Raw genomic sequence first — 57,671 nt, 5'->3', positions numbered from 1 at the left:
AAACTATTGAGGCTATTAATCATGCAAAAGAAGCAAATGTTCCTATTATTGTTGCTATAAATAAGATTGATTTGCCAGATTCAAATCCTGATAAGATTAAACATCAACTTTCAGAATACAACTTGGTGCCTGAGGATTGGGGGGGAGATACTATTTTTGTATTGATTTCTGCTCTTAAAAATATAGGAATTTCTGAACTTCTTGATATGATTCTTTTGCAGTCTGATGTGATGTTATTAAAGGCAAATCCATCTAAAAGAGCTATTGGAAAAGTGCTTGATGCCAAGATTGATTTGGGGCGCGGAATAGTTTGTTCTGTTATTATTGAGGATGGAACCCTTTACGTAGGAGATTCTTTTGTAGGTGGAGCGTGCTATGGTAAAGTTAAGGCATTGATTAGTGAGAAGGGTGTTTCTATGAATAGTGTTGGACCTGCTAAAGCTATTAGTGTTTTAGGATTTTCTTCAATGCCTCAGGCTGGAGATCCCTTTCAAGTCACTAAAACTGAAAAAGAAGCAAAATTGATCAGTTCTAAAAGACAGGATCTTAAAAAATATGAATCTTCTAAAAATGTAAAGAAAGTTACCATGTTAAATCTTTATGATTCAATCAAAGAAGGAGCACTTAAAGAGCTTAAAATAATTTTAAAAGCTGATGTTCAAGGTTCAGTTGAAGCTTTAAAGAATTCTCTTGAAAAATTAACAAACAATGAGGTTAGGGTAAGAGTTGTGCATTCATCAGCAGGTGTAATAACTGAAACAGATATTAGCTTTGCTTCAGCAAGCGATGCTATTGTTATTGGATTTCATGTAAGACCTACTGTAAAAGCTCAGATGCTAGCAGATCATGAAAAAGTTGAGATTAGAAAGTATAATGTTATTTATGATGCTATAAGCGATGTTAAGGCAGTTCTTGAAGGGATGCTTGAACCAGATGTTGAGCAGCAGTTTATTGGGTTTGCTGAAGTGCGGGCTGTAATTAATGTTCCTAAAGTTGGGGTAATAGCTGGTTGCTATGTTTCTCGTGGGCTAATAAAACGAGATGCGATTACTAATGTGATGAGAGATGGTTTACAGATTCATTCTGGTAAAATTTCATCTTTAAAGAGATTTAAAGATGATGTTAAGGAAGTTGCTGAGCAATATGAGTGTGGTGTTATGATTGATAACTATGCTAATATTAAAGAAGGAGATATAATCGAAGCATTTGAGGTAAAAAAGGTAAAAAAATCTTTTAAAACTTAGTATTGCTTTATTTATATGTGTTTATGTATAAGAATATAAAAAAATTTAAACTCGAGAGTTTTATTGCTCAAGAAATTGGCAATTTAATAGTGAGTAGGGGAATTAAAGATCCCAGAATTCATTCGTTTTTAACCGTTGTTAAAGTAGAATTTTCAAAAGATTTAGTAAATGCTAAAGTGTTTATGGGTTCGATCAAAGAAGGTGCTTCTTTGGACAATGCAGTTAAAGCTTTAAATAATGCTAAGGGATTTATTCAAAGTCAAATTATTAAGCGAATTAAAGTTAGAAATACTCCTAAATTATTATTTGTTAAGGATGATTCTCTTTCCAAATCGTTTTATGTTAATAAGATAATTGAAGGATTGAATGCCACAAGAGAGAATTAAATTTGGAAAATGGATTCCTTTTGATTAATAAAGAACAAGGCAAAACTTCTTTTGAAACTCTTTTTCCTATAAAAAAATATTTTAATACAAATCATGTTGGGCATACTGGTACACTTGACAAATTTGCAAGTGGAGTTTTGATTGCTCTTGTAGGAAAGTACACAAAGCTTGCAAGATATTTTATTTCTTTGGATAAAGAGTATGTAGCAGAATTTAGATTTGGATTAGAAACAGATACTCTTGATCCAAATGGAAGAATAGTTGATAAAACAGATTATATTCCTAAATTAGAGGATATAGATTTAAAGCTTAAAGAATTTGTGGGAGAGATTTATCAAAGTCCTCCTAGATTTTCTTCTGTTCATATTGATGGTAGCAGGGCTTATAAACTTGCTTTGAATGGAAAGTTTTTTGAAATTAAAAAACGAAGAGTAAATGTTTATGATATTCAGAGATTAAGCTATGACTTTAGCTCTTCTTTGCTTAGTTTGAAAATTAGTTGTTCAAAAGGTACTTATATTAGGAGTATTGCAAGAGATTTGGCTTATTCTTTGAATTCTTGCGCGTATGTTAACAATTTAAAAAGAACTAAAATAGGTATGTTTAGATTAGAAGATTCCATATTATGTAAAAATTTGAGTAAAGCTTCCTTGATTAGTTTAGAATCTTTAAAAAGTTTTGAAGAGGTTTATATTGATTCTAGCAAGATAAGTCTTGTTAAAAATGGGACTTATGTTGAAATTCAAATCAATGCTAATGAATTTAAAATTTTAAAATCCAGAGAAGGGAAAATATTAGCGGTTATTGAAGGAATAGGTTTGAATAAATATAAATATGTTATTATATTTTAATTTTGTATTTATTTTTTCAAACGGTTTAATAATTTGTTATTAAAAATAACCCAAAAAGGTTAAATTGTTTTTGTGATTTTTAAGAAAAAATATTATAATCTATCATAGTAGTTAGCTTAAATTATAGTAAGAGGTTTTTTAGGGCTTTACTATAATGGTATAGGAGTTGCTTTATGATAGATAAAAAGCAAAAGCAAAAAATAGTTTCTGAATTTGGTAAAAATGAAAGTGATACTGGTTCTGTTGAGGTTCAGGTTGCACTTATTACAAGTAGAATAAAGTATTTAACTGAACATTTAAAGGTAAATAAAAAAGACTATAGTTCAAAAAGGGGCTTGTTAAAGTTGGTAGGTCAAAGGCGAAGTTTATTGCGGTATTACCAGAAAAAAGATTTAGAAGCTTATAGGACATTGATATCTAAACTTGGTCTTAGAAAATAAAAAGAGGTTGAATTTTGAGGAAAATATTAAAGTTGAAAATAGGCAGAGACGAGTTGGTGTTTGAGACGGGATTTATGGCTAAGCAGGCCAACGGTTCGGTTCTTGCAACTTATGGAGGATCTTCAGTGCTTGCGACTGTTTGTTGTTCAGGTAATGTGAGAGAAGATTTGGATTTTGTTCCGCTTTCTGTTGAATATAATGAGAAATATTATGCAGCTGGTAAGATTCCAGGAGGATTTATCAAAAGAGAAGGGAAGCCAAAGGATAAAGAAATTCTTGTTTCTAGGTTAATAGATAGGCCAATGAGACCTCTTTTTGATAAAAGATTTGGTAGAGAAATTCAAGTAGTTCCTACAACTTTAGCTACAGATCAGCTCAATCCCCCCGATATTGTTGGAATGAATGCTGCTTTCGCGGCAGTTTTTTTATCAGATATTCCGTTTAATGGCCCCATTGCAGCTGTTAGAATGGTTTATTTAAATGGTGAGTTTATAGTAAACCCCTCATTTGAAGAGATTCATGATTCTGATCTTGATATTGTTGTTGCAGGAAGTTTAAATGGAATTACAATGGTGGAAGGTGGTGCTAATGAGGTTAGTGAAGATGTTTTGCTTTCAGCAATAGACGGTGCGCATGAATATATTAAGCAAATTTGCAATGCTCAAAAAGAATTTTTAGATATTGTAGGCAAGAAAGAAAAGCTTCCTTTAGCTTTTGAAGAAAAAATATTTGAGTTTAAAGAGGAGCTTAGAGATTTTATTTATACTGAGCTTAAAGAAGCCTGTTTTGTTAAGGGAAAGCTCAATAGAGATAAAGCTATAACTTTGCTGCGAAATAAATCTTATGAGCATTTTTCTTCTCTTGAGAAATTGACGGATAGCAATGAGTCTCTTTTTTATAAAGCTTTTGATGATTTTGAGAAGGAGATTGTTAGAAATTCTATTCTTAACGATAGGCTTAGAACAGATGGTCGAGCTCCTAATGAGATAAGAGATATTATTGCAGAAATTGATATTTTAAGTAGAACTCATGGATCTGCACTTTTTACAAGAGGAGAGACACAGGCTTTGGCAGTAACTACTCTTGGCACAAGCATTGATGAGCAAATAATGGATGATATTGATGGTGATAAACGTCTTAATTTTATGCTTCATTACAATTTTCCTCCATTTTCAGTTGGTGAGACTGGTAGGCTTATGACTGGTAGGCGTGAGATTGGTCATGGTCATTTAGCTCAAAGAGCTTTAGAATCGATGATTCCTGGAAAAAATGATTTTCCGTATACTATTAGAGTAGTTTCTGAGATTTTGGAATCCAACGGCTCTTCTTCAATGGCTACTGTTTGCGCTGGAAGCATGTCTTTAATGTCTGCAGGGGTTCCTGTTAAAAGGCAAGTTGCAGGAATAGCTATGGGACTTATTAGCGAAGGGGATAGATATGTAGTTTTAAGTGATATTCTTGGAGAAGAGGATCATTTAGGTGATATGGACTTTAAAGTGGCTGGTACAAAAAATGGAATTACTGGATTCCAAATGGATATTAAGATTGAAAATGTTACTAAATGTTTAATGAGAGATGCTCTTGAGCAGGCAAGAATGGGCAGGATGCATATATTGTCTATTATGAATACTGTAATCTCGGATTCAAGAATTGGTATATCTAAGTATGCTCCCAAAATTGTTCAGCTGCAAATTGATATTGACAAGATATCTCTTGTAATAGGGTCTACTGGAAAAACTGTTAAGGCCATAACAGATGAATTTGAGGTTAAGGTTCAAATTGAGCAAAATGGAAAAATTATTCTTTTCGGTGATGATGATGTTAAGATGCAAAAGGCCAAAGAAAAAATAGAGAGTATTGTAAGAGAACCAAAGGTAGGTGAAATTTATGAAGGAATCGTTAAAAAGATTAATAGCTTTGGGGCTTTTATTGAGCTTACTCCTACAAAAGAAGGATTTTTAAGTACTCGCTTGAAATCTAGAGACAATAAGTATGGCTCTGGAAGATTTGGGAATGGTAATAATAGATATTCCAGATTTAGTGGTGGTGGAGATAATGTAAGAGGTAATGTAGGGTTAGTTCGACCTCCAAAATTAGAAGAAGGTCAGCGAATTAAAGTTAGAATAATTGATATAGACAAATTTGGAAAAATTGATCTTGAAATTGTTAGAGATAAAGATTATTAAAATAATATGAAATTTGTTTTTAATAATTTATTTAAAGGTCGTCTTATATGTTTTGTTTTGTTTTGTTCTTGTCTTACTGCAAATAAATCTATTCAAAATTCTCATGTTAGTGATCTTGTAAGGAAGAAAAAAGAAATAGTTATTGTTGGTGATAATAATGTTGTTAATGAAGATAAATTTAAAAGAGATTATTTGATAGGGTTAAAAGATAATGAATCTTTTTTTCTTAGTGATGCTTTTTTAAAAGAAAATAATTTTTATTTTAAAAAAGCTAGAGAAAGTTATGCTAAAAAAGATATTGGTTTGACGAACTATTATTTAAATAAAATAGTATCTGATGAGAATCGGCATGACAGGGAATTGTTAGCCAAGGTTAATTTGTTTTTTGGATATATAAATTATGAGAATGGTTTTTACGATCTTTCTGAATATAATTTTGATCTCTTTTTAAAAGATTATAAATATTCTCATGCTAGTTTAAGATCAGCTGAATTGAAATATCTTGCTAAAGAAAAATCAGATGCAATTTCTGCGTTTAAAGAGATTAATGAATTTTCTGTCTCAGGTTATGACAAAGAGATTTATGCTTTTTTAAGTAATAAACTTGGCGTAAGTCATTTAAACTTAGAGTCTTTAGGATTTCTTGACAATAGTGTTTTTGATATATTTGTCTTTAATGAGAATATATTTGTAACTAATATATTAGGTGGGCTTTTAAGATATAGTATTAAAAAAAATGATTATAGAGTCTATCTTAAAGATAAAAAAAGCATTTTTTTAAATGGCATTAGGGGTTTTGCTGATTATAATGGAACAATTTATATTGGGGGAAAAAATGTTGTTTATTATATAGACGATGTTGATGGAGATTTGAAGCAAATAAATGTTCCTGATAATGCTGATTTTAGCAATATACAAGTTTTGCTTGCTGTTAAAAATGGAATATTTGTTGGTACTTTAAATTCTGGGTTATGGTTTTATGATTTAAAAAATTGGAAAAATGTACCTCTTGGATCTAATAAAATTTCTTCAATGTGCTTTGATAGCTTAAAGAATTTATTATTAGTTGGAACAGTTGATAAGGCTATTTACAGTATTAATGTTGATAATTTGAAAAATATCGAACATTTAGATTTTTTTAGCAAGAATGATAATGAAAAAAATATTAATTTTATAAAAGGATATAAAGATAGTTATTTTATTGGAACGTATGGCGGTGGTCTTTTCGAATTAAATTTAAATAAAAATAGTTATAAAAAGCATGTTATTGCCAATAATATTGATGTTAATTATTTTATGGATATGGATATTAAAGATAAAAAGTTATTGTTTGCAACTTTTGATCACGGGTTATTGATTTATGATTCTGAAAATGATAACTGGGATTATTTTGGGCCTAATAATGGGCTTCTTAATTTGAATTTAATAAAAGTTTCTAGATTTGAAAATTATGTCATACTGGGTACTCTTAATAACGGTTTGGTTTTTATAGATGAAAATATTAAAAAACAGTTATGAGTCTTACATAATTGCTGAATTTTTTAAATATTTTTTAATTACGTTTTTATTTTTCTTTTTTGTATTTTTTATAAATCAAATTTTATTCTTTATGAGAATACTTCTCCAAAATTATGTTCCCTTTTTTAAAGCTTTTATTTTTATCATATATTCTCTTCCCATGGTAATTGCGCTTTCCCCCCCTTTTGCTTCTTTGATTTCAGTAATTCTTACTATTCATAAATTCAAGATTCATAATGAAATTTTAGCTTTTCGTTCAATTGGTATATCAGTTTTTGACTTGCTTGTTCCATTTTTTAAATTGGGAGTAATTATCGTTTTTATATCTTTTATATCTAATGATATTTTGCTTCCACTTGGATCTATTGGTAGGTTAAAAATTTTTAATGAAATAAAAGAAGAAATTCCTCATTTGGTATTAAAGCCTTATTCAAGCAGACAATATGGAGATTTGATTTTTGTTTCTGGTGAGAAATCGGAAAATGGTTATAAAAATGTAACTTTTTTTGATAACACTAGGCTTAAGGGATTTGATAGAATATTTATAGCAAAAAATCTTGATATTAGAAAAGAAAATTTTCAAGTTTATTTCATTTTAAATGATGTTCTATCTATTGCTTTAACAGACAGTGAGGATGGATTTTATGATTACTTTTATGCAGATAAGATGAAATATTCAATCGATCAGGTTACATTTAGTGATAGTTTTTTACTAAATTATGTAACCCCTTCTCAAATGAGTATGAGAGATGTTGTAAAATTAATTAAAAAGCAAAACAATTTAATTGCAGATTCAAATATAAAAAATAATTTAGAAGGGGACTTTTTAAGTTTAAATTTTTCAAATCTTTATTTAAATTATTTGTACAATCAAAATTATTATGTGGATGAATCTTATGTCTTTGAAAATTTAAATTATATGTATAACTTAAATTTAAGTTTTAAACCTTATCAAGATAAAAGCATGAATCAAAATTTAGCTTTATTTAATCTTGAATTTTATCAAAAGATTAGTTTACCGCTTTCAGTTTTATTTTTTATTTTTTTGGCTTTTTCAATGGGGATGTATTCTAATAGTAAATATTCTATTATTCTTGAGCTTGTAATTTCAATTATTGTTTGTGTTTTTTATTGGGTAATGTTTATTGGTGGAAAAGTTTATACTGTGCAGTATGCACCAAATCCTATTATTGTTACAATTTTGCCCAATTTGATTTTAGTTTTTGCAGGAGCAGTTCTTTTTTTGAGATTATTAAAAAAATGAAAATAGATAAGCTTTTTGTAAAAAGTATCATTCTCACTTTTTTGTCCATGAATCTACTTTTCATGATTTTAATTATGCTAGGTGATTTATTTGTTAATCTTCTCAATTATCTTGAAAAAAATATTGGTTTTAAGGATATTCTTTATATTTATTATTTGTATTTGCCAAAAGCTTTCTCTGATGGAGTAGCTTTGTCTTTTCTTTTTGCTATTTCTAATCTTATTGGTAATTTCTCTATGAGAAATGAAATAATAGGTCTTTTTAGTTGTGGGGTTTCACTGACTAGAATATTAAGACCAATCATTTTGATTAGCGTATTTATTTCGGTTGTTCTTTTCTTTTTTGATAATTATTTAGTAATAGATACAGTAGCAAGAAGAGATGTTCTTATTAAAAATAGCATTGGTAATGGCGGATCTAGCGATAAAACTATAATAATTAGAGATCTTGCTAGAGAAATTTATAATATTAAATCTTATGATATTGATGAGAATACTTTTTCTAACTTAATGATTATAATTAAAGATAATAAAGATGAGTTTCAAGCAAGGTATGATATAAATAAAGCCGAATGGAAAGACAATAAATGGAAGCTTTATGGTGTTAGAGAGTTTGTTAAGGTTGGTAGAAAAATTAAGGAGAATGCCTACGATGTTCTTGATGGGACAGAAATTATTAAGCTAGAGCCCGATTACATAAGAACTGTGATGCTGTCATCAAAGGCATTGAATTTTACTAAACTTATTAATTGGATAAGTTTTCTAAAAAGCGAACATTTGAATTATTCTGATGCATTGTTTGATTTGCTAAATAGAGTATTCTTTTCATTTAGATTAATTCTTCTCAGCTTTACTGTTGGTTTTATTGCTCTTGCTCTAAAAAAAAATATTTTTATACTCAGTTTATTAAATAGCATTGCTTTTGCTGTTGTTTATGTCATTTCTATTGTAATTTTTAATTTTTTAGCGGATCTTGGTTATTTGCATATATATATTGCAAGTTCTTTTACAACTATATTTTTTTTGATTATCAATTTTTTTGTTTATAGGATTGTTAGGAAATAGTATATATATGTATAGATATAATAATTATTTAGGATGTTTATATGTTTAGTGTAATTAAGAATGACAAACATTCTAATGCAAGGGTTGGATTTCTGAATCTTCCTCATGGCAGAGTGGATACTCCCTGTTTTATGCCAGTTGGTACTTTGGGGGCAATGAAAGGATTAAAACATGCTGTTCTTGAAAAGTTAGAATGCAATTTGATGCTTGCAAATACTTATCATCTATATTTAAGGCCAGGCATTAAAACTATTGAAAAATATGGTGGTCTTCATAATTTTACAACTTGGAATAAAAATTTTTTAACTGATTCGGGTGGATTTCAGGTGTTTTCTCTTTCCGGTCTAAGAAAAATTGATTTAAAAGGTGTGCATTTTAAATCCCATTTAGATGGATCTTATCATTATTTTACTCCCGAGGGAGTATTTGCTATGCAAGAGATTTTTGGCAGCGATATTATTATGCCACTTGATATTTGTAGTTCTTATGGGATTGATTATAATGAAGCCAATTTATATACAAATATTACAACCAATTGGGCTCGCAGTACATTTAAGTCTTATAAAAATAAAAAAGAGGGATACAATGGGCTTTTATTTTTAATAACCCAAGGAAATTTTTTTAAAGATTTGAGGAAAAGAAGCATCAATGATATATTAGAATTAGACAGTCCAGGTATTGCTATTGGAGGCATTTCTGTTGGAGAACCGAGAGAAAAATATTTGGAAATTCTTGAATATAGTTCTTTTTTGATACCAAAAGAAAAACCAAGATATGTAATGGGCATTGGTACTCCCCATTACATACTTGATGCTATATACTACGGCATTGATATTTTTGATTGTGTTAATCCTGCAAGGATTGCTAGGCACGGGTCTCTTTTGACAGATAATGGAATAATGCGTATTGGTAGAAAAGAGTATAAGGATGATACTTCTCAAGTAGAGAAAAATTGCGGATGTACTTTGTGTACGAGATATTCAAGAGGATATCTAAGACATTTGATAAAATCAAAAGAGCTTTTTGGAATAATTTTGGCAAGTGAACATAATATTTACTATATGTTTCGATTGATTTCAAAGATTAGAAACGCAATTCTAAATGATAATTTTTTAAACTTTAGGACTTCATATTTAAAAAAGTATGAAGAGGAAAATTTCGATGAATAAATATGTTTTTTCTACAATTTTGGTCATGATTTCCACTTTTTTTTCACGAATAATGGGGTTTGCAAAGGTAAAGATTTTCTCTTATTATTTTGGCGCAAATCTTGATGCTGATATTTTTAACTATGTTTTCAATATTCCTAATAATTTGCGGAAAATTCTTTCAGAGGGCGCAATGACTTCGGCTTTCTTGCCCGAATTTACATATGAGAAAAACAAATCGCACGAAAAAGCTGTTTCTTTTTTCAGAGTAGTTATAACCTTTAATGTCATTTCTATTGGTCTGATTGTTTTAGTTATGATTATTTTTGCAAAGCCTATTATGTATTTTTTATCTTATTATAGGGGAGAAAACTTAATTTTTGCAAGTTCTTTATTTGGTTATTTAGTATTATATATTTTTCTAATAAGTCTAGCATCAATTTTTATATCTGTTCTAAATTCATATAAAATTTTTTTTATTCCTTCATTTTCACCTATTATGTTTTCTTTTGGAATAATATTGAGTATATTTTTATTGTATGATCGTTTTGGAATATATAGTGCTGTTATTGGCGTAATTTTTGGAGGGTTTTTACAATTTCTGATTCCATTTGTAAATTGCCTTATGATTGGATTTGTTTGGAAGCCAACATTCTATTTCAAAGAAAAGGTATTTTTAAATTTTTTAAGTAGATGGGTTCGTATGATTTTTGGATTTTCTATTTCAATCGTTACTCAGCAGATTTCATTTGCATTAGCATCTACCCTTGAGATAGGAAGTGTTTCTATTTTTAGTAATGCTGTAGTTTATTATCAGCTTCCTGTAGGAATTTTTTATATTTCTATTGCAACGGTAATTTTTCCTAAAATGGCAGAGTACGCTGTTTCAAATAATAATGTAAAATTAAATACTCTTTTAGTAGATGGAATTAAAATTTTATTGTTAATTTTTATTCCGGTGTCTTTTTTGATGTTTATTTGGTCTGATTATATTTTAAATTTATTTCTTATGGGGGGCAAGTTTTCTATTTATGATACTCAAAAAACAGCGGGCGTTTTGAAATGTTTTCTTTTAGGCTTGCTTTTTTATTCGATGTTTAGTTTTTTCCAAAAATATTATTTTTCTATTCGTGATGCAAAAACACCATTTTATTTGAGTGTTTTATTTTCTATTCTTGACATTGTACTTTCTGTTTTTGGTATTAATTATTATGGCTTGAATGCTTTAGCTCTAGCTCAATCTATTTCTTTTATGATTTGTGTAATTGTTTTTTATTTTATAATATTAAAAAGTGGAGTTAAAATTGACTTAATTGAAATTTTATTTGTTTTTCTAAAGTCAATTATTACACTTGTTCCCTTATATATAGTTTATTTCTTTTTTGAGAAGTTTCATTGGGATGTAGGTTTTAGTTTTAAAAATCTTTATTTTTTAATTTTGGCAGGAATTGTTAGTATTTTTATTTTGTTTATTTGCTATTTTGTTTTAGGAATAAATAAACTTTTTAGTTTTATTAGGAGGGATGCTTTATGAAATACTTTAATTTTTTATTTTTTATGCTTATTTTAAATGTGTATGCTCAAAATGTTAGCCCCCCAGTTCTTCCTAGTTCACCTTTGTTGCCTGAAATTACGGAAAATAAGATTGATAGAGAAAATTCTTCTAATGGTGAGAATTTTTCTAATGTCATTTTAGATAATAAGTATGTTAACGATACAATTCTTTATGGACTTGATAGTCAAGTTACAAGCATTATAAAAGCTCTTAAAAAATCAAGTGATAGTCAATATAATTTTTCTCTTAAAAAAAGACTTGATAAGACCTTTAATGCCGAGATTAAAAAAGAAATACTTGAATTGTTTATTTCTCTTAAGTATTCAGGGGGTATTGATACAGCAAATTATATTCTTGAAAATTATGAGAGTAAAAGATATTCAAATGCTTTGCTTGGTTTAGCAATTTTGTATCTTAAGGAATTTGATGATAAAGAGAGATTGAAAAAAATGCTTATTGATATTCTTGAAAATAAAGAGGGCAATGTGGTATCTATTGCAGCTTATTATCTAGGAGAGCTTAATTCTCTTGAGTATTCTAAAAATATGATGGAAGTTTTTGAAAAATATTCTGGAAATGATGGTGCTAGAAGAGAAATACTTATTGCTCTTGGGAAAATGACCGCTGTTGATTATCAGAATAGAATTTATGAAATTTCGTTAGATGGTTACGAGAGTCCATCAATTAAGGCTGCTGCAATTGAGGCGTTGTCATATCTTGCTCCAGATAAAGTAACTACAAATGCTGATTTGTATCTTCAGAGTAATAACAATAATTTAAATGTTAAATTGGCTATTATTGTTTCTTTATCCAAAGATCCTTCTTTAAAGTCTAAAGAGATTTTACAAGGATTTTTAAGAGATTCCGATGACAATATTAGATTTAAAGCTATTAATGCAATTAAAGGACATAAGGACTCTTCGGCAAAGGATATTTTGATTTATAAGGTTAAAAGCGATCCATCTCTTAAAGTTAGGGAGGCTTCTGCTATGGCTTTAATTGACATGGATCTTGGGGATATTGAGATAAAAAATATCATGTTTGATTTTAAGATTGACAATAGTTTTAAAATTTCAATGTTTAGTTACCTTTTAGATAAAAACTCTCTAAGAGCATTGTCAATTGCTTTGGAAATTGTTAACAAAGAAAATGTTGATAGACCTTCAAATGTTTTAAAAGGTATTGCTTCAATGTTGGCTGGCAAAAAGGGCAATTTTGATAATTTTTATTCTAAAATCATTGATAGTAAAAATGTTGATTTAAGGCATTTTGCATTAAAAGGAGCTATTTATAATAAATCTTCATCACTTTCTGATAAACTTAAGAAAATTAAAAGTGAGACGAATTCTGAATATATTAAAATGCTTTTAAAAAACTATTGATTGTTAATAAACCGTTGAAACGGTATTAGTACAAAATTTTTAAAATTTCTTTAGCTACTTCTGATTTTTTCATTTCTGGTAGTTCTTTTATGCTTTCTTTATTTATTATATAAACTTTGTTTAAGCTTGAACCAAAATATTTAATTTCATTTGCAATTATGAAGTCTAAATTTTTCTTTTTTAATTTTTCCTTGGCTTTTTGAATTAAATTTTTAGAATTCTCAGCGCAAAATCCAATAACAATTTGGTTTTTAAGCTTATTGTGCCCTATGTGTTGGATTATGTCAGGATTTTTTACTAATTTTATATACAATCTATTGGTTTTGTTCTTTTTAATTTTACTATTGAAAATGTGTTTGGGCTTAAAATCGGCAACAGCAGCAGCCCCAATTATTATTTCAAATTTATTATATATTTTTAGAACTTCATTGTACATTTCCATTGCGGTTTTTATTTTTATAATATTGACTCCTTCAGGTTCATTTTCATTTGTTGGTCCTGTAATAATTGTAACTTGAGCCCCCAGTTTAATAGCCTCTTGTGCCAAACAAAATCCCATTTTTCCCGTCGATTTATTTGAAAAATAGCGAATTGGATCTATGGATTCTTCAGTTCTAGATGCTGTTATTAGTATTTTTTTATTTTTTAGGCAATTTTTTTGATTAAATTCATTCAATATTATTTTTATAATTTTGTCTTCATTTGTAAGTCGTCCTACAGCATGTGATGAGCAAGCCAAAAATCCTTTATCAGGTTCAATGAATTTATAATGATAAGTTTTAAGCTTTTTTATATTTTCTTTTAAAATAGGGTTTGAATACATTACATTGTTCATTGCTATTGCAAAATAAGTAGGGGCTGTGCTTGCAGATATTATTGTAGTTAATGCATCATCAGCAATTCCTGATGCAATTTTAGATATTGTATTGTAGGTAGCAGGAACGATAAGAATTAGGTGAGCCCATTTTGCAATTTTTATATGTTCAACCTCATTATGGTCTAAATCCCATAAATTAGTAATTATTTTGTTCTTAGAAATGGTTTCTAGAGTTAATGGTGTAATAAATTTAGTTGCATTTTTTGTCATTATAACTTTTACGTTGTATCCTGATTTAACTAGACTAGATACTATGTAAACTGACTTGTAAGAGGCTATCCCCCCAGATATACCGATTAATATGTGTTTATTTTGATTCATACAATATATATTATATGATGTATATTATATAATATATATTGTATTTGAATTTATAAATTTTGATATCCTTTTGCTAAGGTTGTTTTAAATGAGAAATAGGATTTTGTACGCTGTATTATTGTATGTTTGTATGTTTTTCTTGTGGTTTTTTTTTGCCTATTTTATCGACACATCAGCTACTATATTTAATGTTCCTTTGTGGTTTTTTTGGTCAGGAATTTTGTTTCCCAGTATAAATTTTTTTTTGGTTTGTTTTTTTATTTTAGTAATTAGTAAAACTTGATACATTATTAATATTTTTTTATTTTTAAATTGTTTGTAAAAAAAGAAATAGAGGTAGTTTTTTGTTATTAAATAAATACTTTCTTGCAAATCGAAATATTAATTTTATTGTTATGGCTTTGCTATTTTCTTCTAGCTATATTAGTGCTAGTAGTTTTATTTCTGGTCCCTCTGCTGTTTATAAGTATGGATTATCTTTTATATTATTAGCTACTATACAAATTCCTACAACTTTAATTGCTTTTATTATTGTTGGTGAGAGATTAAATCAAGAATCAAAAAAAATTAATGCAATAAATATTATTGATTACATTAGATATAGATATGAAAGCGATTTTTTGGCGTTAATTAGTGGATGTGTATTAATTTTTTTTTCAATGTTTTTGATTTCTGCCCAATTAATAGGTGGTGCTAAGCTTATAGAAGTTTTTTGGGGTATTGATTATGTAGTTGGTCTTTTGCTTTTTGCCTTATTAGTTTTTATTTATGTATTTTTTGGTGGATTTAAGGCAGTAGCTTATATGGATTTGATTCAAGGGCTTTTAATGTTAGTTTCATCTGTTATTTTGTTTGCCAAGATGTTAGATTTGGGAGGAGGCATCAATAATTTGTTTAAAACAGCAATGTTTAATTTAGATAAAAGTCTTTTGCTTCCTTCAAATGTTGACTTAAAACCACAATATATAATTTCTTTTTGGATATTAATAGGAATAGGAATATTAGGTCAGCCTCAGATTATCAATAATTTTATAGCATTCAAAGATGAGAAGGCTATAAAATTGTCTCTTCCCATTTCTACTTTTATTATCAGTTTTTTAATTATTTTGATGCATTTAATAGGCTTTTTTGCTATTATTCTTTTTCCAGATTTAAATCCAGATGATAAAGTTGTTTTAAATGTAGCTTTAAAGGTTTTAAATTCTTTTTCTTGTTTTATTTTTTTTATGGGTCTTTTATCTGCAATAATGTCTACAATAGATTCAAATTTGCTCTTAATAACATCTGTTTTAATAAAGTCAATATTTATTTATAAAAAAGATTTAAAAGAAGATGTAAAGGTTCGTAGAATAATAATGATTTCTAATGTTTTTTTTATTTTAATAATACTTGTATTTTCTCTCTTTCCTCCCAATTTTTTATTCTTTATTAATATTTTTGCTTTTGGAGCTTTAGAAGTTTCATTTTTTCCCATTATTGTTTTTGGACTTTATTTAAATTTTGCAAGCAAAATAGCGGCATTTGTTTCTATGTTTTTAGGTTTGATGTTTTATTTGTGTATTTTATGTTTTGATTTGAATATTTGGTTTTTTCATCCCGTTTTTCCATCATTTTTTGTTTCTATATTTACATTTTTAATGGCTAATTTTTTTTGTAAAAAATATAGCAAAGTTTATTAGGATAATTATTTCTTGCGTTTGGATAAGTATATTTTTTTAGAAATTCTTGCTAACGATAATGGTAAGCGATTAGATTCAATTTTAATTAAAATTTTGAATTTGCCTAAATTCAGGATAATAAAACATATTAGAAAGGGTGATATTAGGCTTAATGGTCTAAAACCACATTTTTCATGTAGAGTTTGTAAAGGTGATAAAATTTATTTGTATAAATCTTTAGCTCAAAGTTTGAACTTAACTATGGATGAATTTTATAAAAGCAATATTGATTTTCAATGTATTCAAAAAAGAATAATTTATGAGGACGATGATTTACTTGTTGTGGATAAGCAAAGAGGTATTTTGGTTCATGGAGGCAGAAACTCTCTTGATTTTTTAGTGAATGCTTATCTTTTAAGGGAAAATTTAAGATCTCTAAGCTTCAAGCCTTCAGCAGTTCACAGGCTTGACAGAAATACCTCTGGTATTATTATTTTTGCGAAAAATATAAATACTGCAAGAAAGCTAAGTGAAGCATTTAGCAGTGGTTCTATAACTAAAAAATATTTTGCAATACTTATGGGCGAAGTTAAGTCAACTGTTGTTTATAAAAATCATTTATTTAGAAATAAAAGACTGAGAAAAACTTTTGTTTTAGAAGATAAAGAGTATATTAATGCAATTACAAAGGTTAATCCAATATTGTCTTGCAAGAAAGCTACTCTTGCTGAAGTTATTATTGAAACGGGTTTTACTCACCAAATAAGGTCTCAATGTTCGTTTAACAATCATCCTTTAATTAATGACAAAAAATATTATGATAAATTCAAGAAAAGTGATTACTTTTTACACTCTTTTTTGGTAAAATTTAATGAAACATTCTTTAAAAAGAATGAATTTTATGCTAAGCCTAGTTTAGAATTTTTAAAGCAAGTAAAAGATATTTTTGATGTTTATGAATTTTCAGAATTTTTCAAGTAATTTTTTTTTAAAAAAAATGTTAAGCAAGGTCAGGAACTTTGCAACTAGTATTAAGCATAAATTTGTTAGAGTTAAAGTGTATGCATTGGTGGGATCTGCTGGAACTGGTAAAAGCTTTAGATCGCATTTGGTAGCAGATAAATATTCAATACCGTTAATAATTGATGATGGTGTGTTAATCAAAAGCATGAAAATTATTGCTGGAAGTTCTGCTAAGTTTGAAGATAATGTTTTTAGAGCAGTAAAGCGATCTGTATTTGAAGATGATGCTCATTGCACTGAAATGCTTGAAGTTCTCGGAAGAGAAGAATTTAATAAAATATTAATATTAGGAACAAGCCTTAAAATGATAGATAAAATAATTTCAAGGCTTTTGTTGCCGAATGTTTTTAAGGTTATTTACATAACAGATGTTTCAACTAGGCAAGAGATAGAAAAAGCAAAGATTTCAAGGCAAATGGGGGAGCATGTTGTACCAGCAGCTGCTTTTGAAATAACGTCTGTTAGACCTAATTTGCTATTAAACCCAATTAAAGTTTTTTTTAAAAGTGGATGGTTTTTTACTAAGAAGAAAAATTATATTAGATCTGTTGTAAGGCCCCATTTTTATGAAGAAGGGGTTTTATCTATTTCTAAGAGAGCCGTAAGGCAAATTATTGAACATTGTGTTTCTGAGTATGATAGAAGTTATATTGTTTGTGATCTTAAAATAAAAAAAGATGGAACTAATTACCTTTTTAAGCTTTTTTTAAATATCCCTCTTGGAAATAACCTGCTTAATAATACAGAAATGCTTAGAACTTATATTATTACGAACGTACTTAAGTATACAATAATTAATATATTATCTATTGACATAGTTATACATAAATTTTATGACAAAAAAGATTATTTAGAAGAGAGCTATGAAAGTTGATTTTGACAGTTTGAATAATATTTTTTTTGTAGGAATAAAGGGAAGTGGAGTTTGTTCTCTGGCTTGTTTTTTAAATTTAAAAGGGTATTATGTAGAAGGGGTAGATGTTCCTGATAAATTTCATACTGACGAGGTTTTAAGTCGTAATAAAATATCTTATTACGAAAATATTTATGAGTTTTCATTAAAAGACCTTAATAGGTCTTTTGATTTAATAGTATATTCTTCAGCTTATGATAAGAATAATTTACAAATTTTGCTTGAAGCAAAAGAATTAAATATACCTATTTTATCTTATCCTGAGGTTCTTGGCGAGCTTTCTAAAAAGTACTATAGCATTGGAATTGCAGGTTCTCACGGTAAAACCACCACTACCGCGTTTTTAGGTATTCTTTTTAATAAATTAGGATTAAATCCCAATGTTATTGTGGGGTCAAGTGTTAAAGATTTTGGAGATAATTCTTCAATATCTGGTATTAGCAACATTTTTATTGTTGAGACTTGTGAGTATAAAAAACATTTTTTGCATTTTAGTCCTAATATGCTCATTTTAACCAATGTTGACTATGAGCATGTTGATTTTTTTAAAAATTATGAGGTTCTTGAAGACGCTTTTTTACAATATATCAATAATTTGAAGGAAAATGGAATATTGATAATCAATTCCGATGATAATAATTTGCTTAAAATTAAAAGGAAAATCAACAGAAAAGATATAAATATTTTTAGTTTTGGATCTAGAGATTTATCAGATTCAGATTTTCAAATAAGTAGTATTGCAGTTAAGAATGAATATTTTTGTTTTTCTTTTTTAGGCTTGTACAATATTGAACTTAAGACCGTTTTATTTCATAATGTATTAAATTTTTCGGCATCGCTTTTAGCTTTAAATCTTTTTTTAGAAAGTAATGGAAAATCAATTTTTGATTTTGAAGAAGCAGTTAAGAGAGTTGCAAAAAATTATAGTGGTATAAAAAGAAGAGCTGAAGTTATTAAAGAAGAAAAGGGAGTGATTTACATGGACGATTATGCTCACCATCCCAGGGAAATTAGAGATACGCTTTTTGGCATTAAAAATTTTTATAAAAACAAGCGTATAATTTTGAATTTTATGCCCCATACTTTCACGAGAACAAAAGAATTTTTTGATGATTTTGTTGAAGTTCTGAGTGTTGCTGATGTACTAATTTTGCACAATATATATCTTTCTAATAGGGAGAATTTTAATTCAGATGAACTTTCTGTTAAATTGTTTTTAGATATTAAAAAAATAAATAGAAACACTTATTTTTTTAAAAATATCAAAGATTCTGTTAAATTTATAAAAAATTTATTAATATCAGGAGATTTGTTTATTACAATGGGCGCTGGAAATAATTTTATTTTACACGATTTTCTGTAAGGGTATCATAGTGAAAAGTATGACGGGATTTTTTTATTTGGAAAAGATAATTGGTAACTATATGTTTAGTGTTAATTTGAAATCTTATAATGGAAAATTTTTAGAATTTAAACTTAGGTTACCAGAAATTTTTTCTGGTTATGATCTTGATATAAGAAATTTGATTTCAAAATATATTAGCAGAGGCAATGTTTTTTTAAATGTAGGATATAAAGAATTGGTTCCCCGTATGAATTTTACAGTTAATCCTAATTATATTGAGGCTATTTCTAAGCTTAGAAATTCTTTGTCACATACTGATCTTAATATTAAGAACGAACTAAGTTTAGGCGATTTTTTATCATTAAAAGGAGCTTTGATAATAGATGAGGATAGTGAGCATCAAGAAGAGATTTATGGGTTGTTTAAGGGTGTTTTAGAGGAAACTTTATTTCATTACAATAATGGGAGAAGTTTTGAAGGAGAAAATACTAAATCGGACATAGTGTCAACCCTTGTGCTAATAGAGCAAGATCTTAAAATCGTTAAGGAGGCTTGTAATGATATAAATGTCAGATTATTTGCAAGCATTAAAGAAAATATCTCTAAATTAATGGATGAGTTTAGAGATATAAGTATTGCAGAAGAGGCGGCTAAAATGGCAATTCGTCTAGACATTAATGAAGAGATCATACGTTTAGATTCTCATATAGAAACTTTTTATAAAAATCTTGAATATGAGATATGTGGCAAAGTTCTTGAATTTATTTCTCAAGAAATGCATAGAGAGATAACAACTATGAGTAATAAGGCTGTTGATCTTGATATTAAAAATTTGATTTTGAATATGAAGTTAAATTTAGAAAAAATAAAAGAGCAAATAAGGAATGTTGAATGAAAATAGCACTTTCTGGTAAGAGTGGTTGTGGCAATACTACTGTAAGTAGTATGATTGCAAAACATTACGGTCTTGAGTTTATTAATTACACTTTTCATGATATTGCAAGGGAGCATAATATTCCTTTTTCGGAGTTTTATGAGAAAGAGGTAATAGGAAGAGATGATTATTATTGGGATAGGTATCTTGATAAGAGATTGACCGTACTTTCTGAAAAAAATAATACAGTGCTTGCTTCTCGTCTTGCTATTTGGATTTCTAAGAGTGCTGATTTAAAAATATATCTTTATGCTAAAATGGAAGTTAGGGCCGAGAGAATAATGACTAGAGAAGGGGGCATGTATTCTGATGTTTTGAATAGTACTTTCAATAGAGATGAAAATGATAAAAAAAGATATTTAGATATTTACAATATAGATATTGATGATTATTCTTCGGAAACCGATTTAGTGATTGATGTTACAAATATTAATTCAAATGAAGTTTTTAAATTAATTAGAGATGAAATTGATAAAAGAAACTTAAAAAATTAGCTAAACCGATTTCATATTTTAATATGTTTAGCTTGTAAGGAGATTAAATGACTAAAGTGCCTTTAAAAAAAATACAAGACTTTGATGGAAATTTTTATGAACTTGTTGCTGCTACTATAATTCGCACAGAGCAAATCATAGACAATATTTCTTTAGCAGAGCATGCTATGTTTGATGATAAAATATTAGGACAAGCTTTTAATGACGTTTTGAGTGGTAAATTTAGCTATTCAATTGAAGGAAGATAGGATAGTTTTTATTTTTGGTCCTACCGCTGTAGGCAAAAGCAATATTTTGTTTCATTTTCCAAGAAATAAAGCAGAAATTATTAATGTTGACTCTATTCAAGTATACAAAGAGTTCAATGTAGCTTCTTCAAAACCAAGTAAAAATTTGATGAAACATATAAAGCATCATTTAGTAGATTTTTTAGATCCAGAGGAAGAATACAATCTTGGAATTTTTTACGAGCAAGCTTTGAGAATAGTAAAAGAAATAAGACAGAAAAAAAAAATTCCTATATTTGTAGGAGGTACTGCTTTTTATTTTAAGCATTTAAAGGATGGATTTCCTTTAACACCCATGGTTACTTCTAAAATAAGAATTTATGTGAACAATCTTTTAGACCTTAAAGGCAAATCCTATCTTTTGAAAGAATTGAAAAACGTAGATCCTATCAGATTTAATATGTTAAATAAGAATGATATTTATCGTATTAAAAGGTCCCTTGAGGTTTACTATCAAACAGGAATTCCTATTAGTCAATTTCAAAAAAAACAAAATAAGGAATTTAAAAATATTATGATTATAGGTCTTAAAAGATCTTTTGAAGATTTGAAAACTAGAATATCAATAAGAATTAATGAAATGCTCAATAGTGGATTACTCTCTGAGATTAAAGGTTTGTTTAGTAAGGGTTACAATGAAAATACTCCAGCTTTTAAAGGGATAGGCTATAATGAGTTTTTATTATGGAAAAGTAGACCTTGTTATGGTTTAAATGATATAATAAATTTGATAAACAAAAATTCGGTTTTGTATGCAAAAAGACAAATGACTTTTTTTGCTAAGATTTCTGATGTTTTATGGCTTCATCCAGAGGATGATTTAAATGACATTTTGAATTTAATTTTTAAAGTTGATAAGGAGATTTAAGGAGTGCCTTGCGGAAGAAAAAGAAAATTAAAAAAAATTTCTACTCATAAAAGGAAGAAAAAAAGAAGGAAAAATAGACATAAGAAAAAAAATAAGTAATTTGTTGCATTGATCGGACTTTTTTCCGGTTGTGTAGCAAGGTTATTTAGAATGTTCAATTATTAGATTGTTAACTATGTTTATGTCTTTGCTAAAGATGTAGCTTTTAGTTCCCTTGTAATTGACTAGGATCCAATTTCCTTCAATTCCATAGCGTTCTGTTTTTTCTAGTATTTTTTCAATTTTTACAACTTCATTTTTTCTAAGTAGAATTGCGTAATCATAATCTAATTCGTTATTTTTCTTAGTGCTTTTGGTAAGAAAAGCATAGTCTTTTATTATTATACCTACTTTATTGCTAAACCCAAGAATGCTGCTTTTGGGCAAGTTCAATTTTTGAATGAGAGGAGTTTTATTATTTTTATTGCAAGTTAAAAGAATTAAGGATAATAAATATAATATTTTTGTATTCATAATTTCCTTGATTTTTTATATACTACTTTAGTATGTTACTATAATAATATAGTATTTTTTAGAATTTTTAAGGATTGTTAATGAAGAAATATCTTTTTTTTATTTTATTTCTCATCTCTTCTAATAATTTAATTGTTTCTTATCCACTTTCTTTTGGCGGAGGTTTTTCTTATCAATTTACCAATTATACTGATAAAACAAGTTCCACTAAATTTGCTCCAAATTTTACTAGGTCAGATCATGGAATTAATTTTAATTTATTTTTTGATGCAAATTATGTACTTTTTGAAATGTCTTACAAAGAGGCTTTTGTTACTACTAATAATGGAAGATATTTCTCTTTTGGACTTTATGGAACATATCCAATGATTTTTAAAGAACAGATTAGAATGCTTTTTCCATTGATTGGGTTTAAATATGCCGTTGATTTAAATTCTAACAACCACAATCTCTTTTTTTTAAGCATGGGGCTTGCTGCTGATTTTTTTATTCCGGATTTTGAGGGTTTATACATTAGGCCTTTGTTTGTGCTTTCTATCTCTCCATTTTCTGATTATAAAAATTTTTCTGGGTTAACAACTGAGATTATGCTTGGATTTAATATTGGTTGGAAGTTTTTTAATTAGGAAGTTTTATTCCTAAATGAAATGGTACAGATCTTTCCTTTCCAAAAATGTTTGCAGTAAAGTTTAATTTGTGAGGAGCGTTATTTGATTTTACAACAAGAGTGCTTGAGCCCCCCCCATCTAGATTAATGGCGTTAGTCATGCCATAACTTAATGCAAAATCAATAGTTTCATTAAGAGAAGCCCCTTTGCTATTATTTACCCCTCTTCCTTCTATTGTAGCAAGAAATAAATACTTGTTATTTTTATCAGTTCCTATTATTGTTCTTGGGTGTTTTGTTTCTTTGAAGTTTTTTTTATAATTTCCGTTTTTGATTAAAACAAAAAATCCGCTAAATCCATAATCAGAGGTTTTTATTTCGTCTTCTACGGGATTTAATACAATTTTATTTTGTTTTATTGTAATCTCTCCATAGTTGGGTATTTGTTTTGAAATCATTTTTTTATTATATATGTATAGTCCTTTTGGAAAAAATATGTTTTGTTTAACTTCGTATGGACTTGTGTTGATCGCAATGTCAACATTGTTAGAAATTAAGAAATGGCTTGTTGTTTGTCCTTTAAAATAATAATTATTTAGCTTTTTGTCGTAAATAGGCTCTGATATGGTGAACTTTAGATCTTTATTTTCAATTTTCACTAGAACATAATTGCTATTTACAAAATAACCTCTAATGATTTTGTATTTGGCTTTTTTAGTGATTGATTTGGATAACATTAGTCCTGATGATGAAATACTTAAAATAAATATTAGCAGTGTTAATATTTTCTTATTCATTTCATTCATTTCTTTTTATTTTATAAGAATAAATGCTTTTGGGATAGTTTGTTAATATGATATTTTTAATTTGTGTTGCTAATTTTTTATTTTTAAATTTTATAAGATTAAATATTTGATAAATTATTTTGACATCTATATTTTTTTCATTATTTAAAATTTTTTTAATTTCTTCTTCATTAATATGATCTTCATTTATTCTTAATTTTAGCGAAATGATTTCGGTTTTTATTTTTTGATTTTTAATCTTTTTTTTATTTATTTTTTTAAAAAAATTATCAGCTTCTTTATATTTTTTGATTTTTAGATAATATTTTGTAATTAGTAGGTAATATTGTTCTAAGTTGAAATTTTTAATTTTATTTATTATTTCTAATTCTTTTGGCAAGTTATTAGTTAAATCATAAAGCATATACAGCTTTATTAAATTTTCTGTATTTTCCTTATTATTGCTTTGCGATTTGGGAGGAGCGATTGCTAAAAATAATAAAACATGGAAAAAGGATAACCAGTTCATAATTTATTATAAACCTTGTTTTTATTATAATGAAAATAATTTAATATTATTGTTTTTATTCTAATAAGACTTTCAAGTTTCAGTTTCTACAAAGAAGTAATTTAATTTTTTGTAAACTTTATTTATTAATTTCTTTATAAAATGTAGCTTTTTTATGTATTCTTCGTTTTCCATAAGGCTTTTTATGCTTTCCATAGATTCTTCTATTGCCATTATGAAATTTTGTTTGGGTTTTAGTCGAAAATTTCCAAGTCGATCTGTTTCCAATGATAGGAAAAGAGCATTTTTTTTGGAGGGTGAACTTATAAATTGCATTGTACACTCTAAGAGATCTTTCATTTTTTCAGGTTCATCAATGTTTACGTTGTTTGTTTCATATTTTTTTATACACTGCCAATTTTTTCCCATGCCTTTGACTATTTCTATAGTTTCTAAAAATTTTTTGTTGTTAAAAACTGTTACATTTTTATGTATCAATTGTATTTTAATTTTTTTCAAATCTTCATTATTTAGATTGTTTAATTCGTTTTTTGAAATCATCTCTTTTAGTGCTTCTAGGCTAATTTTTATTACACAGGTGTTATTTTTGTGCTCCGCTTTGAAAATTTTTTTTCCTATTTTGATTTCATTGATAATTTTTGTCTGTTTGGCGTTTGTTATCCGTTTCTCTTTATCAGGTATGTTTTTATGTTCAAGCTCTTCATTAAGATCAATAGCGTCAATCCATTCTTTTTTCAAGACACCAATGGACCTTGCGTACATTTTTGTAGTTTCTATAATTTCTCCTGCAACAAAATATTTCACGGAATCGGTACTAATAAGTGATCCGGGATGAATTATTACGTTTTGAGCTTTAATGGTTTTATATTTCTTTTTTGAAGTTTTAAAACAAATATAATCTCTCATTCCTCGCATTATTGATTTTAAATATCCTTCGTTGTCAAAAACACCTTTTTGTATTATTGGTATATTTAATTTGCTAACAATGTTTTCAAGCTGCATTTGAACATTTGCTATCTCTTCTAGTCCTTGTAGATCTAAATAATTTTCCTTTGTGAAAGCTTCTTTATTTGCAGCTTTTTTAAAATCTTCAAAGATATTAATAAACCCAATTAGATCCCCCATTGGATTTTTATATTTTAAGTGAGCTTGTCGAGCTTCCGTTTCTTCATTTTGGGGTATTAGAAAAATTCCACTTGTGGATAAAAATGATAGACCTATTGTAGTTTGATAGATAGCTTGTGGGTAATTTATCATTGCTTCAACCAATGCTCTTGAATGTGCTGGCACCAATGGAAATAGTATCATATATTTTCCAATTTCTGTAAGTTCGTTTTTATTATTTATAGCATCCAGAGATTTTAATATTTTGCTTGCAGTTTGAATCGAATGCGTTGATGGTTTTGAGATAAAATCAAAATGGGTAAAATCTCTGATGCCAATATCTGCCATTCTTAGTATTACCTCAGATAGGTCTGTTCTATATATTTCTTCTTTCTGATAATCTTCTCTTAGTTGATAATCTTCTCTTTTATAAAGTCTGTAGCAAGTTCCTTTTGAAAGTCTTCCTGCTCGACCAGCTCTTTGAGTCGCTGATGATTTTGAAATTGGAACTTCTTGGAGTGAATAGGTATGAGTTTTTGTTTGGAATTTGTTTGTTTTAACTTTTCCACTATCGATTACTATTTTAATATTTTCAATTGTGATTGAAGTTTCTGCGATGTTTGTTGACACTATTATTTTTCTTTTATTTTTAGGAGTAGTTACAAATATTTGTTCTTGAGCTTCTTTAGGCATTCGACCGTATAAAGGCAATACTATTAAATTTTTTTTTGAGTTTAATTCTTGTAATTCTTTTATAGTTTCTTTTATTTCTTTTTCTCCAGATAAAAATATAAGTATATCGCCTGCTTTTTTTTCTTTTATTACGTTCAAGACAATTTCTTTTATTTTTGATATCATTCCTTTTGGTGTGTTTAAAATAGGAGGATTGTATATTATTTGCACTGGGTATGTAATAGTTTCAATGCTAACAACCGGTGCGTTGTCGAAATATTTTGAAAATACTTTTGTGTTTATTGTAGCAGATGAAATTACGATTTTAAAATCATTCCTTTTTCTTGCAATGTCTTTAATAAGGCCTAATATAAAATCGATGTTTAAACTTCTTTCGTGTGCTTCGTCTATTATGATTACATCATATTCATAAAGTAATGTGTCTTTTTTTAGCTCTTGTAGAAGCACTCCATCGGTCATTAACTTGATCTTGGTTTTTGAACTTGTAATTTCTTCAAATCTTATTTTGTAACCAACTTCTTCTCCAACATTTACACCAATATGCTTAGCAATATATTCGGCTATTGATATTGTAGCTATTCTTCTTGGTTGAGTTACTCCAATTTTTCCTAATTTTGCAAAACCTGCTTCATATATTATTCTTGGCAGTTGAGTGGTTTTTCCGCTGCCTGTTGGACTTTCAACAATTAAAACATTATTTGTTTTTAATACTTTAATTAATTCATCTTTGTATTTATAAATTGGTAGTTTGAAATCATTCATATTTACAACAAACTGAATACATATTTCTCATTTATTTCGTCAAGACTAATGTTATCAGGTAAATCAACCTTCTTTCTTTTAATTTTAGCATAAAATTTGTCGTTTTTTTTGTAAATATATATTTTGTTGCCGATTTTGTTTTTAGAAAATGTGATCATTTTAACGATTATGCCTACTTTATTAACTCTTTCGTTGAGCAGACTGACAGCCTCGTCTAGTGTTATATTATATGCTTTTATATCTTTTTTTAGCGAGCAAGCAATACTTCCGCTCTCAGTTTTAATATAATCTCCAAAAACACCAGTTGCAGCAATGATTTGTTCATTGGTTTGAGGATGTTTACCGATTGTTTTTGGTAGTGAGAGCAATTTTAAAGCAAGCTCTAATGTTATGTTTTCGGGGTCAATTTTTTTAGTTGATGCTTTTTTTGCTTTTATTATTTTTAATTTTTTAGGTTTTCCTTTTTTTGTGTATTCTTGAGGAGCATAAGTGTCTTCTCCGAGTTGTACTATGTTTCCATAAATTGTATTTTTGAAGATTACATTAAGTCCTGTTAAAGGATCAATACCAAGTATATTTGGTTTTAATTCTTTTTCATTTACTATTTTTTCTATTTCATCTTTTTTGTACAAATTTTCTAATGGAGTTGTTGTGTTTATTGAGTAATTATGCCCTTTGAATATTAAATAAGGCCCATACTTGCCAATGTTTATTGTATAATTAATGCTATTATCTTTATTTTTTATGTTTTGATTTTCAATAACAGTTCTAAATTCGGAGGAATTAATTTTAGGCTCTAGTTGCATTGCCGTATACTTTAGCCCGTTTTTGCCATTATAGAATTTGTTTAGATATTTTATTTTATCTAGCTTTCCTATTGCTATTTTATCTAATTTTTCTTCCATATTAGAGGTGAAATTTAGTTCAATTAGTACTGGAAAATATTTCTCAAGAAGATTTATTACAGCAGCCCCTTTTATAGTTGGTATTAATGTGTTGTTAAGTTTGAATGCATATTCTCTTTCTAGGAGTGTTGATATAATTGTAGAATAGGTTGAAGGACGACCTATTCCTTCTTTTTCCATTTTTTGCACAAGAGATGCTTCTGTATATCTAAATGGAGCTTTTGTTTCGTGTTCGCTTGTTTTCATTTTAACTATAGAAAATATATCTCCCTTTTTTATTAAGTCAAAGTTTATGTTAAAATATTCATCTTTTTCTTTAGTATGTTTAAGAAATCCATCAAAAATTATTTTTGTAAAGCTTGATTTGAAAATTAAGTTTTTATACCTAAAAGTCAGTTTTATATTTTCTTTTATTGCATCTTTCATTCCAGAAATAATAGTTCTATCCCATATTATTTTGTAAATTTCTTTAGCGGCTTTGCCTTCTATTTCTATGTTTTCGTTTGGAATAAACATTTCAGAAGGCCTTATTGCCTCATGTGCATTTTGAGTCATTTTTCCTTTTTCATAAATTCTTTCTTTTTTTTCTATATAATCTTTTCCGTATTTGGTTTTTATTATTTTTGTTATTTTATCTCTTGCAATTTTAGCAATATTATGAGAGTCTGTTCTCATATAGGTAATGTATCCGTGTTCGTAAAGTTTTTGAGCGTGTTGCATTATTTGCTTTGTTCCAATTTTAAGGCGCTTATTTATTTCTTGTTGAAGTGTTGATGTAGTAAATGGCTTTGGAGGAGGTATTTTTATTTTTTTAGTTTCTATTGAAATTAATTCAATTTTTTTTCCATTTTCTAGTTCTTTTTCAAGTTTGATCATTAAATCTTGGTTTATTATTATTGTTTTGGTGCTATTTTTAAGTTTTCCGGTTTCATTTGCAAAGTCTTTACCCTCTGCTATATTCTTGTCATCAATTTCTTCTAATTTTGTTTCAAGTAATAAATCTTTTTTATCATGTTTACATTGAAGTAAAATTGAATAATAATTGGCTTTTTTAAAATTTATTCTAGTTTTTTCTTTTTCTATTAATAGTTTTAATCCAACGGATTGCACTCGCCCAGCAGAAAGTCCATAAGCTATTTTTTTCCAAAGTAGTGGAGAAATTGTGTATCCGTATAGTCGGTCTAATATTCTTCGAGCTTCACCAGCATTAACAAGATTCATGTCTATATCTCTAGTATTTTTTAGTGATTCGGTTATTGCAGTTTCCGTGATTTCATGGAATATCATCCGTTTATAGTTTTTAATTTTTAATACTTCTTTTAAGTGAAATGCTATAGTTTCTCCTTCTCTATCTTGGTCGGTTGCAAGATATATCTCATTGATTGTTTTTACCAATTTTTTTAGTTTTAATACAACTGGTTTTTTATTGCTAGGAATAATGTAAATTGGGTTAAATCCATTGTTATAATCTATGGAAATATTTGCCCATTCGTATTTTTTATATTCTTTGGGAATTTCTTTTGCATTGTTTGGTAGATCTACTATATGTCCAATGCATGCTTCTACTAAGAATGAGTCGTCTAAAAATTTTTTTATTGTTTTAGCTTTTGTTGGCGATTCAACTATTATCAATTTTTTATTTTGCATAAATTCCTTATGTTTATATATTGTATTATAATATATAAACATAATTTAAGAATTAAAAAAGTGAGAGTATTTTGTGGACAATTATAAAATTCTACATACTTCAGATTGGCATATTGGTAAAAAGATTGAAAATTTTTCAATACTTAAGGAACAGAAAAATTTTTTATTTTTTCTGTTAGAATTTCTTAAAAAAGAAAAAATAGACCTTTTACTTGTTGCTGGAGATGTTTATGATTCCAAAAGGCCCGGATTTGAAGAGCAAAAATTGGTGAATAATTTTTTTTATGAGCTTTCTTTTACTTCTTGTAAATGGTGTGTGGTTATTTCTGGAAATCATGATAAAAAGGATTATTTGAGTATCAATAAAAAACTTCTTTCACGGTTTAATTTTTTTTTAATAACAGAATATGATTCTGATGATCAAATAGTTTTCTTAAAAGATAATGGAAATCTTAAGTTTATTGTTGTTTGTCTTCCACATATAAATGAAAGGCTTATTTTAGGAAAAAATTTTGACAGTATTTTTGAATTGGAAGATCAGTTTTCCAATAAGCTGTTTCTTGAAAATTTAGAAAATGCTTACAGAGAAAAGATATCAAGTTTATCTAATTTTTTAGAAAACAAGTACAAAGGAGTTCCTAAGATATTAATGGCGCATTCTTTTTTTGGCAGCAGTAAAAAGATTGATACCTTAGGAGGTAGCTATATTATCCCTTTTAATGTTTTTGGAAATGATTTTTCTTATGTTGCTCTTGGGCATATTCATAAATTCATGAAACTAAGGGATAATATTGTTTATTCAGGATCTCCTATGCAATATTCATTTAATGAGACCCATGATAAATATATAAATGTTTTACATTTTAATAACAATAAGTTAATTTTGCAACAAGCATTTCAGGTGCCGGTTTTCAATAAATTAATTTTTGTTAAAGGTTCTTTTAATGAAGTTCTTGACTTTTTGACTAATGTCAAAAAAGAAGAGTCTTTTAGTATTTATTTGAAAATTGAACTTAACGAGACGATTGATGCTAGTTCTGAGGAGACCATTTATGACTTAGCAAAGCTTAATTTTATGAATCTAGTTTCTATTTCCTATTCTTCACTCTCAAGTCAAGATTTGCAAGACGATTTCGGTGTTATTGGAGAACTTGAAGTTCTTGAAATGGATGAAAAATATTTTTTTGAGAAAAAGTTGAGACGAGATTTTGAAAACGGTGTTATTAAGGATATTAAATTTAAGGAAGAAGATCTTATTTCTCTTTTTAACGAGGTTTTGGCTAAAGGATATTTAGGCGAATATGAGGATAAATAAACTCATATTCAAAAATATAGCTTCTTACAAAGGGGAGCATGAGTTAAATTTCGATACTCTTCTTTTAAGACAATCAGGCATTTTTTTAATTTCTGGCAATACTGGATCTGGCAAAAGTACTATTTTAGATTGCATAACTTTGGCGCTATATGCTCGTGTTTATAGACTTGGTAAAAAAATCGTAGATATTATATCAAAAGGCGAGACTAGTGCTTATGTTAAATTAACATTTACTATTTCTGGAAAGATTTATGAATCTTTTATTGAGCTTAATGTAAGAAATATAGAGACTCCTAAAAATATGTTGCTTAGCTGTTTTTTTGATGATAGGGTTATTGAGGGTAGAGCTGATGTTTTAGAACATATTAAAAGTCTTTGTCGATTAGATTTTAATCAATTTTGTCAAACTGTAATTTTGCCACAAGGTAATTTTCAAGAATTTTTAACATCAACCCCTAAAGAGAAAACCGCAATAATTGATAATATTTTTAATTTAAAAAAATATGATAATTTGGAATTTTATTTAAAAAGTGACTTTGAGCGTACAAAGTTTAGTATAGATAGGTTATTAAATTCTGAATCTTATGAAAAATCAATCCTTGATTATGATGAGAGAGAGTATAAATCCCTTAAGGATTATTTGGATTTAGTTGATATTGGTCAATTAGAAAGTGATCTTGAAAATGTTAGAATAGCTATTTCTTTGTGTAATCAGGCAATAGCGTCTAATGAGAGATATTTAGGCTTAGAAGTTGAAATGTCTTCTTTAGAGGATCAGTTATCTTCTCTGATTGAATATCAAGATTCTTTAGAAATGGACTATTCTATTCAAAGGAAATTAAAAGAGAATTTAGATTTGGATAGAAAAATTTATTTATGTTCAGATTTTTGGAATTTGAAAAATCTTGTTGCTATGCAAGGCGAGTTATTTAATGATAGCCAATTACTTGATTTAGAACTTTCAAAAGTGATAAATAATTTAAAAGAAATTAAAGATTTGGATAGCAATAATTTTAATTTTAATTATGTTAAGGAACTTTATAATAAAAATTGCAATATTTTTAATTTAAAATTTGTTGATAATGATTATCAAAGTTTACTTTTAAAGAAAAATAGTCTTGAGGATGAAAAAAAAGAATTATTAAGGTCTCAAAGTAAAAAAAATGATGAGATTAAAAGTATTTCTTCTGAGAAATCTAATTTCGATTTTGACAAATATGTTTATTATGAAGCATTAAAATTATTTCAAACTTTTAACGATGAGCTGATTTCAAAATATAGAGATAGGTTGGAATTTTTGTTAAAATCTGCTGACAAAGAAGATTTTAACAAAAATAAGGAAAAAAATATTGTTAAGATTGATTTGTACAAAGAGTTGTTAAAATATCTTAATGATAAAAATTTTTCTATTGAGAGCGATAAAAAGAAACTAAAATATATTGAGGTTGAATATAGAAATTATCAACATAAAGATAAATTATCGGTTTGTAGTTTAAAAGAGCTTTATATTTTAAATTCAAGACTTCATTTGATACAAAATCAAATTGATGAGCTTAAATATCAATTATCTTGCAGACAAGAAGAAATTTCTAAGCAAGAGATTAATGCTTTGGAGTTTGAAAAGAATAATGCTGAAATTTTAAGTTTGATTGGAAAAAATTTATTTGATAAATACATAAATTATTTTGAGAGAGAAAAAATTTTAGCATTTGAAAATAAATTAGAAAAGCTTGAACAATTTAAGGTTAGGAAAAAAGATTTAAAAATTGAGATTTCTTTAAAAAATAAAAATTTTAATCAAAATCTTTTAAAGATTAAAAGTTTATTAATAAAACTTAATTTAAATTTAAGTTTTAACGATTATTCTTCTTTGGAAAGAGAATTTAATATTATTTTGGCTAGTCAGAAAAGTGTAGAAAATGAATGGAATACGCTTGTTTTAAATCTTAAAAATTTAGAAGATTTAAAAATTAAAACTGAAACCCAAATTAAATTTATAAAGAAATCTATATTGACTCTAAAAGCAAGATTAAATGGAGAGCAAAATAATTTTATCAATATAGTTTCAAATTTAAAAAGTGTTTTTTTTGGTTCATCTTCTTTTGAAGTAGAAGCTATTTTGAAACAAATCAATAAGAATAGCTTGCATTTGTTGCAAAAATTGAGTTTATCAATTAGCTCTAAGCTTGAATTTTTGTCCAGAGATATCGAGAAATATAAAATAAAACTTTTAAATTTTCAAACTCTTCAAAAAAAGATTGATCAACAAAAAATTAATTTAGATGTGCTAAGAGGAGAATTAAATCTGGCTAAAGAAAGGAAAGATAAGCTAGATGTTTTAAGAAAGGTGGTTATTAGATCTTCTGGATTGAAATACTATGTTCAAACTTTTTTAATTAATGATATTTTAAGACTGGCAAATGAGAAATATTTAAGGTGGATTTTTCCTGATTTTGAGCTTAAAACCAACAAAGAGAGCAAGGAATTTGATTTTTTAATTGAAGACAAAAAAGATGTTAATAGAATAAGAACGGTAAAAACTTTGTCTGGGGGTGAGAAATTTCTTGTATCTTTAGCTTTATCTTTAGCTTTATCTGATAAAATAAGGGATAGTGATTTAAAAATAGAAGCTTTTTTTCTAGATGAAGGGTTTGGTAATCTTGACGAAGATACTTTGGCTCAAGTTATGCCTAAGCTTTCTAAGTTTCAAATGATTACTGGACGACAAATTGGTATAATTTCTCATGTTTCTTATTTGAAGGAGATGATTAAAGCGCAAATAGTTATAAACAAAATTTCTAAAATTTCTTATATTGCTATGGAAAATTTATGATCATTTATGTACAATTAGGCCTGAGGATAAATATGAAACGTTATTTGGCAATCGATGTTGGTGGAACTAGTACTAAATATTCGCTAGCAGATTCAAGCGGTGTTTTTTTTGATAAAAATGAAATAAGTACAGGCACTACTTCTGATGAGCAAGTAAATATTTTAGTTAACCTTATTAATTCTTACAAAGAATTAAGCGATGTAGTTGGGGTTGCAATTTGTATTCCCGGGTTTGTTGATCTTAAGGGAAATGTCATTAGAGTGAATGCTATTTCTGGTTTTATTAATTATCCTTTAAAAGAGAGATTAGAATCTTTAACTGGAGTATGTATAGAAATTGAAAATGATGCTAATTGTGTAGCCTTAGCAGAAAAATTTAAGGGTAATGCTATTGATTCTAATGATTTTATTGCTATAACCCTTGGCACAGGAATTGGTGCTGGAATTTTTACAAATGGCAAACTTTTAAGAGGAAATTCTTTTATGGCCGGAGAGGTTGGATTTATGATAACTAGAGGTATTAGTGGCAATATTCCTTTTAATTGTAGATGGGAATCCATTTCTTCTGTATTAGCCTTAAGAAAAAGGGTTGCTATGCGCTTAGAAAAGCCTTTAAAAGAGGTTTCAGGAGAATGTGTTTTTGATCTTGCTGAGAATGGAAATATTCATGCCAAAAATGAAGTTGACAGATTTTTTGAGAATTTATCATTTGGTATTTTTAATTTAACTTTTATTTTAAATCCTGAAAAAATTTTGATTGGGGGAGGAATAAGCGCAAGGCCTGATTTAATAGATAGAATATATGAAAAATTAGAAAATTTATGGTCTTTAGAGATGGCTTTAAGTAATAATAATAATATAAAAAATCTTGTAACACTTGAGCCAACTAAATTTAAGAATGAGTCTGGTAAAATTGGAGCTTTATATCATTATTTTACTTGCAAAAAGCAAATTAATACCTTTTAGGAGTTAATAAAAATTTTTAGATTTAAATATTTGAAACCAATGTTGCTATGAAGTTTTCAACACTAGATTTTTGAATATTAAATTCTATTTCTACTGTATTTTGGTCTTTTATTGTGGCTTTTATGTTGCTTGATATTGTAAGGTTAGTCGTGTTTGTTAAAATAGTTGGAATCAGTTTTTTTGACAGTATTTTTATTATTGATGGGTTGTTCGTTTCGATCAGAGATTTAAAAACATATTCGTTTTGATTTAGGCTGTTTATAGACAAAGTGCCGCTGCTAAAAGGGATTAAATTTTTGCTACTTGCTATTTGGTTTGGTAGCAGTAATGTCGAATTTTGAATCCAAAAAAACATTTCATTTTTTTCTATTTCCTTGATGTATTTCGTTGTTAGTACATTGTTGTCTTTTAAGATTTTATCTTTTTTGTTTATTGTAATACTGGTTCTAGCTTTGTTTGGGGTAATATATATGTTTGAATTTTTCAGTTTCCATTTTGGGCTTGTAAGTATATTGCCTATTAGTTCTGTATTTCTATTTTTATGAATTCCCCAGAAAATATCTTTTGGGAAATTGCCCGTTGCTATTATAGCAAAGTCGTTATTTTCTTTTTTATAGCTAAAGTATAAATCGCTTATAAGTCTTAGAATAGATTTATATTTAGGGCTTAAAGAGTTGCAAATAGATCTGTTTTTAATTAAATTTACATGGGCATATAAATTTGCGTCGGGTAAAAGTTCCATTAAATAATTTAGATTTTGTTTTGGAGGATTGTAAGGTAGGCTAGTGCATCCTACTACTACAAGGCACGAAGTGGCAATTATTTTAATTAATATTTTTAACATTTTTCAATTCCTATTGTTGTAAATATGTTGTCGTCAAGGTTTATTTTTTTTTCTAGCTTACTTTTGTTTGATATGATATTTAAGGCTAATGTTTCAGTTTTAATATATTGTTCAAATTTATTTAGTATTTCTTTTAATGTTGCATTATTTTCTATGTATAAGTTTATTCTATCGCTAACGTTAAAATTTTTTTCTTTTCTTAAATTTTGGATTTGTCTTACAAATTCCCTTGTAAGACCTTCTAAGTATAATTCTTGCGTTATTAGGGAGTCTATTCCTATTGTAATGGACTCTTCATTTATTACTTTTAAGTTATCTTTTTCTTCTCTTTCTAATATTATATCATTTAATGATAAGTAATGCTTTGTATTAGCTACTTTGATTTCGTAAGATATTCCATTTATTATTTTTATTATATCTTCATTTTTTAGCTTGCTAATCTCAATAGATACCGTTTTCATATCTTTTCTAAGCTTTTTCCCAAGTTCTTTAAAGTTTGCTTTCGCTTTGTAAGTTATAAGCTCTTCTTCGTTAGATTTTATTTTCATTTCTTTTGCATTTATTTCATCTAATATTATTTCTTGCATTTCTGTTAGCATATTTTGTTCGTTTTGATTTTTTGTGACAATGTATATTGTACTAATAGGCATGCGTATTTTTATATTGTGCAATGATCTGAGTGATCTTGCCATTGAAGTTATTTTTCTTGCTAGATTTATTTTCTCTTCAATTGTTTTGTTGATGAAATTTTCATTTGCTTTTGGATAATCGTTAAGATGTATTGATTGCTTGTCTTCATCGGTTTTTAAATTTTGATAAATCTCTTCTGTTATAAATGGAGTAAAGGGAGCAAGTAAAATCATTAAAGTTTTGATTGCATAATATAATGTTTCGTAGGCATCATTTTTGTCTTTATCGTTTTCTGATTTCCAAAATCTTCTTCTTGATCTTCTTATATACCAATTATTTAATTTATCTATAAATTCAAGTAAAGATTCTATTGATTTTGTTAAATTATATTTGTCTATTTCTTTATTTAGTATTTTTTTTAGGCTTTCAAGTTCGCTTATGATCCATTTGTCAAGGTTGTTATTTTTATCTAAGTTGAGATTTTTTGGAGGTTTGAATTTATCAATTATTGCATAAGTTGTGAAAAAGGAATAAGCATTCCAAATGGGTATTATTATATTTTTAAGAACGTCTTTTACTCCATTGTCGCTATATTTTAAATCATCAGCCTTGACTACAGGGCTCATTATTAAATAAAGTCTTAAGGCATCTGCTCCGAATGTGTTTATTACTTTTACCGGGTCTGTATAATTTTTAAAGGATTTTGACATTTTTCTTCCATCACTTGAAAGCACAAGTCCATTTACAATGACGTTTTTGAATGCTGTGTTTTCAAAAAGAGAAGTTCCCAGGACTGTAAGGGTATAAAACCACCCTCTTGTTTGGTCCAGACCTTCTGCAATAAAATCAGCAGGAAATATATTTTTAAAATTAATTTCATTTGTGAATGGGTAGTGATTGCTAGCGTAAGGCATTGCTCCAGATTCAAACCAACAATCTAGAACTTCACTTGTTCTGATAAATGTGCCGCCGTCTTTGCTTGGCCAGGTTATTTTATCTACTTTGTCTTTGTGTAAGTCTTCGATTTTTTGACCAGATAGCTCTTCAAGTTCTTTTTTTGATCCAACACAAATTTTTTTTCCTGTTTTTGAGCATATCCAAATTGGAATTGGATTTCCCCAGAATCTGTTTCTGCTTATTGCCCAATCCTTTGCATTTTCTATCCATTTTCCAAATCTTCCTTTTTTCAAATGAGCTGGCATCCAATTGATTTTTTCATTTACTTCGATGAGTTTGGTTTTTATTTTTTCTACATTTACAAACCAGGAGCTTATTGGTCTGTAAATAATTGGATAGTTTGTTCTGTAACAAAATGGATACCTGTGCAGATAATTTTCTCTTTTGAATAAAAAATTGCGTAATTTTAGGTTTTCTATTATTTTTTTATCAGCATCTTTTACAAAAAGTCCTTTAAAATCTTTTACCCGATTTGTGAATTTACATTCAGCATCTAAGGGGTCTATTATATCGACATTTGTGTGTTTTTTAAGTATTCTGTAGTCTTCTTCTCCAAAAGGGGCAATATGAACAATGCCTGTTCCATCGTCAGTTGTAACATAGTCGGCTGTGTGGACCTTGAAAGCACCTTTATCTTTTTGTTCTAAAAAGTAGTTAAAAATAGGTTCATATTCTATGCCTTCAAGCTTGCTTCCTTTGAATTTTTCTATAATAGTGTATAAATTTTCATCATCATAATAGCTATTAAGCTTTTTTGATCCAAGTATCAAAATCTCTTCTTTTTTTTTGTCAAAAATTTTAGAATATTCTATTTCTGGTCCCACTGCAATTCCAAGGTTTGAGGGCAATGTCCAAGGGGTTGTTGTCCATGCTAGTAGATATTCGTTTTTGTCTTTTATTTTAAATTTTATTGTTAATGATGGGTCATTAACCTCTTTGTATTCTCCAAGATTCACTTCGAAGTTTGAAAGCGGAGTTGCAAGTTTTGGAGAATAGGGCAGTACATAATAACTTTCGTAGATTAAACCTTTATTGTAAAGATTTTTAAATACCCACCACACAGATTCCATAAAGCTTGCATCCATAGTTTTGTAGCCTTTTTCAAAATCTACCCATCTTCCAAGCCTTAAGATTATATTTTTCCATTCTTCTGTATATCTAAGTACTATTTTTTTGCATTCTTTGTTAAAATTTTCAACGCCATAATTTTCTATTTCGTATTTACCAGAAATTCCTAATTTTTTTTCTACTTCGTATTCAACGGGTAGTCCGTGGGTATCCCATCCAAAATTTCTTTTAACATATTTACCTTGCATTGTTTGATATCTTGGAATTATGTCTTTTATTGTGTTTGGAACAAAATGTCCAAAATGAGGAAGTCCTGTTGCAAAAGGCGGTCCGTCATAAAATGTAAATTCTTCACATCCTTCTCTTTGTTCTATTGATTTTTCAAAAATCCTGTTGTCAGTCCAGAATTTTAATATTTTTTCTTCTATTTTAGGAAAATTGGCCTTGTTTTCTACTTTTTTAAACATATTATAATTCTCCTTTATTCTATTATTATTTTTTCTTTTTCTAAATAAACCGTTATTTTGCGTATGTCTTGATTTTCAGCTATTTTGGTGATAGCATTTTCTTCTATTTTTTCTTTTATTGCAGCAATTACGCTTCTTGCTCCTGAATTTTTTTTATAGTATTTTGTAGTTATAAATTTGTTAACATCTTTTTTTATTTCTATTTCAATTCCTTTAAAGTTAAATTTTGTTTTAAGGGCGTTTAAGTAGTTTTTGCAAATTTCTTCTATATTGTCCTTTGTAAGGATATTTAGGATAATTTTTTTTTGAATTCTGTCTAAAAGGGACAACTTAAATCTTTTTTCAAGATCTTGCTTTATTTCTTCTTCAAAGTGTTTTGTTTCTGAGCTTTTTTGTTGATTTTTATTGAATCCAATATTCTTTTCTCCAAGAAGCATTTTAGATCCAATGTTTGTAGTCATTATTATAATTGTATTTTTAAATATTATTTTATCTTCTTTGCTATCGATAAGTTCTCCATTTTCGAGCATTCGACTTATTAGGTTTAATATAGAATTGTGGGCATTTTCAATGTTTTCAAACAATATTAAAGTTTCAAATGAATGTTTTAATTTGTTTGTCAGAATGCCCCCATCAGAATAGCCTACGTATCCGGGATTTGTGCCAATTAATTTTGAAATAGAGTTTTCTTCTTTGTAATCTGACATATCTAGTTTTAATACTGAATTTTTATCCTTGATAATTTTTTTAGATAGTTCATCAATTAAAGTGGTTTTTCCACATCCGTTTGAGCCTATTAATAATATTGAAGTTAAAGGTTTAGAATCGTCATTGAGTCCAAGCCTGACTTTAATAATTTCTTTAATAAGTTCACTTACTGCATATTTTTGTCCGATCACTTTTTGATTGATTTTATTTTCTATTTCTTTTAATTCTGAAATTTCTTCTTTTATGTTATTTGTTGCTTTAATAGATAGTATTTCATTTATTGCTTCTTGTATGTCATCCGATGTTATGATATTGTCTTTTGTAGACTTTTCCTTTTTAATTGCACCGGCAATATCTATTATATCTATTGCTTTATCTGGGAATCTTTTATTTATTAGATATTTGGATGAGAGTTTTACTATATTTATAAGTGCATTTTTTTCATAGATTACTCCATGATAGTCTTCAAAATTTTTTGCAATATTTTTGATTATTTTTAGTGTATCTGTTTCATTGGGCTCTCTTACGGTAATTGTTTGGAATCTTCTGGCGAATGCTTTGTCTTTTGAAATATATTTTCGGTACTCATTGTAAGTAGTTGCTCCAATAATTTGTATTTCAGCTCTAGAAAGTGATGGTTTTAATATATTTGATGCATCAAGAGCACCTTCGGAGTTCCCAGCTCCTATTAAAGTGTGTATTTCATCAATAAATATTATTGTGTTTTTATTTTTTTCAACATACTTAATTATGTTATTTAAACGGTCTTCAAACTCACCTCTATACTTTGTTCCTGATACCAAGTTTGAAACTTTAAGCATTAAAATTGTTTTGTCTTGTAGTTTGTTACTTATTTTTTTTTGTACTATACTTGTTGCAAGCCCTTCAACTATTGCTGTTTTTCCTACTCCAGGCTCACCTATTAGCATTGCGCTATTTTTATTTCTTCTCAAGAGTATGTTTGTAAGAGTTTTAATCTCTTCTTCTCTTCCAATCAAGGGATCTAATTTTTTATCTTTTGCAAGTGCTGTTAAATTTTTGACGTACTTTCCAATGTCAAAGTGTTCATTTTCAAGTCTTATTTCTTCATCAAATTCTTTGTAGGTTTCAATTAATCTTACTTTATTTTTTTCCATGTATTCTAATATATTTTGATCTTTAAAGTCGAAGCTAGATTTACTTAGTTTGTACTTTTTTAGAAGTTTTTTATTTTTTAATATTTGATAAAAAATTTCTTTTGCTCCTATTAAGGCTTTAGATTTGAACTCTTTTTTAGCTTCTTTTATGAGAGTAAAGATTTCTTTATTTATTTTTGGAATAATTATCTCATTTTTTTCTATTAAAATTTTCTCTAATTTATCTATTTCGCATATAACTTCTTGTTTAATGTTTTTTAGAGTTTTGGTATCTATAAATTTTATTTCAGATTTTTTAGGAGTAGTGATTATAGACATTAATAGGTGCCAAATTGAAACTTCTTTATTTTTATTTTTTCTTGCAATTTCTTTTGAATCTATTTCTACTAAATTTATTAAATTTTCTGTTATGTTAATATTTTTTTATCTCCATCTTTATTACATTCATTATATCAAATATTTTATGTTTTTCCTTATTTTCGAGTTTTACAGATATATAAAATTTGATTTTTGGTTCTGTTCCAGAGGGTCTTGCAGTTATTACAATTTCGTTTTCAAGTATAAATCTTATTGCGTTTACAGGGTATTTATATTCTTTGATTTTCGAAATTTCTTTTTTGAAGTTAATTTTTTCAAGAGTGTTGTAGTCTAATTTTTCAATTATTTTAATTCCTGCGAATTGCATTTTTTTCTCTTTTCTTAGTTTTGACATTAGTGCTTCTCTTTGAATTTCTCCGTTAGCCCCTTCAAAGGTTTTTTCTATATTAAATTCTTCATAATAACCAAATTCTTCGTACATCTTTTCAAGATAATTCTTAATAGTTTGTTTTTTAGCTTTTAAATCAAGCACTAAAGAGCAAATTCCTTTTATGGCTGAAAATGCATCCTTGTCTCTAACTTTTCTTCCTATTAAATATCCATGACTTTCTTCGCATGCAAAAGCAAATTTTTTATTTGGTTCATTTTTTTCCATTTCATCGATTAAGCTTCCTATCCATTTAAATCCTGTGTAAGTTCTAAAAATTTGAGAACCATATTTTTTTGCAATTTTTTCTAACATTTGTGTTGTTACAAACGATGATATTACAAATGTATTTTTAGGATTTATTTCTTTTGAAAGTATATAGTTCATTAAAATGCATGATATTTGATTTCCGTTTAAGAATGTCCATTCGTTTTGATCTTTGAATGCAACTCCTATTCTGTCGGCATCTGGATCTGTTGCAAGGGCAATGTCACAATTTTCTTTTTTTGCAAGCTCTATTACTTTAAGCATTGATGTTTTTTTTTCTGGATTGGGATAGTTTATTGTTGGAAATTCAGGGTTTGGCAGTATTTGACTTTTTTCCAAAAAAAGCTGTATTTTACTGTTTGTAAAAAGTTTTTTTATTATGGTTCCACCGGTTCCATGTAGGGCCGTGTATGCTATTTTTAAGTTTGTTTTTTTACTATTCTTTTCAAAATCAGGAAATTCTTCGTTTATTGTTTTCAAATATTCTTCGTCTATCTCATCGCCTAGTTCTTTGATAATCTTTTTATTAATACCCTCTTTTATGGTAATTGTATTTATTATGTTTTTTATTTTTTTGATTTCATTAGTTATTAGTGTGTCATGAGGTGGCATCATTTGGATTCCGCCTTTCCAGTATGCTTTATATCCATTATATTCTTTTGAATTATGACTTGCTGTTATCATAACTCCAACGTCACAATCAAATTTTCTTATTGTATAAGATAGTTGGGGGGTAGATCTTAAGTTTTTGTATATGTATGTTTCAAAATTATTTGAGGCAAAAATTTGAGCAGCATTGTAAGCAAATTCTTTTGAAAAATATCTTGAATCATAACTTATTGCAACTTTAGGGTTTTTATTTATTTTAAGTACATAGTTGCATATTCCTTGGCTTATTTTTTTTACATTATAAGTGTTTATGTAGCATGTTCCAGCTCCAATGATTCCCCTCATTCCAGCAGTTCCAAATTCCAGATCTTTGTAAAATCTATTTAGAATTTCTGTCTCATTATTTGTTTTTTGAATTTTTATTGCTTCTTCTTTAAAGAATATATCTTTTTCAAGAAGAATGTAGTTTTTCAATTTTCTTTTGGCTTCGATTTTTTGCATCAATTGTCCTTTTTATTTTATTTTTTTAAACAAAGATTAATTAAATTATATTGATTTATAATGAATTATATACTTGATATAGAATTTATTATTAGATAATTTATAATAATGTGTATTAGATTTTGGTCGTTAAATTAATGATAGATTTTTTTTTAAAGTCAGAATATCTTCCTGCTGGTGATCAGCCTAAAGCAATAAAAGAAATTAAAAATTCTATTTTGCTGAGGAATAAATATCAAACATTAAAAGGTGTTACAGGGAGTGGAAAGACTTTCACAATTGCAAATATAATTAAAGATCTTAACAGGCCTGCTTTAGTTGTCAGCCATAACAAAACATTAGCGGCACAACTTTACAGAGAGTTTAAAGATTTTTTTCCAAATAATGCTGTTGAATATTTTGTTTCTTATTATGATTATTATCAGCCAGAATCCTATGTACCCTCAAAAGATTTGTTTATTGAAAAAGAAGCTACTATTAATACTGAGATAGAAATTAAGCGAATAAGGACGGTAACGTCTCTTGCTAAAAGACGAGATGTCGTTGTTGTTGCGACTGTGTCTTCAATTTATGCTCTTGGATCTCCAGATTTTTTCAAAAAATCAGCACGAGAGTTTTTTGTAGGCCAAAAAATTTCTATTAAAGAAATATCAGATATTTTTGTAGAACTTTATTATGAGAGAACTTTGATGAATCTTGAGAGAGACAAATTTTCAATTAAAGGAGATATTGTTGAAATTTGGCCTAGCAGTGAGCATGGAGAGTTTGCTTATCGAATTTGTTTAGATTTTGATGAAATTGTTGAAATATATAGGATTAGTTCATTTTCTAAAAAAAATTTAGGAACCACAAATAGTTTTACTCTTTTTGCTAAATCTTATTTTGTAATTCCTTATAAAAACGTATTAGAAGCGATACCTAAGATATCTTATGATTTGAATCTTCAATGTCAGTATTTTAAAAATAATGGCAAGCTTGTAGAAGCCGAGAGACTTAAGCAAAGAGTAGAATATGATTTAGAAATGCTTAGAGAAACAGGATTTTGTTCGGGCATTGAAAATTATTCTAAATATTTGAGTGGAAGTACAATGGGAAGACCTTATTGTCTTTTTGATTTTTTTCCAAAAGATTACTTATTGTTTGTAGATGAATCTCATGTTACATTGCCGCAATTTAGGGGAATGTATAATGGAGATTATTCTAGAAAATTAAATCTTGTTAACTTTGGATTTAGACTTCCTGCAGCGCTTGAAAACAGACCCCTTAAATATAATGAATTTGATGCATTAATTAATCAAGTTGTTTTTGTATCCGCAACTCCAGGTTTTGAAGAGAATGAAAAGAGTAGTGTAATTGTTGATCAAATAATTCGTCCTACAGGCCTTGTTGATCCTGAAATTATTACCAGGCATTCTGATGGTCAAATGGAAGATCTTTATAGCGAGATTCAAAAAAGAATAGCTCTTAAAGAGCGAGTTTTAATTACTACTTTGACAAAAAAAATGTCTGAGGATTTGACCGAATATTTAGTAAGTCTTGGTGTAAGGGCAAAATATTTACATTCAGAACTTGACGCTCTTGAAAGAGTGGAAGTTATTACATTGCTTAGAAAATCTGAAATTGATGTTATTGTTGGTATTAACTTACTTAGAGAGGGTTTGGATATCCCAGAAGTATCTCTTGTTGTAATATTAGATGCTGATAAAGTTGGGTTTTTAAGATCCACTACTTCATTAATACAAACAATTGGTAGGGCTGCTAGAAATTCTAATGGACTTGTAATAATGTATTACGACAAAATAAGTATAGCTATGCGGGAAGCAATTGAGGAGACCAATAGAAGACGTCAAATTCAAATTAACTATAATAAGAAAAATAATATTACTCCCAAGACAATTGTTAAGAAGATTCAAAATATTTTAGAAAAAGAACTTAATAATAAAAATAAAAATATTACCTATGACCTTGAAAAAATTATTTCAAGTGAGAGATTGTCTAAAAAAAAGCTTATTGATAAGCTTAAATTTAAACTAGAAGAAGCTGTTAGTGATGAAAGGTTTGAAGATGCAATTGTTTTAAGAGATAAAATAAAAGAGCTCGGTAGCAAAAATAGCGTGGTTCGTAACAAATAAAAGAGAGGTGTAATCTTTGGTAAAAAATTTGAAAAAAGAAATTATCGTCAGGGGAGCAAAAGAACATAATTTGAAAAATATTGATGTGAATATTCCAAAAGATGGTTTAGTTGTAATATCTGGAAAGAGCGGCTCTGGCAAATCTTCTCTAGCTTTTGATACCATTTTTTCAGAAGGTCAAAGAAGGTATATGGAATCCGTTTCAGCTTATGCAAGGCAGTTTTTAGGTGTAATGAAAAAGCCCAATGTTGATTACATAGATGGACTTTCTCCTTCTATAGCTATTGAGCAGAGAACAATAAGCAATAATCCCCGTTCTACTGTTGGAACAATTACTGAGATTTATGATTATTATAGACTAATATTTGCAAAAATAGGTAAAGCATACTGTCCAAATGATGGCAGATTAATAGAAGAGCAATCTTTAGATAAGATAGTTAATACTATTTTAAGTTATTCTGAGGGATCTAAAGTTGTACTTTTTGCACCAATTGTAAGGGGCTCTAAAGGTTCTCATAAAAAAGTTTTAGAAAAAATATTAAATCAAGGTTTCAATAAAGTTAGAATAAATTCTAAAGATTATTTAATAGAAGATGCACTTAATTTAAATCTACATAAAAATAAAAAACATACCATTGAAATTATAGTTGATAGGATTAAGCTTGGCAATAATGTTCGAGTTAGGCTTTCAGAATCTATTGAGACTTCCCTTGCTGTTTCTAATGGATATTTACGAGCGGAGATTGAAAATGATTTTGAAAAAATAGATAAGCTTTTTACAGAGCATAATAGTTGTCCTTTGTGTGGATTTTCTCTTCCTTTAATAGAGCCCAGACTTTTTTCTTTTAATAGTCCATTTGGTGCCTGCAGTGAGTGTTCTGGTCTTGGTGTTACACTTGAGTTTGATTTTGAGAGCATTTGTCCTGATACCAGTCTTTCTTTTAATGATGATGCTTTTATTACGTTTAAGACAAGTTCATCTTGGTCTGTGGCTATTTTTAAAGGACTTGCCAAGCATTATAGTTTTAAATTAAATACCCCCGTAAAAGACATTCCAGATAAAGTTCTTAAACAGATTTTATACGGTTCAAATGAAAAAATAGATTTTATTTACCAGTCCAAAGAAATGGAAGCAAAGGAAGTAGATGGAGGATTTCATTATTCTAAAAAGTTTGAAGGACTTTTGCCTCTTTTAAAAAGACGATATCTTACAACAGAATCAGAGAGTACTAAAATTTTTTATGAAAATTTGATGTCTAAAAAAGTCTGTAATTCATGCAAGGGAAAGCGGTTAAGTGTTGGAGCTTTAGCTGTGAAAATCAATGGGAGAGACATTCAAGATCTTAGTAATTTGTCTGTATTTGATTCTTATGTGTTTTTTGAAAACTTGCAGCTTGATGTTGTGGATGAAAAAATATCTAAAGAAATTTTAAAAGAAATTAAAAATAGGCTTAAATTTTTAATTGATGTTGGTCTTTCTTATTTGTATTTAAATAGAATATCGGGCAGTTTATCTGGTGGCGAGGCTCAGCGCATTAGGCTTGCTACTCAAATAGGGTCAGCACTTTCGGGCGTTATTTATGTTCTTGATGAGCCAAGTATTGGCCTTCATCAAAGAGATAACGAAAAATTAATTTCCACTCTTGTTAATCTTAAAAATCTTGGCAATACGGTAATTGTTGTTGAGCATGATGAGCAAACTTTGCGTACTGCAGACTATATTATTGATATGGGCCCTGGTGCTGGAATTCTTGGAGGGGAAATAGTTGCAAAGGGGGCCTTAATTGATATTTTAAATAATAAAAATAGCTTAACTGGTCAATATTTGAGTGGCAAGTTTAAAATAGATGTTCCAAGTTCTAGAAGAAAGACAGATAAGGGAGAAATTTTGCTTTTAGGTTCTAATAAAAACAATCTTAAAAATATAGACGTAAGCATTCCTTTAGGAGTTTTTACTGTAATAACAGGTGTTTCTGGTAGTGGAAAAAGCACTTTACTTAACGAAGTGTTGTATCCGGCTCTTGATAGCAGATTAAAGTTTAATGAAAAGTATTGCGATGGTTTTAAAGACATTGTTGGGCATGAAAGAATCGATAAAATTATTCAGATAAATCAAAAACCAATAGGTAGGACTTCAAGGTCAAACCCAGCAACTTATGTTGGATTCTTTACAGAAATCAGAGAGCTTTTTGCTAAGCTTCCAGATGCAAAATCAAGGGGGTTTAAAGCTGGTAGATTTTCTTTTAACGTTAAAGGTGGACGGTGTGAGAAATGCCAAGGAGATGGATATCTTAGTATTCAGATGCATTTTTTACCAGATGTTTTTGTCCCTTGTGATTTATGCAAGGGTAAGAAATTTAATGAAGAAACCTTAGAAATTAGGTATAAGGGGAAAAATATACACGATGTTTTAGAGATGAGTGTATTTGAAGCTAGAAAATTTTTTGAGAATATCCCAAAAATTAATCATTATTTAAAATTTTTAATTGAAGTTGGGCTTGAATATATTAAATTAGGACAATCTGCGACAACTTTCTCAGGGGGCGAAGCTCAACGCATTAAGTTAGCTTTTGAGTTAAGTAAAAAGAGCACAGGTAAAACCTTTTATATTATTGATGAACCAACAACCGGATTGCATTTTGATGATATAAAGAAATTGTTAGAGGTTTTGCAGCGGTTAGTTTCTAATGGCAATACAGTTGTGCTCATAGAGCATAATTTGGATGTAATCAAACAAGCAGATTATATAATAGATTTGGGGCCCGATGGCGGATCGGCAGGGGGGAATATCGTTGTTTCTGGTATTCCCGAAGAGGTTGCAAAATGCGAGAATTCCTATACAGGAATGTTTTTAAAAAATCTTTTGTAAGATTTTTAATTTTTTTAACATTTTCTAATGTAATTTTTGCTCAGACTACAAATAATGATGAAAATTCTAAAAAAAGAGATGACTTAACTTTAAGTCAAAAATCTTATTTAAGAGAACTTGAGCTTTCAACCGATGAAGATTTGAAAAAATGGGCCTTACAAGAAGGCCTAAAAGAAACAGATGTTTTGAAAATACGAGAATTGCTTTTAAAAAAGTTTGGAATAGATCCAGAACTTTTTGTGAAAGGAAAAGGACTTGCTGGATCTGATAGATATAAAATAATAATTGAAACTACAGACAATCTTGAAAATTTTACTTATGGACTTACTAAGGATGAGAGCATTGTTTTTGAAGGAAGAGTTGATATCTTGGTTGAAGATATCAAGGAGAATAAGAAACATAATATTAAAGGTGACAGAATAGTCCTTAATAGGAATTCTAAAAAACTTTATGCTATTGGAAATGTCGAATATGTTCTTGATATGGATACCAATGAAAAGCTTTATTTTTATGGTAATGAATTTCTTGTTGATTTTGATTCTCAAAATTTTCTATTAAAAGATGGTATTCTTCAGAAAAAAATGCAAAAAAATCAAATAGATCATATTCTTTCGTTTGGAGGCAAGGTTTTAAAAAAGATAGATAATGATGTTACTATTTTTGAACAAGCTTTTGTAACAACTAGTAAAATTCCAGAGCCTTACTATTCTATAAGGGCTTCTAAAATATGGGTATTGCCTTCAGGAGATTTTGGGTTTTTAAATGCTGTATTTTACATGGGAAGAGTTCCAATATTCTATATTCCTTTTTTTTTCAGACCGGGAGATAGTTTATTTTTTAATCCATCTTTAGGTTTGGATCCACGAAAAGGTTTTTCTGTTTTTAATACTATTTATCTTTTTGGTAATAAATCCTCAAGCGAAGATTCTTCCTTTTTGGATTTTGATTTTAATTCTGTTTATAATTCAGATAAAAAACCTTACATAAGAAATGGATATTTAACTTATTTTTTCGCAGAAAATTCAGCATCTAGTCAGAATAAAGATTATGTTAAGTTAATTTTTGATATTTATGCTAATTTAGGATTTTATTCTGGAATAGATTTTGATTTGAGCAATACTTTGGGGCATTTTAAAACTTTGGAAGGAAATTTTGGATTAGGTTTTACTAGAAATGTTTATAATTACGATGGAGGATATTATCCTTTTAATAATAGAACTTTAAAACAATCTCTTTTTAGTTTTTCTAATCTTAACAAAGGAGATATATTTGGGCTTGAAGTTCCTTTTAGATATTTACTTAAATTTAAAACAGAATTTCTTTTAAGCGATGCACTTTTTTCGGTTATCTTAGAGCACTATTCTGATCCATATGTTAATATTGATTTTAGAGATAGAATAGAGAGTGCTACATTTTTTTCTCTTTTAAATTTAGATCGAGATTCGGTTAAAGAGCAAACTAGTATTAATAGTTTTGATTGGAATTTGTCTTCTTTTTATAACCGAACATTTGGTGATAATTCAATTTTAGATTACAAATTAAATAATTTGGGCTTAAGTTTTAAATTGTCTGGTTATGAGAATCTTTATGTTAAATCTCCTTTAGAAAAGCCAAAAGAGATTAATGATCCTACAAGAAAATGGTTTTATTTGGAGAGAATTTATGTTCCATATATTGATTTAAATTTTCAAAAAGACCTTTACAATAATCAGTGGACATTTTCAGCTGATACTAACACTAAAGAAATGATAATGCGCCCAGAAATTAAAAATTTAGAAGATAAAGATAATGATAAAAAGAGTGTGAAGGGAGAAAAGACAAAAAAAATAAAAGATTTAAATGAAAATTTATATATATCTTCAGAACCAATTACTTTAAAAAATGTTGATCAATTTGATTCTTTTTTTGTTAGGTTTGGCATTAATCCTTATTTAAGAAATAATGTTTTTTTCAATAATTATGGTATTACAAGTCCAAAGGACTTTAATTATGAAATAAAAAATTATTTATTCGATATAAAAAATAAAACGGATATAAAAATTCATGCTGATTTTTATAATCGTTTAATTACTTTGGAGAATTTATTATATCTTAATACTATTGAGTATAATCCTTTAAATAAAGATTTTAAGATTGAAGATAAAGATAAAAAAAGTGAGCATTCTGTTATTAATCAAATAAATATAAACATGCTTCCTTTTATTAGGTATCCCTTATTTTCCAGAAGTATTTTAAAGTTTGAGAATAAGTCTACTTTGTATTCATTTAATAGAAAATATGATACTGATGCAAAATCTTTAGTTAATAAGAATAGTAGTATTTTTTTATCTGATCCTGAAACTTTTTATCAATTATTAACAGCTTCTTTAATTTATGATTATAATTATTTTAGTGCTGAGCTTTCAGGCGAATTAAAAAATAGTTTTGAAGATATTAATGCTTCTTCTGAGTTTAAACTTTCTTTAGATTTCCCTTATTTGTTGCAAGAGGCTGGGATTGGAATTAAATATTATAAAAAGTTTAAAGAAGATACTATAAAAAATCCTGGAATTTCTGTTGTTCAGCCCGTATTGAACCCTTTGGAGCCTCAAAAGCCAACATCACCTTATAAAAATTTAGAAATGTCTCCTGCTTTGTATTATAAAATTGAGCCAAGATATTTGAATTATTTTAAATTTAGTTTTTTAGCCGCTTATGATCCTTTGATAAATAGAGTTTCTGAACTTTCGTTTAAGCTTAATGTTTTTGATTTTCAGGTTTTGTTTGCAATGAAAGATGACTTTAAATATAATTATGATCCTTTAAAAGGAGATTTTTCCAAGGTTGGCATTACAACTGAACTTGTTCCATATTCTTTAGATTCTAGTTATAAAAAGGAATTGAATGTTTTAAATTTGTTTGATAATAAACTTTCTTTTACTTTAGGGATAGATGCCGGCTGGAAAATAAATTTGCAGAAATTTACAGATAATGAACTTCGTTCTGCATTGACTTTTAAATTTAAATATACAGAATTTTTAGAAATTTACTTTTCTACTTTTTCTGTCAATACTAAGACTTTTAGATACTTCAAAGGATATATGGATCAAATTGGCCTTGAGACCGTCAATATTTTCACTGATTTTTTGAAATCTTTCAATTTCTTTAATCTTCAAGATAGAAAAAATTCACTTTTTAAAATTAAAAAATTTTCATCTGGCTTTAAATTCAATTTTTATGATTGGAAATTTGTTGGCGAATATAATTTAGAGCCCGATTTGATAAGAGGATCTGACGGGATTTATTCTCCCATTTGGAGAAATAACTTTACAATTTATATCTCTTGGAATTTTTTTGCTCCCGTAAAAGCGTCATTTGAAAACAACAAAGATACAAATTATGAGCTTATCATTAATAGAAAAACAAAAAAATAATAATGGTTTTCATGTATTAGTAGCATTGATTTTAATAGTTCTTGTTATTAAAATATTTATTGTTTTTTTTGTCTCGATTTCTGCTTTTGTTATGTTGAGTTTAAAAATGGACGGATATTTAATAGTCAAGCTTAAGGCATTGCTATTTTTGTTTTTAGGATAAATTTTCAGTGGATATGCTTTAAATTTAAATGAAGTTTTAGGACCAATAAAAAACTCTCTATATTTACTTTTATACTTTGCTTCATTGTTTATTGTAAGATCTTCTTTTTTAAAGACAATCTTATCGTTGTTAAGACTAGTGTTTTGCCAATTTATTTTTACTATGTCTAAACTATTGTTTGTAATTTGAATATAAATATATTCATTTGTCGCTTTAATGACATCTATGTCAATGTATTTAGAGTGAGATTCTAAAACTTTAAAATTAGTTTTATAATCATGGTTTATTTTTATTGTTGTACAGCAATAAAAATAAACCATTGAGATCAAAAATATTGTTTTTATGTATTTTTTGGCAATATTTTTATCTAGTTTTGTGAAAACCAAGATCTGCAATATTTTCATTTCCTGGAATAAAAGAAATTTTTCCACCTTGTTCTTCAAATTTTTTCCTTAGTTCAACCGTCTTTTTGATTAAGTTAATAGTAATTTCTTTTAGTTTTTCGCTATTATAAATTCCTTTTGACCAATAGTCAATTATTAATTTACTGTCGCCAAATATGTTTTTTATATTTTCTTTTAATGCTATTTTGAGTGCTGTATATAGGGCAAGTAATTCTCCGAAATTATTGCTAATCCCTTGAAAATTTTTGACATAATGATTTCCATATTCATTAATCAAGGATTTATCTAGAATTTTATTCAATACCGAAATCCTTTTTTCGTTTACAACTCTAATTTCCACACCTTTTCCTCTTCCTGTTCCAGAATCAAAATATATTCCAATCGGATGATGATAATTTTTTTTATCCCCATTGTCCAATAGCCAATTTTGAGCTTGTTCTATTGTTTTAAAACTTTTTATTTTATTATTTTTTCCTTTAATAGCAGTTTTGCATTCTTCCCAGGATTTGAAAATGATTTTTTCATTGCTATTGATTAAAATGCATGCATAATATTTGTCCATATGGTAGTATTAACTTCCTGAACACCAAAGGTTTGTTATATTGCAAGCTCTTCCAAAAATTTTTTCTTGCGATTTTTTTATTTCCATTGTATCTATTATTTCTTTGTTGTAACCAATGAATTTTTCTTTTAAGCTAGGTTTAATGAGCCTTTTTGGGAGCACGCTTGGGAGTATTCCTGTAATCGTATAAGACATGTAAAAATTATAAGCTGCTGCATTTATTTCTCCAGGAGTAATTATTCCTGAAATTTCATAATTTCTTGATATATTAAGCCCCGCTATTTTATATATTCTATCAACTACTAAAGAGCAATAGGTTTTGTTATGAATTTCTTCAAGATTAAATGAATCTGTCCATAAATTAGAGGATATTAATGGAATCATGTATCCAAAGTTATTGTCAATATATCTGCTTCTTCCAAAATTAATAGCTTTTTGGATTGTTCTTGTGTCTGTTATTGGTGAGAATATTTTTAATATTCTTGATTGTACATATGTTGAAAGTTTCTCATATCCTGAGCCTTGAGTAGATGCTGTATCGAATTTGATTTGATTGCTTGTAATTATTGATTTTATATCGAAACTATCGTTTCCATTGAATGCATTTTTTTTAGTAGCTTCATATTTTTCTTCATCAAATATTCCTACATGTTGCCAAAAATAAAAAAACTCTGTCCAATCTATTTTTGGTTTTATTAGTATTATGTCACCATTTGATAAAAGAGATCTTAATTTTTCAGGGGTTATTTCAATGCCTGTATTTGGATCTATTATTTTTGGTATTAGATCATATTGATTACTGTTATCGGGATCAACAGTTGATCTTTTTTTCCTTCTAGGAGGTGTTGTTTGTTTCGAATAATACAATTCATTGTGAAGATCTGCAATTTTTTGTTTTTCAATTATTGTTTCTATTGTGTTGTTTTCAACTTTTAAAAAGTACATAAATTGTTTAAAATATTTTTTATCTTTTATTTTTAACAATTGATTTGCTATTATATGAGGTGCAACATATTCTTCCCCATCTATTATTTCTTTTGTTATTGAGTTTGTATTTTCTTGGGGAAAGAATGAATTGATATGGCTTAATTGTATGTATCCTAAATTTTTATCATTGAATGTTTGCTCAATTAAATTTAGAATTTCTTTTTCTAGGTGCATTTGTAATTCAATTAATGCTGTCAATTTTTCATTATCTGAATTTGTATGATCAAAATTTGTTTTTTTTTCAAAAGCAGTATCAATTTTGATTGTTAGATTGCCATTTACGCTGCTTTGATCTATAAACTTTATCCATTCTGTTTCATTATTTAAATAATTTTTATAAGCATTTAAATAGTTTTTTATTTCTTCTAGTTTCTGTGGACTTATTTTTATTTTTGCTGCTGTTTGTTTTATTAAGAAAGAATTATCGTTATTGTTTAAAATTTCTTGAATGTTGGATATTGGTATTCGATATTCTGTGCCGGAAGGATTCCTGATCAAAGAGCTTTCTAGTGGTGTTTTTTGTGTTAATATGATTTCTGATTTGCTTAGATTTTTTGACTTGTTATCCATAATTAAGGAGCAAGAGAATAATAAGATATGCATAGTCAATATTAATATTACTATTAATCTATTAATTTTCTTCATGATAGTATTTTAGCATAATTCTTGTTAATGTTTTGATTTAAAGTTTTGTTTTAGAATTTCTTTTTTTGTTTTTAGTAATTTTTTTATACCTATAATATTTTTTTAAAAATATTAATAAATAATTGATATTTTTAAATTTAAACTATAATATTTCAATATATGGCAATTTTTATAAAGGGGAAATCGATGGAGGGATATTTAAATCCAATAAATATATTTTCAGAAATAGGGCGTTTGAAAAAAGTTTTGCTTCATAGGCCAGGAGAAGAATTAGAAAATCTGACACCTTTGATTATGAAAAATTTTTTATTTGATGATATTCCTTATCTTGAAGTTGCAAGACAAGAGCATGAAGTTTTTGTAAGTACTTTAAAAAATAACTCAGTTGAAGTCGAATATGTTGAAGATCTCGTTAGCGAGGTTCTTGCTTCTTCTGTAGCGCTCAAAAATAAATTTATATCCCAATTTATTTTTGAGGCAGAAATAAAAACAGATGACTCAATTTCTATTTTAAAAGATTATTTTTCTAATTTGACTATTGATAATATGGTCTCTAAAATGATTTCGGGCGTTGCAAGAGAGGAGCTTAAAAATTATACATCCCTTGATGATTTGGTTAATAGTGCAATTCTTTTTATTATTGATCCTATGCCCAACGTTTTATTTACCAGGGATCCTTTTGCTAGTATTGGCAATGGAATTACAATAAATAAAATGTCTACTAAGGTTAGACATAGAGAAACGATATTTGCAGAGTATATTTTTAAATACCACCCTACTTACAAAGAAAATGTTTCAATTTGGTTTAATAGATGGGAAGAGACTTCTTTGGAAGGTGGAGATGAGCTTGTTTTAAGTAAAAATCTTTTGGTTATTGGAATTTCTGAAAGAACAGAAGCGAAGTCTGTAGAAAAATTAGCTATTAGTCTTTTTAAAAATAAAACTTCATTTAGCACAATTCTGGCTTTTAAAATTCCAAAAAATAGGGCTTATATGCACTTGGATACAGTTTTTACGCAAATTGATCATAGTGTTTTTATAAGTTTTATGAGTGATGATATGTATTTCTCAATTTATGCTTTAACTTATAATTCAAGTTCTAGTAAAATTCATATTAAAAAAGAAAAAGCCAGACTTAAAGATGTTTTGAGTTTTTATCTCGGTAGAAAGATTGACATAATAAAATGTGCAGGTGGAGATTTAATACATGCTGCAAGAGAACAATGGAATGATGGTGTTAATATTTTAGCTATAGCTCCAGGAGAAATAATTGCTTATTCTAGAAATCACGTGACTAATAAGTTGTTTGAAGAAAATGGTATTAAGGTTCACAGAATTCCTTCTAGTGAGCTTTCAAGAGGTCGTGGTGGTCCAAGATGTATGTCTATGCCTTTAATAAGAGAGGATATTTAGTATTTGATTCAAAACAAGTTAAGTAAATGTGTTTTTAAAACCAATTGTAAAGGTCAGAGGTTATTATGTATAATTTACGAAATAGGAGCTTTTTAAATCTTTTAGATTTTACAAGCAAAGATATTCGATATTTACTTGATTTATCTATTGATTTAAAAAGATCAAAATATGCAGGGATTGAAGTGCAAAAACTTAAAGGTAAAAATATAGTTATAATTTTTGAGAAAGATTCAACAAGAACGAGATGTGCTTTTGAGATTGCAGCGTATGATCAAGGTGCAAATATTACGTATTTAGGACCCAAAGGTAATCAAATAGGTGTAAAAGAGTCTATGATAGATACTGCTAGAGTTTTAGGACGCATGTATGATGCTATTGGATTTAGAGGGTTTTCTCAACAGACCGTTGAATGTTTGGCAAATTATTCTAATATTCCTGTTTACAATGGATTGACAGATATTTCTCATCCAACTCAAATACTAGCCGATTTAATGACAATAGAAGAGCATAAAGGAAGTTTAAAGGGGATTAAAATGGTATTTTGTGGCGATGGTAGAGGGAATATTGCCAATTCTTTGTTGAAAGGCTGTGCGATTATGGGACTTGATTTTAGAATTTTTGCTCCCAAAGAGCTTTTTCCAGATTCCGATTTGATGCTTAAGGTAAGGGCTTTGGCCTTAAAGAGTGGGGGTGAAATTACAATTACAGATTCTAAAGAAGAAGCTTTAAAATGTGCTGATGTTGTGTATACGGATGTGTGGGTATCTATGGGCGAGAGTAATTGGGAGGATAGAATAAATCTTTTAAAGTTTTATCAAGTCAATAAAGAGATAATGCGTATGGCAAAATCTGATGCAATATTTATGCATTGTCTGCCTGCTTTTCATGACTTAAGCACTGTGGTCGGTAAGGATATTTTTGATAAATATGGGCTTAATGGAATTGAAGTTACAGAAGAAATTTTTGAAAGTAAAAATTCAGTTGTTTTTGATGTTGCCGAAAATAGAGTGCATACTATTAAAGCCGTTATGGTAGCGACTTTGGGATAGCAATATCTTATCTACATGAAATTATTTAGGAGGAGCATTATGATCAAAATGCCAAGTAGTTTTACAATAATATTTTCTTTAATTGTATTTGTTACTATCCTAACATATGTAATTCCTGCTGGCAAGTTTGATAAAGAATTTAGACAAATAGGTGATGGACCTAAAAGGGAGATAATCGTTGCTGGAACTTATCAATCTGTAGATCGAGGTCCCAGAGGATTTTTTCATCCTATTATGACGATTTTAACTGCAATGTCAAAAGGTATGGAACATGCAGCTGAAATTATTATTTTTGTTTTAATTGTTGGGGGTGCTTATGGGATTATTATGAAAACAGGAGCAATAGATGCGGGAATTTATTGTTTAGTTAAGAAGTTGGGGCATAAAGATAAATTACTTATTCCTTTGTTAATGTTTATTTTTTCAATTGGTGGAACTGTAACTGGAATGAGCGAAGAGACCCTTCCTTTTTATTTTGTTATGATTCCTTTAATAATGGCTTTGGGTTATGATGCTCTTGTTGGAACAGCTATTATTGCTTTGGGAGCCGGAGTGGGCACTATGGCTTCTACTGTAAATCCATTTTCTACAGGAATTGCATCTGCAATAGCTTCTATTAACTTACGGGATGGATTTTATTTTAGAATTGTTCTTTATCTAGTATCAGTATCAGTTGCTATAATTTATGTTTGTGCTTATGCATCTAAAATTAAAAAAGATCCCTCAAAATCACTTGTATATTCTCAAAGAAATGAACATTATCAATATTTTGTTAAAAAAAATGAACTTTCTAGAGGCAATGCTCAGAATGTTGTTGAATTTACTTTTTCTCATAAATTAGTTTTACTTTTATTTGGGTTTATGATATTGGTTTTGATATTTAGTATTGTCCATCTTGGTTGGTGGATGCAAGAAATGACAATGTTATATCTTGGGGTTGCTATTATATCAGCTTTTATTTGTAGATTGGGTGAATCTGAAATGTGGGATGCGTTTGTGAAGGGTTCTGAAAGTCTGATAACGGCAGCTCTTGTTATCGGACTTGCCAGAGGTGTTATGATAGTATGTGATGATGGTTTGATTATAGCTACGATATTAAATGCTGCCATTAATTTTTTATATAATCTTCCGAGACCTTTTTTTATCATTTTGAATGAGATTATTCAAATATTTATAGGATTTGTTGTTCCATCTTCGTCGGGTCATGCTAGTTTAACTATGCCAATAATGGCTCCACTTGCTGATTTTTTGTCAATGCCGAGATCTTCGGTTGTTATTGCTATGCAAACTTCGTCTGGACTTATTAATTTAATAACACCCACAAGTGGAGTTGTAATGGCTATATTAGGAATATCTAAATTGAGTTATGGTACTTGGTTTAAGTTTGTTTTACCATTATTTATTATTGAATTTTTTATTTCCATATTAGTTATTATAGCTAACATTTATTTGAATTTGTAATTAAAATAAGAGTGCCAAGTATAAATTTATATACTATATACTTTATGAACATTAATAAATGAGATAGTATTCAATAAAATAAAAAATGTAAATAATCAAAAAAAATAATTGCAAATTGATGGACAATTTTTTAGAAATTATGACATTATTACTATATTTCTAATTTTTTGTTTTAATTTTTTATAAGCTAAATCATTTTTACTAGTTTTGAACCAGGGTTTAGGT

43 protein-coding genes (1 of these 43 running past the window's edge) are annotated in these 57,671 nt (G+C 28.0%); 30 read left to right on the top strand and 13 right to left on the bottom strand.

The window, feature by feature from the left end:
- The 11 genes from infB to BLO14_RS00170 form a co-directional block, all read left to right on the top strand.
- The coding region annotated (infB, locus tag BLO14_RS00220; RefSeq protein WP_091971551.1) for a translation initiation factor IF-2 crosses the window boundary (this coding region is incomplete at its 5' end): on the top strand, positions 1-1,244 show 1,244 of its 2,132 nt. The annotated region extends 888 nt beyond the left edge of the window.
- Between the two features lie 23 nt (positions 1,245-1,267).
- A complete protein-coding gene (gene rbfA, locus BLO14_RS00215) occupies positions 1,268-1,630 on the top strand; it encodes a 30S ribosome-binding factor RbfA (RefSeq protein WP_091972264.1) in 363 nt (120 codons plus the stop codon).
- Between the two features lie 2 nt (positions 1,631-1,632).
- A complete protein-coding gene (truB, locus tag BLO14_RS00210) occupies positions 1,633-2,481 on the top strand; it encodes a tRNA pseudouridine(55) synthase TruB (protein ID WP_091971549.1) in 849 nt (282 codons plus the stop codon).
- A gap of 173 nt (positions 2,482-2,654) precedes the next feature.
- A complete protein-coding gene (gene rpsO, locus BLO14_RS00205) occupies positions 2,655-2,921 on the top strand; it encodes a 30S ribosomal protein S15 (protein WP_091971547.1) in 267 nt (88 codons plus the stop codon).
- A gap of 14 nt (positions 2,922-2,935) precedes the next feature.
- On the top strand, positions 2,936-5,107 hold the full coding sequence (pnp, locus tag BLO14_RS00200; protein WP_200780473.1) for a polyribonucleotide nucleotidyltransferase: 2,172 nt from the start codon (positions 2,936-2,938) through the stop codon (positions 5,105-5,107).
- A gap of 6 nt (positions 5,108-5,113) precedes the next feature.
- A complete protein-coding gene (locus tag BLO14_RS00195) occupies positions 5,114-6,625 on the top strand; it encodes a ligand-binding sensor domain-containing protein (RefSeq protein ID WP_091971545.1) in 1,512 nt (503 codons plus the stop codon).
- Positions 6,600-7,889, top strand: coding sequence for an LptF/LptG family permease (locus BLO14_RS00190; RefSeq protein WP_091971543.1), 1,290 nt, complete (start codon positions 6,600-6,602; stop codon positions 7,887-7,889). Before BLO14_RS00195 ends, BLO14_RS00190 begins: the two co-directional genes overlap by 26 nt.
- Positions 7,886-8,953, top strand: a complete 1,068-nt coding sequence (locus BLO14_RS00185) for an LptF/LptG family permease (protein ID WP_091971540.1) — start codon at positions 7,886-7,888, stop codon at positions 8,951-8,953. Before BLO14_RS00190 ends, BLO14_RS00185 begins: the two co-directional genes overlap by 4 nt.
- 41 nt (positions 8,954-8,994) lie before the next feature.
- Positions 8,995-10,122 carry a tRNA guanosine(34) transglycosylase Tgt gene (tgt, locus tag BLO14_RS00180; protein ID WP_091971537.1) on the top strand — a complete coding sequence of 376 codons (1,128 nt, stop codon included), beginning with the start codon at positions 8,995-8,997 and terminating at the stop codon, positions 10,120-10,122.
- Entirely contained in the window at positions 10,115-11,635 is a 1,521-nt protein-coding gene (gene murJ / locus BLO14_RS00175) for a murein biosynthesis integral membrane protein MurJ (protein WP_091971534.1), read from the top strand. The genes tgt and murJ overlap by 8 nt, the downstream gene beginning before the upstream one ends.
- Positions 11,632-13,038, top strand: a complete 1,407-nt coding sequence (locus tag BLO14_RS00170; protein WP_091971531.1) for a HEAT repeat domain-containing protein — start codon at positions 11,632-11,634, stop codon at positions 13,036-13,038. Before murJ ends, BLO14_RS00170 begins: the two co-directional genes overlap by 4 nt.
- Before the next feature lie 25 nt (positions 13,039-13,063).
- Here the strand turns inward: BLO14_RS00170 and coaBC are convergent, their stop codons facing one another.
- Positions 13,064-14,236: a bifunctional phosphopantothenoylcysteine decarboxylase/phosphopantothenate--cysteine ligase CoaBC gene (gene coaBC / locus BLO14_RS00165; RefSeq protein WP_091971528.1), complete on the bottom strand. Its 1,173-nt coding sequence runs from the start codon at positions 14,234-14,236 to the stop codon at positions 13,064-13,066.
- A gap of 88 nt (positions 14,237-14,324) precedes the next feature.
- Here coaBC and BLO14_RS00160 point away from each other — a divergent pair, with 88 nt between their 5' ends.
- Genes BLO14_RS00160 through miaA form a run of 9 tightly spaced genes read left to right on the top strand, consistent with a single transcriptional unit; the run spans position 14,325 to position 21,758 of the window.
- The gene (locus tag BLO14_RS00160; protein ID WP_143280318.1) at positions 14,325-14,519 is read left to right on the top strand and encodes a DUF997 family protein; all 195 of its coding nucleotides are present in this window, start codon (positions 14,325-14,327) and stop codon (positions 14,517-14,519) included.
- Positions 14,520-14,547: 28 nt separating this feature from the next.
- On the top strand, positions 14,548-15,915 hold the full coding sequence (gene panF, locus BLO14_RS00155) for a sodium/pantothenate symporter (RefSeq protein ID WP_091971525.1): 1,368 nt from the start codon (positions 14,548-14,550) through the stop codon (positions 15,913-15,915).
- A gap of 12 nt (positions 15,916-15,927) precedes the next feature.
- Positions 15,928-16,875, top strand: a complete 948-nt coding sequence (locus BLO14_RS00150; protein ID WP_091971522.1) for an RluA family pseudouridine synthase — start codon at positions 15,928-15,930, stop codon at positions 16,873-16,875.
- Positions 16,844-17,791, top strand: coding sequence for a hypothetical protein (locus tag BLO14_RS00145; RefSeq protein ID WP_091971519.1), 948 nt, complete (start codon positions 16,844-16,846; stop codon positions 17,789-17,791). The genes BLO14_RS00150 and BLO14_RS00145 overlap by 32 nt, the downstream gene beginning before the upstream one ends.
- Positions 17,781-19,193 (top strand): UDP-N-acetylmuramate--L-alanine ligase, encoded by a 1,413-nt coding sequence (gene murC, locus BLO14_RS00140; protein ID WP_091971516.1) that lies wholly within the window; start codon positions 17,781-17,783, stop codon positions 19,191-19,193. The genes BLO14_RS00145 and murC overlap by 11 nt, the downstream gene beginning before the upstream one ends.
- Before the next feature lie 10 nt (positions 19,194-19,203).
- A complete protein-coding gene (locus BLO14_RS00135) occupies positions 19,204-20,070 on the top strand; it encodes a YicC/YloC family endoribonuclease (protein ID WP_091971512.1) in 867 nt (288 codons plus the stop codon).
- On the top strand, positions 20,067-20,603 hold the full coding sequence (gene cmk, locus BLO14_RS00130; protein ID WP_091971510.1) for a (d)CMP kinase: 537 nt from the start codon (positions 20,067-20,069) through the stop codon (positions 20,601-20,603). Before BLO14_RS00135 ends, cmk begins: the two co-directional genes overlap by 4 nt.
- A gap of 47 nt (positions 20,604-20,650) precedes the next feature.
- Positions 20,651-20,851 carry a DNA-directed RNA polymerase subunit omega gene (locus BLO14_RS00125; protein WP_091971507.1) on the top strand — a complete coding sequence of 67 codons (201 nt, stop codon included), beginning with the start codon at positions 20,651-20,653 and terminating at the stop codon, positions 20,849-20,851.
- Positions 20,838-21,758, top strand: coding sequence for a tRNA (adenosine(37)-N6)-dimethylallyltransferase MiaA (gene miaA / locus BLO14_RS00120; protein ID WP_091972261.1), 921 nt, complete (start codon positions 20,838-20,840; stop codon positions 21,756-21,758). Before BLO14_RS00125 ends, miaA begins: the two co-directional genes overlap by 14 nt.
- A gap of 141 nt (positions 21,759-21,899) precedes the next feature.
- On the opposite strand, the gene BLO14_RS00115 is transcribed toward miaA, so the two are convergent.
- The gene (locus BLO14_RS00115; protein WP_091971503.1) at positions 21,900-22,271 is read right to left on the bottom strand and encodes a hypothetical protein; all 372 of its coding nucleotides are present in this window, start codon (positions 22,269-22,271) and stop codon (positions 21,900-21,902) included.
- Between the two features lie 80 nt (positions 22,272-22,351).
- On the opposite strand from BLO14_RS00115, the gene BLO14_RS00110 reads away from it, so the two are divergent.
- Positions 22,352-22,897, top strand: coding sequence for a hypothetical protein (locus tag BLO14_RS00110; RefSeq protein ID WP_091971500.1), 546 nt, complete (start codon positions 22,352-22,354; stop codon positions 22,895-22,897).
- On the opposite strand, the gene BLO14_RS00105 is transcribed toward BLO14_RS00110, so the two are convergent.
- The 4 genes from BLO14_RS00105 to topA form a co-directional block, all read right to left on the bottom strand.
- The gene (locus BLO14_RS00105) at positions 22,890-23,537 is read right to left on the bottom strand and encodes a phosphodiester glycosidase family protein (protein WP_091972259.1); all 648 of its coding nucleotides are present in this window, start codon (positions 23,535-23,537) and stop codon (positions 22,890-22,892) included. The two genes, BLO14_RS00110 and BLO14_RS00105, sit on opposite strands and share 8 nt — an antisense overlap.
- A 139-nt stretch (positions 23,538-23,676) precedes the next feature.
- Positions 23,677-24,192 carry a hypothetical protein gene (locus BLO14_RS00100; protein ID WP_091971497.1) on the bottom strand — a complete coding sequence of 172 codons (516 nt, stop codon included), beginning with the start codon at positions 24,190-24,192 and terminating at the stop codon, positions 23,677-23,679.
- Between the two features lie 72 nt (positions 24,193-24,264).
- A complete protein-coding gene (locus BLO14_RS00095; protein WP_091971494.1) occupies positions 24,265-26,751 on the bottom strand; it encodes an ATP-dependent RNA helicase in 2,487 nt (828 codons plus the stop codon).
- A gap of 2 nt (positions 26,752-26,753) precedes the next feature.
- Entirely contained in the window at positions 26,754-29,303 is a 2,550-nt protein-coding gene (topA, locus tag BLO14_RS00090) for a type I DNA topoisomerase (RefSeq protein WP_091971491.1), read from the bottom strand.
- A gap of 73 nt (positions 29,304-29,376) precedes the next feature.
- Here topA and sbcD point away from each other — a divergent pair, with 73 nt between their 5' ends.
- Genes sbcD through BLO14_RS00075 form a run of 3 tightly spaced genes read left to right on the top strand, consistent with a single transcriptional unit; the run spans position 29,377 to position 34,416 of the window.
- Positions 29,377-30,618, top strand: a complete 1,242-nt coding sequence (sbcD, locus tag BLO14_RS00085) for an exonuclease subunit SbcD (protein WP_091971489.1) — start codon at positions 29,377-29,379, stop codon at positions 30,616-30,618.
- Positions 30,605-33,451 carry an SbcC/MukB-like Walker B domain-containing protein gene (locus BLO14_RS00080; protein WP_091971487.1) on the top strand — a complete coding sequence of 949 codons (2,847 nt, stop codon included), beginning with the start codon at positions 30,605-30,607 and terminating at the stop codon, positions 33,449-33,451. Before sbcD ends, BLO14_RS00080 begins: the two co-directional genes overlap by 14 nt.
- Positions 33,452-33,483: 32 nt before the next feature.
- A complete protein-coding gene (locus tag BLO14_RS00075; protein ID WP_091971485.1) occupies positions 33,484-34,416 on the top strand; it encodes an ROK family protein in 933 nt (310 codons plus the stop codon).
- Positions 34,417-34,438: 22 nt separating this feature from the next.
- Here BLO14_RS00075 and BLO14_RS00070 read toward each other — a convergent pair whose 3' ends face one another.
- From BLO14_RS00070 to BLO14_RS00055, 4 genes are all read right to left on the bottom strand, one after another.
- The gene (locus tag BLO14_RS00070) at positions 34,439-35,260 is read right to left on the bottom strand and encodes a hypothetical protein (protein ID WP_091971483.1); all 822 of its coding nucleotides are present in this window, start codon (positions 35,258-35,260) and stop codon (positions 34,439-34,441) included.
- Complete coding sequence (gene ileS, locus BLO14_RS00065; protein WP_091971481.1) at positions 35,254-38,382, bottom strand: isoleucine--tRNA ligase; 3,129 nt, start codon at positions 38,380-38,382, stop codon at positions 35,254-35,256. The genes BLO14_RS00070 and ileS overlap by 7 nt, the downstream gene beginning before the upstream one ends.
- A gap of 14 nt (positions 38,383-38,396) precedes the next feature.
- Entirely contained in the window at positions 38,397-40,544 is a 2,148-nt protein-coding gene (locus tag BLO14_RS00060) for an AAA family ATPase (RefSeq protein ID WP_236736381.1), read from the bottom strand.
- A 94-nt stretch (positions 40,545-40,638) separates the two neighbouring features.
- Entirely contained in the window at positions 40,639-42,348 is a 1,710-nt protein-coding gene (locus tag BLO14_RS00055; RefSeq protein ID WP_091971477.1) for a phospho-sugar mutase, read from the bottom strand.
- A gap of 137 nt (positions 42,349-42,485) precedes the next feature.
- On the opposite strand from BLO14_RS00055, the gene uvrB reads away from it, so the two are divergent.
- The 3 genes from uvrB to BLO14_RS00040 are packed head-to-tail and all read left to right on the top strand — an operon-like array spanning position 42,486 to position 50,762.
- Positions 42,486-44,480: an excinuclease ABC subunit UvrB gene (gene uvrB / locus BLO14_RS00050; protein ID WP_091971475.1), complete on the top strand. Its 1,995-nt coding sequence runs from the start codon at positions 42,486-42,488 to the stop codon at positions 44,478-44,480.
- A 16-nt stretch (positions 44,481-44,496) separates the two neighbouring features.
- Positions 44,497-47,349, top strand: coding sequence for an excinuclease ABC subunit UvrA (gene uvrA, locus BLO14_RS00045; RefSeq protein ID WP_091971473.1), 2,853 nt, complete (start codon positions 44,497-44,499; stop codon positions 47,347-47,349).
- Positions 47,304-50,762 carry an LPS-assembly protein LptD gene (locus tag BLO14_RS00040; protein ID WP_091971470.1) on the top strand — a complete coding sequence of 1,153 codons (3,459 nt, stop codon included), beginning with the start codon at positions 47,304-47,306 and terminating at the stop codon, positions 50,760-50,762. Before uvrA ends, BLO14_RS00040 begins: the two co-directional genes overlap by 46 nt.
- Before the next feature lie 9 nt (positions 50,763-50,771).
- Here BLO14_RS00040 and BLO14_RS00035 read toward each other — a convergent pair whose 3' ends face one another.
- From BLO14_RS00035 to BLO14_RS00025, 3 genes are read right to left on the bottom strand one after another with little or no spacing between them, the layout of a single operon-like run.
- On the bottom strand, positions 50,772-51,320 hold the full coding sequence (locus BLO14_RS00035; protein ID WP_091972257.1) for a hypothetical protein: 549 nt from the start codon (positions 51,318-51,320) through the stop codon (positions 50,772-50,774).
- Positions 51,289-51,891, bottom strand: coding sequence for a ribonuclease H family protein (locus BLO14_RS00030; protein ID WP_091971468.1), 603 nt, complete (start codon positions 51,889-51,891; stop codon positions 51,289-51,291). Before BLO14_RS00030 ends, BLO14_RS00035 begins: the two co-directional genes overlap by 32 nt.
- Before the next feature lie 9 nt (positions 51,892-51,900).
- Positions 51,901-53,523, bottom strand: a complete 1,623-nt coding sequence (locus tag BLO14_RS00025) for a hypothetical protein (protein ID WP_091971465.1) — start codon at positions 53,521-53,523, stop codon at positions 51,901-51,903.
- A 186-nt stretch (positions 53,524-53,709) separates the two neighbouring features.
- On the opposite strand from BLO14_RS00025, the gene arcA reads away from it, so the two are divergent.
- From arcA to BLO14_RS00010, 3 genes are all read left to right on the top strand, one after another.
- The gene (gene arcA, locus BLO14_RS00020; protein ID WP_091971462.1) at positions 53,710-54,936 is read left to right on the top strand and encodes an arginine deiminase; all 1,227 of its coding nucleotides are present in this window, start codon (positions 53,710-53,712) and stop codon (positions 54,934-54,936) included.
- 65 nt (positions 54,937-55,001) lie between these two features.
- Positions 55,002-55,985, top strand: a complete 984-nt coding sequence (argF, locus tag BLO14_RS00015) for an ornithine carbamoyltransferase (RefSeq protein ID WP_091971459.1) — start codon at positions 55,002-55,004, stop codon at positions 55,983-55,985.
- Between the two features lie 39 nt (positions 55,986-56,024).
- Positions 56,025-57,446: a YfcC family protein gene (locus BLO14_RS00010; RefSeq protein ID WP_091971456.1), complete on the top strand. Its 1,422-nt coding sequence runs from the start codon at positions 56,025-56,027 to the stop codon at positions 57,444-57,446.
- Positions 57,447-57,671: the final 225 nt, after the last annotated feature.

Source organism: Borreliella japonica (genome assembly GCF_900099615.1).
GTDB classification, from domain to species: domain Bacteria; phylum Spirochaetota; class Spirochaetia; order Borreliales; family Borreliaceae; genus Borreliella; species Borreliella japonica.
The sequence above is the reverse complement of the archived record's forward strand: the minus strand, read 5'-3'. Positions and strand labels throughout refer to the sequence as shown.

What these genes read in the sequence shown, in the direction of transcription:
- BLO14_RS00070 (WP_091971483.1), bottom strand. Translation starts at nt 35,260, where the DNA reads ATGTTAAAAATATTAATTAAAATAATTGCCACTTCGTGCCTTGTAGTA.
- topA (WP_091971491.1), bottom strand. Translation starts at nt 29,303, where the DNA reads ATGCAAAATAAAAAATTGATAATAGTTGAATCGCCAACAAAAGCTAAA.
- BLO14_RS00055 (WP_091971477.1), bottom strand. Translation starts at nt 42,348, where the DNA reads ATGCAAAAAATCGAAGCCAAAAGAAAATTGAAAAACTACATTCTTCTT.
- BLO14_RS00040 (WP_091971470.1), top strand. Translation starts at nt 47,304, where the DNA reads ATGCGAGAATTCCTATACAGGAATGTTTTTAAAAAATCTTTTGTAAGA.
- BLO14_RS00095 (WP_091971494.1), bottom strand. Translation starts at nt 26,751, where the DNA reads ATGAATGATTTCAAACTACCAATTTATAAATACAAAGATGAATTAATT.
- BLO14_RS00195 (WP_091971545.1), top strand. Translation starts at nt 5,114, where the DNA reads ATGAAATTTGTTTTTAATAATTTATTTAAAGGTCGTCTTATATGTTTT.
- BLO14_RS00115 (WP_091971503.1), bottom strand. Translation starts at nt 22,271, where the DNA reads ATGAATACAAAAATATTATATTTATTATCCTTAATTCTTTTAACTTGC.
- BLO14_RS00025 (WP_091971465.1), bottom strand. Translation starts at nt 53,523, where the DNA reads ATGAAGAAAATTAATAGATTAATAGTAATATTAATATTGACTATGCAT.
- BLO14_RS00030 (WP_091971468.1), bottom strand. Translation starts at nt 51,891, where the DNA reads ATGGACAAATATTATGCATGCATTTTAATCAATAGCAATGAAAAAATC.
- murC (WP_091971516.1), top strand. Translation starts at nt 17,781, where the DNA reads ATGAAAGTTGATTTTGACAGTTTGAATAATATTTTTTTTGTAGGAATA.
- BLO14_RS00145 (WP_091971519.1), top strand. Translation starts at nt 16,844, where the DNA reads ATGTTTATGAATTTTCAGAATTTTTCAAGTAATTTTTTTTTAAAAAAA.
- tgt (WP_091971537.1), top strand. Translation starts at nt 8,995, where the DNA reads ATGTTTAGTGTAATTAAGAATGACAAACATTCTAATGCAAGGGTTGGA.
- BLO14_RS00185 (WP_091971540.1), top strand. Translation starts at nt 7,886, where the DNA reads ATGAAAATAGATAAGCTTTTTGTAAAAAGTATCATTCTCACTTTTTTG.
- uvrB (WP_091971475.1), top strand. Translation starts at nt 42,486, where the DNA reads ATGATAGATTTTTTTTTAAAGTCAGAATATCTTCCTGCTGGTGATCAG.
- BLO14_RS00125 (WP_091971507.1), top strand. Translation starts at nt 20,651, where the DNA reads ATGACTAAAGTGCCTTTAAAAAAAATACAAGACTTTGATGGAAATTTT.
- BLO14_RS00190 (WP_091971543.1), top strand. Translation starts at nt 6,600, where the DNA reads ATGAAAATATTAAAAAACAGTTATGAGTCTTACATAATTGCTGAATTT.
- BLO14_RS00075 (WP_091971485.1), top strand. Translation starts at nt 33,484, where the DNA reads ATGAAACGTTATTTGGCAATCGATGTTGGTGGAACTAGTACTAAATAT.
- murJ (WP_091971534.1), top strand. Translation starts at nt 10,115, where the DNA reads ATGAATAAATATGTTTTTTCTACAATTTTGGTCATGATTTCCACTTTT.
- rpsO (WP_091971547.1), top strand. Translation starts at nt 2,655, where the DNA reads ATGATAGATAAAAAGCAAAAGCAAAAAATAGTTTCTGAATTTGGTAAA.
- BLO14_RS00010 (WP_091971456.1), top strand. Translation starts at nt 56,025, where the DNA reads ATGATCAAAATGCCAAGTAGTTTTACAATAATATTTTCTTTAATTGTA.
- BLO14_RS00170 (WP_091971531.1), top strand. Translation starts at nt 11,632, where the DNA reads ATGAAATACTTTAATTTTTTATTTTTTATGCTTATTTTAAATGTGTAT.
- BLO14_RS00100 (WP_091971497.1), bottom strand. Translation starts at nt 24,192, where the DNA reads ATGAACTGGTTATCCTTTTTCCATGTTTTATTATTTTTAGCAATCGCT.
- ileS (WP_091971481.1), bottom strand. Translation starts at nt 38,382, where the DNA reads ATGTTTAAAAAAGTAGAAAACAAGGCCAATTTTCCTAAAATAGAAGAA.
- BLO14_RS00060 (WP_236736381.1), bottom strand. Translation starts at nt 40,544, where the DNA reads ATGTCTATAATCACTACTCCTAAAAAATCTGAAATAAAATTTATAGAT.
- BLO14_RS00110 (WP_091971500.1), top strand. Translation starts at nt 22,352, where the DNA reads ATGAAGAAATATCTTTTTTTTATTTTATTTCTCATCTCTTCTAATAAT.
- arcA (WP_091971462.1), top strand. Translation starts at nt 53,710, where the DNA reads ATGGAGGGATATTTAAATCCAATAAATATATTTTCAGAAATAGGGCGT.
- cmk (WP_091971510.1), top strand. Translation starts at nt 20,067, where the DNA reads ATGAAAATAGCACTTTCTGGTAAGAGTGGTTGTGGCAATACTACTGTA.
- BLO14_RS00160 (WP_143280318.1), top strand. Translation starts at nt 14,325, where the DNA reads ATGAGAAATAGGATTTTGTACGCTGTATTATTGTATGTTTGTATGTTT.
- coaBC (WP_091971528.1), bottom strand. Translation starts at nt 14,236, where the DNA reads ATGAATCAAAATAAACACATATTAATCGGTATATCTGGGGGGATAGCC.
- argF (WP_091971459.1), top strand. Translation starts at nt 55,002, where the DNA reads ATGTATAATTTACGAAATAGGAGCTTTTTAAATCTTTTAGATTTTACA.
- rbfA (WP_091972264.1), top strand. Translation starts at nt 1,268, where the DNA reads ATGTATAAGAATATAAAAAAATTTAAACTCGAGAGTTTTATTGCTCAA.
- BLO14_RS00080 (WP_091971487.1), top strand. Translation starts at nt 30,605, where the DNA reads ATGAGGATAAATAAACTCATATTCAAAAATATAGCTTCTTACAAAGGG.